The sequence below is a fragment of the Bifidobacterium simiiventris genome, assembly GCF_019331715.1.
Classification (GTDB): domain Bacteria; phylum Actinomycetota; class Actinomycetes; order Actinomycetales; family Bifidobacteriaceae; genus Bifidobacterium; species Bifidobacterium simiiventris.
Genome location: NZ_JAHBBG010000006.1, coordinates 57,672 through 115,342 on the forward strand (window position 1 = coordinate 57,672; position 57,671 = coordinate 115,342).

General features: G+C 63.3%; 51 protein-coding genes and 1 tRNA gene (2 of these 52 cut by a window edge). 22 read left to right on the forward strand and 30 right to left on the reverse strand.

Translation table 11 applies throughout. The features are described from left to right. The 11 genes from KIH76_RS07315 to KIH76_RS07365 form a co-directional block, all read left to right on the forward strand. On the forward strand, nt 1–401 hold the 3' portion of the coding sequence (locus tag KIH76_RS07315; RefSeq protein WP_169171405.1) for a type II toxin-antitoxin system VapC family toxin. Its footprint begins 142 nt before the window's first position; the window shows 401 of its 543 coding nt (coding positions 143–543); the start codon falls outside the window, past its left edge; its stop codon occupies nt 399–401. A gap of 551 nt (nt 402–952) precedes the next feature. Next, nucleotides 953–2,665, forward strand: coding sequence for a SpaH/EbpB family LPXTG-anchored major pilin (locus KIH76_RS07320; protein WP_169171406.1), 1,713 nt, complete (start codon nt 953–955; stop codon nt 2,663–2,665). A 285-nt stretch (nt 2,666–2,950) separates the two neighbouring features. Next, the gene (locus tag KIH76_RS07325) at nt 2,951–5,863 is read left to right on the forward strand and encodes an LPXTG cell wall anchor domain-containing protein (protein ID WP_169171407.1); all 2,913 of its coding nucleotides are present in this window, start codon (nt 2,951–2,953) and stop codon (nt 5,861–5,863) included. A 169-nt stretch (nt 5,864–6,032) separates the two neighbouring features. After that, complete coding sequence (locus tag KIH76_RS07330) at nt 6,033–6,236, forward strand: hypothetical protein (RefSeq protein WP_033494380.1); 204 nt, start codon at nt 6,033–6,035, stop codon at nt 6,234–6,236. A 64-nt stretch (nt 6,237–6,300) separates the two neighbouring features. Next, nucleotides 6,301–7,152, forward strand: coding sequence for a VirB6/TrbL-like conjugal transfer protein, CD1112 family (locus KIH76_RS07335; protein ID WP_169171408.1), 852 nt, complete (start codon nt 6,301–6,303; stop codon nt 7,150–7,152). Nucleotides 7,153–7,178: 26 nt separating this feature from the next. Continuing rightward, complete coding sequence (locus tag KIH76_RS07340; RefSeq protein ID WP_169171409.1) at nt 7,179–7,544, forward strand: PrgI family protein; 366 nt, start codon at nt 7,179–7,181, stop codon at nt 7,542–7,544. A gap of 2 nt (nt 7,545–7,546) precedes the next feature. Beyond that, the gene (locus KIH76_RS07345) at nt 7,547–9,907 is read left to right on the forward strand and encodes a VirB4-like conjugal transfer ATPase, CD1110 family (RefSeq protein ID WP_169171410.1); all 2,361 of its coding nucleotides are present in this window, start codon (nt 7,547–7,549) and stop codon (nt 9,905–9,907) included. Continuing rightward, nucleotides 9,907–11,226, forward strand: a complete 1,320-nt coding sequence (locus tag KIH76_RS07350) for a CHAP domain-containing protein (protein ID WP_169171411.1) — start codon at nt 9,907–9,909, stop codon at nt 11,224–11,226. Before KIH76_RS07345 ends, KIH76_RS07350 begins: the two co-directional genes overlap by 1 nt. A 28-nt stretch (nt 11,227–11,254) precedes the next feature. Continuing rightward, on the forward strand, nt 11,255–11,800 hold the full coding sequence (locus KIH76_RS07355) for a hypothetical protein (protein ID WP_169171412.1): 546 nt from the start codon (nt 11,255–11,257) through the stop codon (nt 11,798–11,800). Nucleotides 11,801–11,831: 31 nt separating this feature from the next. Next, on the forward strand, nt 11,832–12,839 hold the full coding sequence (locus KIH76_RS07360; protein ID WP_169171413.1) for a hypothetical protein: 1,008 nt from the start codon (nt 11,832–11,834) through the stop codon (nt 12,837–12,839). Nucleotides 12,840–13,103: 264 nt separating this feature from the next. Continuing rightward, the gene (locus KIH76_RS07365) at nt 13,104–13,919 is read left to right on the forward strand and encodes a hypothetical protein (protein ID WP_169171414.1); all 816 of its coding nucleotides are present in this window, start codon (nt 13,104–13,106) and stop codon (nt 13,917–13,919) included. Between the two features lie 182 nt (nt 13,920–14,101). Here the strand turns inward: KIH76_RS07365 and KIH76_RS07370 are convergent. The 7 genes from KIH76_RS07370 to KIH76_RS07400 form a co-directional block, all read right to left on the reverse strand. After that, nucleotides 14,102–14,174 (reverse strand) — tRNA-Lys (locus tag KIH76_RS07370). A gap of 153 nt (nt 14,175–14,327) precedes the next feature. After that, complete coding sequence (locus KIH76_RS07375) at nt 14,328–16,001, reverse strand: VirD4-like conjugal transfer protein, CD1115 family (RefSeq protein WP_169171415.1); 1,674 nt, start codon at nt 15,999–16,001, stop codon at nt 14,328–14,330. Next, nucleotides 15,998–16,408: a hypothetical protein gene (locus KIH76_RS07380; RefSeq protein WP_169171416.1), complete on the reverse strand. Its 411-nt coding sequence runs from the start codon at nt 16,406–16,408 to the stop codon at nt 15,998–16,000. Before KIH76_RS07380 ends, KIH76_RS07375 begins: the two co-directional genes overlap by 4 nt. Continuing rightward, on the reverse strand, nt 16,405–16,728 hold the full coding sequence (locus tag KIH76_RS07385) for a hypothetical protein (protein ID WP_169171417.1): 324 nt from the start codon (nt 16,726–16,728) through the stop codon (nt 16,405–16,407). Before KIH76_RS07385 ends, KIH76_RS07380 begins: the two co-directional genes overlap by 4 nt. A gap of 11 nt (nt 16,729–16,739) precedes the next feature. Then, nucleotides 16,740–17,657 (reverse strand): DUF3801 domain-containing protein, encoded by a 918-nt coding sequence (locus tag KIH76_RS07390; protein ID WP_169171418.1) that lies wholly within the window; start codon nt 17,655–17,657, stop codon nt 16,740–16,742. A 29-nt stretch (nt 17,658–17,686) separates the two neighbouring features. Continuing rightward, a complete protein-coding gene (locus KIH76_RS07395) occupies nt 17,687–19,105 on the reverse strand; it encodes a relaxase/mobilization nuclease domain-containing protein (RefSeq protein WP_219070049.1) in 1,419 nt (472 codons plus the stop codon). Beyond that, complete coding sequence (locus KIH76_RS07400; protein ID WP_169171420.1) at nt 19,102–19,497, reverse strand: MobC family plasmid mobilization relaxosome protein; 396 nt, start codon at nt 19,495–19,497, stop codon at nt 19,102–19,104. The genes KIH76_RS07395 and KIH76_RS07400 overlap by 4 nt, the downstream gene beginning before the upstream one ends. 255 nt (nt 19,498–19,752) lie before the next feature. Here KIH76_RS07400 and KIH76_RS07405 point away from each other — a divergent pair, with 255 nt between their 5' ends. Further along, entirely contained in the window at nt 19,753–20,184 is a 432-nt protein-coding gene (locus KIH76_RS07405) for a hypothetical protein (RefSeq protein ID WP_169171421.1), read from the forward strand. Nucleotides 20,185–20,344: 160 nt separating this feature from the next. Here the strand turns inward: KIH76_RS07405 and KIH76_RS07410 are convergent, their stop codons facing one another. From KIH76_RS07410 to KIH76_RS07435, 6 genes are all read right to left on the reverse strand, one after another. Next, nucleotides 20,345–22,051 (reverse strand): glycosyltransferase family 39 protein, encoded by a 1,707-nt coding sequence (locus KIH76_RS07410; RefSeq protein ID WP_169171422.1) that lies wholly within the window; start codon nt 22,049–22,051, stop codon nt 20,345–20,347. Continuing rightward, nucleotides 22,048–23,181, reverse strand: a complete 1,134-nt coding sequence (locus KIH76_RS07415; protein ID WP_169171423.1) for a glycosyltransferase family 2 protein — start codon at nt 23,179–23,181, stop codon at nt 22,048–22,050. Before KIH76_RS07415 ends, KIH76_RS07410 begins: the two co-directional genes overlap by 4 nt. Before the next feature lie 246 nt (nt 23,182–23,427). Beyond that, nucleotides 23,428–23,802, reverse strand: a complete 375-nt coding sequence (locus KIH76_RS07420; protein ID WP_169171424.1) for a hypothetical protein — start codon at nt 23,800–23,802, stop codon at nt 23,428–23,430. Between the two features lie 97 nt (nt 23,803–23,899). Next, on the reverse strand, nt 23,900–24,574 hold the full coding sequence (locus tag KIH76_RS07425) for an ABC transporter ATP-binding protein (protein WP_219070051.1): 675 nt from the start codon (nt 24,572–24,574) through the stop codon (nt 23,900–23,902). A 14-nt stretch (nt 24,575–24,588) separates the two neighbouring features. Next, the gene (locus tag KIH76_RS07430; protein WP_219070053.1) at nt 24,589–25,659 is read right to left on the reverse strand and encodes a hypothetical protein; all 1,071 of its coding nucleotides are present in this window, start codon (nt 25,657–25,659) and stop codon (nt 24,589–24,591) included. Next, entirely contained in the window at nt 25,656–26,543 is an 888-nt protein-coding gene (locus KIH76_RS07435; RefSeq protein WP_169171427.1) for an ABC transporter permease, read from the reverse strand. Before KIH76_RS07435 ends, KIH76_RS07430 begins: the two co-directional genes overlap by 4 nt. Before the next feature lie 325 nt (nt 26,544–26,868). Between KIH76_RS07435 and KIH76_RS07440 the strand changes: the two genes are divergently transcribed. Continuing rightward, a complete protein-coding gene (locus KIH76_RS07440; protein ID WP_169171522.1) occupies nt 26,869–27,567 on the forward strand; it encodes a response regulator in 699 nt (232 codons plus the stop codon). Beyond that, nucleotides 27,543–28,739 carry a histidine kinase gene (locus tag KIH76_RS07445; RefSeq protein WP_236036893.1) on the forward strand — a complete coding sequence of 399 codons (1,197 nt, stop codon included), beginning with the start codon at nt 27,543–27,545 and terminating at the stop codon, nt 28,737–28,739. Before KIH76_RS07440 ends, KIH76_RS07445 begins: the two co-directional genes overlap by 25 nt. A 441-nt stretch (nt 28,740–29,180) precedes the next feature. Here KIH76_RS07445 and KIH76_RS07450 read toward each other — a convergent pair whose 3' ends face one another. The 8 genes from KIH76_RS07450 to msrA all read right to left on the reverse strand — a co-directional run bounded on the left by KIH76_RS07450 (nt 29,181) and on the right by msrA (nt 37,996). After that, nucleotides 29,181–29,966 (reverse strand): hypothetical protein, encoded by a 786-nt coding sequence (locus KIH76_RS07450; RefSeq protein ID WP_169171428.1) that lies wholly within the window; start codon nt 29,964–29,966, stop codon nt 29,181–29,183. Next, nucleotides 29,963–30,904, reverse strand: coding sequence for an ABC transporter ATP-binding protein (locus tag KIH76_RS07455; RefSeq protein ID WP_169171429.1), 942 nt, complete (start codon nt 30,902–30,904; stop codon nt 29,963–29,965). The genes KIH76_RS07450 and KIH76_RS07455 overlap by 4 nt, the downstream gene beginning before the upstream one ends. Next, a complete protein-coding gene (locus KIH76_RS07460; protein ID WP_236036894.1) occupies nt 30,901–31,425 on the reverse strand; it encodes a hypothetical protein in 525 nt (174 codons plus the stop codon). The genes KIH76_RS07455 and KIH76_RS07460 overlap by 4 nt, the downstream gene beginning before the upstream one ends. Nucleotides 31,426–31,563: 138 nt before the next feature. Beyond that, nucleotides 31,564–32,226: an ATP-binding cassette domain-containing protein gene (locus KIH76_RS07465; RefSeq protein WP_169171430.1), complete on the reverse strand. Its 663-nt coding sequence runs from the start codon at nt 32,224–32,226 to the stop codon at nt 31,564–31,566. Nucleotides 32,227–32,229: 3 nt separating this feature from the next. Next, complete coding sequence (locus KIH76_RS07470; protein WP_169171431.1) at nt 32,230–34,293, reverse strand: hypothetical protein; 2,064 nt, start codon at nt 34,291–34,293, stop codon at nt 32,230–32,232. A gap of 198 nt (nt 34,294–34,491) precedes the next feature. Then, on the reverse strand, nt 34,492–35,343 hold the full coding sequence (locus KIH76_RS07475) for a tyrosine-type recombinase/integrase (protein WP_219070055.1): 852 nt from the start codon (nt 35,341–35,343) through the stop codon (nt 34,492–34,494). Between the two features lie 340 nt (nt 35,344–35,683). Next, nucleotides 35,684–36,577: a tyrosine-type recombinase/integrase gene (locus tag KIH76_RS07480; RefSeq protein WP_169171433.1), complete on the reverse strand. Its 894-nt coding sequence runs from the start codon at nt 36,575–36,577 to the stop codon at nt 35,684–35,686. 465 nt (nt 36,578–37,042) lie between these two features. Further along, nucleotides 37,043–37,996, reverse strand: a complete 954-nt coding sequence (gene msrA / locus KIH76_RS07485; RefSeq protein ID WP_219070057.1) for a peptide-methionine (S)-S-oxide reductase MsrA — start codon at nt 37,994–37,996, stop codon at nt 37,043–37,045. A gap of 329 nt (nt 37,997–38,325) precedes the next feature. On the opposite strand from msrA, the gene KIH76_RS07490 reads away from it, so the two are divergent. From KIH76_RS07490 to nrdF, 4 genes are all read left to right on the forward strand, one after another. Then, on the forward strand, nt 38,326–38,625 hold the full coding sequence (locus KIH76_RS07490; RefSeq protein ID WP_219070059.1) for a glutaredoxin family protein: 300 nt from the start codon (nt 38,326–38,328) through the stop codon (nt 38,623–38,625). Between the two features lie 229 nt (nt 38,626–38,854). Then, nucleotides 38,855–39,337, forward strand: coding sequence for a class Ib ribonucleoside-diphosphate reductase assembly flavoprotein NrdI (nrdI, locus tag KIH76_RS07495; protein ID WP_214373580.1), 483 nt, complete (start codon nt 38,855–38,857; stop codon nt 39,335–39,337). A gap of 275 nt (nt 39,338–39,612) precedes the next feature. Continuing rightward, nucleotides 39,613–41,754: a class 1b ribonucleoside-diphosphate reductase subunit alpha gene (gene nrdE / locus KIH76_RS07500; RefSeq protein ID WP_219070061.1), complete on the forward strand. Its 2,142-nt coding sequence runs from the start codon at nt 39,613–39,615 to the stop codon at nt 41,752–41,754. A 138-nt stretch (nt 41,755–41,892) separates the two neighbouring features. Then, nucleotides 41,893–42,885 carry a class 1b ribonucleoside-diphosphate reductase subunit beta gene (gene nrdF / locus KIH76_RS07505; protein WP_219070063.1) on the forward strand — a complete coding sequence of 331 codons (993 nt, stop codon included), beginning with the start codon at nt 41,893–41,895 and terminating at the stop codon, nt 42,883–42,885. 112 nt (nt 42,886–42,997) lie between these two features. On the opposite strand, the gene KIH76_RS07510 is transcribed toward nrdF, so the two are convergent. From KIH76_RS07510 to KIH76_RS07535, 6 genes are all read right to left on the reverse strand, one after another. Then, nucleotides 42,998–43,657, reverse strand: coding sequence for a hypothetical protein (locus KIH76_RS07510; protein ID WP_219070065.1), 660 nt, complete (start codon nt 43,655–43,657; stop codon nt 42,998–43,000). Between the two features lie 57 nt (nt 43,658–43,714). Further along, nucleotides 43,715–44,398 (reverse strand): hypothetical protein, encoded by a 684-nt coding sequence (locus tag KIH76_RS07515; RefSeq protein ID WP_219070067.1) that lies wholly within the window; start codon nt 44,396–44,398, stop codon nt 43,715–43,717. Then, on the reverse strand, nt 44,395–46,179 hold the full coding sequence (locus tag KIH76_RS11570; RefSeq protein WP_338023619.1) for an ABC transporter ATP-binding protein: 1,785 nt from the start codon (nt 46,177–46,179) through the stop codon (nt 44,395–44,397). The genes KIH76_RS07515 and KIH76_RS11570 overlap by 4 nt, the downstream gene beginning before the upstream one ends. Further along, nucleotides 46,176–46,976: an energy-coupling factor transporter transmembrane component T family protein gene (locus tag KIH76_RS07525; RefSeq protein ID WP_219070070.1), complete on the reverse strand. Its 801-nt coding sequence runs from the start codon at nt 46,974–46,976 to the stop codon at nt 46,176–46,178. Before KIH76_RS07525 ends, KIH76_RS11570 begins: the two co-directional genes overlap by 4 nt. Further along, nucleotides 46,976–47,620: an MptD family putative ECF transporter S component gene (locus KIH76_RS07530; RefSeq protein WP_219070072.1), complete on the reverse strand. Its 645-nt coding sequence runs from the start codon at nt 47,618–47,620 to the stop codon at nt 46,976–46,978. Before KIH76_RS07530 ends, KIH76_RS07525 begins: the two co-directional genes overlap by 1 nt. Nucleotides 47,621–47,891: 271 nt before the next feature. After that, complete coding sequence (locus KIH76_RS07535) at nt 47,892–49,307, reverse strand: putative ABC transporter permease (protein ID WP_236036895.1); 1,416 nt, start codon at nt 49,305–49,307, stop codon at nt 47,892–47,894. 139 nt (nt 49,308–49,446) lie between these two features. Between KIH76_RS07535 and KIH76_RS07540 the strand changes: the two genes are divergently transcribed. The 4 genes from KIH76_RS07540 (at nt 49,447) to KIH76_RS07555 (ending at nt 55,556) form a co-directional block, all read left to right on the forward strand. Further along, the gene (locus KIH76_RS07540) at nt 49,447–52,059 is read left to right on the forward strand and encodes a YhgE/Pip domain-containing protein (RefSeq protein WP_219070073.1); all 2,613 of its coding nucleotides are present in this window, start codon (nt 49,447–49,449) and stop codon (nt 52,057–52,059) included. Beyond that, entirely contained in the window at nt 52,056–54,254 is a 2,199-nt protein-coding gene (locus KIH76_RS07545) for a YhgE/Pip family protein (protein ID WP_219070075.1), read from the forward strand. Before KIH76_RS07540 ends, KIH76_RS07545 begins: the two co-directional genes overlap by 4 nt. 56 nt (nt 54,255–54,310) lie before the next feature. Beyond that, nucleotides 54,311–54,898: a TetR/AcrR family transcriptional regulator gene (locus KIH76_RS07550; protein WP_219070077.1), complete on the forward strand. Its 588-nt coding sequence runs from the start codon at nt 54,311–54,313 to the stop codon at nt 54,896–54,898. Nucleotides 54,899–55,187: 289 nt separating this feature from the next. After that, on the forward strand, nt 55,188–55,556 hold the full coding sequence (locus tag KIH76_RS07555) for an endonuclease domain-containing protein (protein WP_219070079.1): 369 nt from the start codon (nt 55,188–55,190) through the stop codon (nt 55,554–55,556). 194 nt (nt 55,557–55,750) lie between these two features. Here KIH76_RS07555 and KIH76_RS07560 read toward each other — a convergent pair whose 3' ends face one another. The 3 genes from KIH76_RS07560 to KIH76_RS07570 form a co-directional block, all read right to left on the reverse strand. After that, on the reverse strand, nt 55,751–56,314 hold the full coding sequence (locus KIH76_RS07560; RefSeq protein WP_219070081.1) for an FMN-binding protein: 564 nt from the start codon (nt 56,312–56,314) through the stop codon (nt 55,751–55,753). A gap of 163 nt (nt 56,315–56,477) precedes the next feature. Continuing rightward, nucleotides 56,478–57,275 (reverse strand): ABC transporter ATP-binding protein, encoded by a 798-nt coding sequence (locus KIH76_RS07565; RefSeq protein ID WP_214373639.1) that lies wholly within the window; start codon nt 57,273–57,275, stop codon nt 56,478–56,480. 59 nt (nt 57,276–57,334) lie between these two features. Further along, nucleotides 57,335–57,671 carry the final stretch of an ABC transporter permease gene (locus KIH76_RS07570; protein ID WP_219070083.1) on the reverse strand. The gene runs 965 nt beyond the window's last position, so only the last 337 of its 1,302 coding nucleotides appear in the window; its start codon lies beyond the right edge, outside the window; the stop codon is at nt 57,335–57,337.

Consider the following 57,671-nt stretch of genomic DNA (forward strand, 5'->3'; position numbering starts at 1 on the left):
TCGCCGGCAAGCTGGAACTGCTGCTGCCTTCGATAGTGATGATCGAACTATCCAGCAATTTCATTGTCCGTTCCGGCCAGTCCGGACAATCCCGCAGCCAGGAGCGCCGTCACAAGAAGCAACTGCTGGATTGGTGCCGCGACTGCGAACTGCTTATGGTTGATCTGACGGCAGATGCTGCCAGCTGGTTCAGTGAAACTCCCGCGTTGCAGAATCTCAGACCAGGTGATGCCGCGGTTCTTGCCAGCGCGAAATACGCACATGCCAGTCACGTCTACACATGGGATAACGGGCTCATCAATACGGTGCGCAAAGCCCGAGAGCAGGGACAGACCGACATCATCGCATGCAACCCTCCTGAACTGCCTCCGGAACAAGGCGAGCTGGAACTCACCGAGTAAGTTACTGGAGACAGGTTATCCACGCGCAGATTTCTCGCCTCATTCGTCACACGTCAAGGGAGCCGGCCAAGGTGGCCGGCTCCCTTTGCATAATCGATAATCACTGCTTGCCACGCTGGTTATGCTGGTGACCTTCCCAGAGATATTCCGCTACGTCCAGTGCCATTGCGGCTACGGCTATGACGGTGAGCAGCAGGCTTTCTCCCACGGATGTGACGAGAAGAAGAACGTAGCAGGCAAGGCGCGCGACTCGCCACCAGTTGATAGGCATGCTCCCATGCTATCGAGAAATACAAAAATAAAGAAATGCTACGAAACTACCGGCCGATAAACGGCGTCGGACGGTGACGATTATCGGCGTGGGACCACAAAGCCGTGACGGGCGGCGGCAGGATGAGGGGCGTGCGGTCGGGCCAAGGGTGGTTCGGGTAAACGTTCCGCACCTTCCCTCTCATGGTATGGCCGCGCCGTCGGGTTCTCTTCCTTTCTCTTCCCCGTCGACGCGGTTCGTACCTTGGTTCAGGGGATGCGGATAGTGAAGGACTTCGATCATGTTCTCTTCCCACAGGATCGGCCGGCTGCTGCGCGCGACGATGACGGCCGTGCTATTGCTGGCCACGGCGACGGCCGGAGGCATCGCCCATGCCGATGAGACCGGCGAGACGACGCCCGTATTGGGTGATTCGATCACGCTGAACGCCGGTCCGGGCTCGTCGCTGAATGGCGCGAACTTCAAAGTGGTCAAACTCGCCGGGTTCGCGATCCAGGGTTCCGCGGTGACGGTGCGCACCGAGGACGCGGTGCGCGGCGATGTGATCGCCTCGCTGCCGAAGGTCGGCGACGGCGAATACCCGGCCGATGCGGCCGATGCCGACGGTGGGATGCCCGGCGAGGCGGCGCGGGGCAACGATGGCGCGGCGGACACGGGTTCCGGCGGCGAGGATCCGATCGTGTGGCTGGCACGGCAGGGCGATGCGAAGGATTCCCCGGTTTGGCGGCTGTTCGCCGATCGCATGGCGGCCACCGTTTCCGTCACGGATGCGCCGGTCATGTCCGGCACGACGACGCCGACCGCCGATGGCACGATTTCCTCGGTCGTGTTCGCCGGATTGCAGCCCGGCCTGTACCTATTGGAGGATGCGAACACGGCGTTGACCGGTACCACGCGTTCGGCGCCGATACTGGTCGGCACGGCGATCACCGCCGCGAAACCGCCGATCGGCAACGCCGACGGCGCAGCCGAGATCAAGAACCAGCGCGTCACGATCGGCAAGAGCATCATCGACGGCGACGATGCGACGTTGACGGACGACCGCAATGTGGGCGACATCGTGGACTATCGTATTGAAACCCTCATCCCCGATACCACGAAATACGCGAATGATACGGCCAACCCGTACGTGTTCCGCCTGGCGGACACCCTGTCGAAAGGCCAGCGGTTCAACGATGATCTGTCCGTCACGGCCAGCAAGGACGGCCAGTCATGGAGCCCGCTCGACGGTGAAGATTACACGCTGCGGGCAAGCGAGTCCGACGGCGGCACGGCAACCACGATCGATCTCGACCTGAGCGCATGGGTTTATACGTATGGCTGTGACGGCATGGCGGGCGGTTTGCTGCGCATCGACTATTCGGCCACGCTCACCGAGCATGCGACGATCGACGGCGACGGCAACACGAACACGGTCACGCTCACGTACTCGAACGATCCGAAAACCAACCAGACTGGCGAGCTCACGCCTCCGGACACCACCGTGTACACGCACGGCTTCCAATTCGACAAGATCGGCGAGGACGGCAAGACGCCGCTTGCCGGCGCGACGTTCACGCTCTACACGGCGGACACGTTCGTGGACGACGCCAAGTACCGTCGCGCCGACCGTCCCGATGAGGACGTGACCGCCACGTCCGACCGCAACGGTCTCGTAAGGTTCGACGGTCTGGCCGCCGGCACGTACTGGGTGCGCGAAACCGGAGTGCCGGACGGCTACCGTGACCTCGACGTGCGGGTCAAGGTCACGATCACCGCGGATCCCGGTAAAGCGGCGCTGGTCGTGTTCGAACGCGTGCCCTCACTGGCCGATTCGCTCGTGCAGATCGAGAAGAACGGCCTGCTGTTCGTGCGCAACGTCACCACGATCACGAATCTGCCCTTGACTGGTAGTGGCGGCATCGTTCTGTTCCTCGTCATCGGCGGCCTGCTCGCCGCCGGCGGCGCGATCATCGCCGTCATGACCCATCGCAAGGGGCGCCTGCTCAAATAAACGCTCCACAACCGCCCCCGTTGCGCAACCCTACGGAATCGCGCGACGGGGGCTTTCGTGTTTTCTCAAGGCATACGGCACTCCAATATCCGTCCGGGACCACGGGCGGCGGGCATGGGAACGGATACTGGCTGGCGTGCGGTGGGGCGCCAATGGTGGGCTCCGGTCAAATGATCCGCACGGGCTTTCCGGTTCGTCGTTCGCCGTCGCGGGTTTCCCTCTCCCTTTTTCTCGCGGCGGCGGCCGCGGCCGGGGGCTGGCTCCTCGTGAAAGGGAGTGTTTCATATGGGCGTGTTGGGAAGGAAATGCTGTGTTGCGGCAGCCATCGCCGCGGCGGTGTGCCTGCTGGTGTCGCCGATGCTGGCGTTGGGGTCGCCGGACGGCGCAGCCGGCGCCGGAAGCGGCGGCGTGGTCGGAGGAACGGCCGGCGGGCATGGCAATACGGCGGATACGGCGTCGCTGGGCTGGTATCTGCCGAACAAGGCATGGGTGCGTATGGGCGACGACGGCGTCTGGCAGATGGTTTCCGATCCCGAGCGGGATAATCACGTCGGCGCGGACGGCATGTCGTTCCTTGACGGCGACGTGGTCGCGGCGGCGGTGAATTTCACGGTGCCGTGGTGGGATGAGCCCACCCGGTTGGAGCTGGTGGACGATTGGACGCTGGTGGACCGGTATCTCGATGTGCGGGACGTGTCCGAGGTACGCGTGTACGTGGCCGAAATGGACGAATACGACGCTCCCTCGCTGGACGGCATCAACGTGACCGGCGAGGATGTGACCGACCGTTTCGACATCGTCTCGGAGGGCATGACGGTCACGGCGAAGGCGACGACCGAGTATCTGGCGTCGCTGGACCTGAGGGAACGTCGCAAGTCGTTGCAGTTCTCGATGCTGGTGCCGTTCGACGTGAGGTTCGACGTGCGCGAGGATCTGCAGCGGGACATCGACGCGATGCGCACGCGCAGCGGGTCGATCGACAATACGTGCAGCGATGGCAAACACGAGCTGATCAACCGCGGCGGCGTGTTCTGGGCCGATCACGAGTATTGGGAGACGAACGAGCCTCGCCTGTGCATCGTGCGCCCGGAGTTCGACAAGGATGTGACCGCGAGCGAAACGGAGGGCGGCGACGGGTCGAGCATCGATGGCCACAGCGTGCTGCCCGGCCAGACGGTCACCTATGAGCTGGAATTGCAGGTGGACGCCGCATCCGACTACACGCTGCACACGCTGGAGTTCGTGGACGAGTACGACGTGCGCACGACGCCGGTCAAGGAGAGCCTGACGGTCGTCGACATGCGCGACGGCGTGACGGTGCCGGCCGAAGCGTACGACGTGGAGTGGGACGACGCCGGGCACAAACTGTCGGTCGCCTTCCGACGCGACTGGCTGGACGAGCATTGGGAACCGTACGGGAACCACCGGTATCGGTTGGAGTTCGACGCAACCGTGTCCGAGGACGCTGCCACGGACACGGTGATCTCGAACCGCGGCTGGATCACGTTGAACAATTCCGGATTGGAGTCGAACGAGGTGACGAACCGGCCGGTCGACCCGCAGCCGGTCAAGCAGGACACACAGGCGGACGCGTCGGTGGACATCGACGGCAGGACCGTGCTGGTCGGCGACCGCCTGTACTACCGGATCACGATCGACGCGGCAGGTTTGGCCGACCCGGCGTATCCGGTGCGCCGGCTGGGCGTGATCGACGACTACGACGAAACCGTGCTGGACGTGGACGAAGCCGGCATCCACGTGCTTGACGAGCAGGGCGCGGACGTGACCGACCGGGTGAACGTGCAGGTCGCCGATGGCGTCGTCTACGCGTTCTTCAAGACCGTGGACACCACGCTTGCCGACGGGACGGTGCTGCCGGGCGACCCGCAGCCCGCCGATCTGGCCGAATACGCGCGGCACGAACTGTCCGTGGAACGTGACGCGGGCATCGACCAGTCGCTGCTCGGCAAGACATACCAGCTGGTACTGCCGATGACGGTCATCGCGGCGGCGGACGGCGGCTCGGTCGAGAATACGGCCGTGCAGGTCACGAACAAGCGCCGCGCGGTGTCGAACACGGTCACGAACGTGCTCGCACAACTCGACCCGTTCAAGGACGTGACGGTCGACGTCGGCGCGGACAGCGCGGACGGCATGAGCATCTACAAGGACCAGCTGTTCCTCTACCGGCTGGATTCCTCCCTGCTGCCCGCGAACCGCGCCTACCCGCAGGTGACGCAGTGGTGTATCGACGACGATTACGACGAGTCGGGCGACGAATACGCCGGCCAGTGGGCCGTGTACGCGGCCGAGGACCTGCACGACGCGGCCGGCGGCGTGATCGCGGCGAAAGGCTCGCGCATCGCGGGCAGCGGCTTCGATTCCGCGCGATTCGGCGGCGACCTGTTCGCCTTGGACATGCGCGACGGCTCGTTCACGGTCGCAGCCACGCAACGCTATCTCGACCTGGTGTCGGCCGACGGCGCGCGGCCGCAGGCATGGCGCGCATACGTGCAGTTCCGACGGGTGAAGGCCGGCGAGTTCTCCAACACGTTCACGGAGACGCTGAATGGCGTGGAACGCCCGTCGAACACGGTGACCACGCGCACGCCCGAACGCTCCCCGTCCGTCGACGTGGAGAAGTTCGACAAAGCGTCCGGCCCGGAGACGGGCGACCGCGACGACACGAAGGACGCGTTGGAGATCACGGGCGACGGCACGGTGATCGTGTTCCGCATCACGAACACCGGCGACGTGCCCCTGACCGGTCTCGAACTGTCCGACGAGACGATTGCCGGAGACGGCACGGTCACCGACCTGAAATACCCGGGCGGCTGGGCGACGCTCGTGTTGCAGCCGGGCGAATCCGTGGACGTGACCGGCACATTGACCGGCGTCACCGACCTGCACACCGATCGCGCGACCGTACAGGCCGCGCCGGTCATCGAATGCGTGCCGAAGGACGACGACCCGTTCGACGACCGGCCCGCGCAGCCGGTCGAACCCGGCACGGTGTGCACGGACACGCCGATCACGAGCGAACCGGACGACTGGAGCGCCTACATGAAACGCATGCTGCCGCACACCGGCGTCGATCTGACCGGCGTCATGGCGGCCGGCATGCTCGTCCTGCTGATCGGGTTCGCCATGCTGCGCATCGCCCACGCGCATCGCCGGAACCCGGTTTCCAACCTCTGACTTCCGCTGCGGCCACGGCATCATCCGCATGACCGCAACGGTTCCTACGGGGATGCTGTCGACCGTCAGGCAGGGTCGGCGGCATCCCGTCGCCAAGGCCGTCCGGCTTTCGACAACACCGGACGGCCGTCCACTCACCGTTGAGTCCCATCATCGCAAAGGAGCCGTCATGGACACGATCACCACGATTCTCGAACTGCTGCAGAAGGCCGCGCTGCTGGGCGGCGGCATCTGGAGCGTATGGGGTGCGATCACCCTGGCCGGAGGTTTGAAGGACCATTCCGGCCCGCAAACCCAGTCCGGCATATGGCAGCTGGTCGGCGGCGCGGTCATCATCGCCGCGGCCGCCCTGTTCGCCAACCTCAGCTTCTGAACGCCCGTCGGCAAACGGGCGGTCGATTCGCATCGGACAGTCAAACGAGGAAGGTGAACCGGTCATGGCGGACTTGGTGGAACCGTGCGTGAACATGCTCAACGCGATCGGCGGCGGCATCGATGGCAGCATACTCGACCGGCTCGCGTTGGGACCGGCCGAGTTCAACGCGAGTCTGTACGGCATGGCGGGATCGGTGCATACGAGCGCGGTCAAACCGGTGTCCGCCACCATCGCCAGCATCGTGTTCACGCTGGAACTGGCCCGCGCGTCGACTCGCGCGGACGGCGACCGCGAACTGGGCGTGAAGATCATCGGGGGCGTGCTGCTCAAATGCGCGCTCGTGCTCCTGTTCGCGTCCAATGCGGCGCTGATCCTGCAGGGCATCGACGCGGTCGTCTCGCAGATCGTGTCCGCCGCGTCTGGTGTACTCGCTGCCGCGCCCGGCAGCGAGACGCAGCTGTTGGGCGATCAGATGCGCTCCGCGATCGAGGATGCCGGCCTCATCGGCCAGAGCGGGCTCATGGTGCTGGTGCTGATCCCGTTCATCGTCTCGCAGATCGCCGGCGTGGTGTTGCTGGCGGTCGTGTACATGCGGTTCATGCAGATCTACATGCTGACCTGTTTCGCGTCGCTGCCGGTCGTGTTCATGGCCTCGGAGCATACGCGCATGATGGGCGTCGGCTATCTGAAACGCTACGGGCAGGTCTCGTTCCAGGCGATCACCCTGACGGTCGGCGTGATCCTGTACCGCACGTTCGTCGGTGAGGCGCTGCGGCTCGACGGCTATGTGGACGGCGGCGACCTGTGGCAGTACATCATCGCGAACTTCGGCACGCTGCTGTTGGGGGCGATCATGCTTGGCTGTCTGGTCATGGTGTCCTCGGCCACCGCCAAGGCCGTGTTCGGCGAATAGACGCGAGATCAGGGAAGGCGGCGGCGATGGCGTTGGAGATCAGGATCTACAAGGAGATCACGGCCACCGAGGCGCGGGTCATGTGGGGCATGAGCTGGCGGCAGCTCGCCGCGGCCGCGATGATGGGCTGCCTGTCGGCGGGAGTGTGGCTCGTGTTCTGGCGCCTGCTCGGGCTCCCCGACATCGGCCAGTACGTGGTGTTCCTCGTGAACCTGCCGTTGGCCGCATGGGGTTGGCTGCGGCCGAAGGGACTGAAACCGGAGGTCTGGTTCGGATACGTGATCGCATGCCGGTTCGGACAGCAACGGTATTTCATCGACGGTCCCGCACGGCCTCGCCGGCGGGAGCGAAAACGGGGCAGGAAGGCCATACGCGAACGAAAGGACGGATGATCATGGCACGACGCAAACCGGCAGGCGGGCAGGGGCGCAGGATGCGCCGGCGGCGGGAGCGAGGGTATCGCACGGCGAAGGAGCTGATCGGCTACGAGGCGATGCTCTCCAACGGGATCGCGTATCTGGGCGACGCTCGGTGGAGCGTGACCGTGCGCATGTCCGACATCAACTATGAGACGGCCACGCGCGAACGGCAGGCGCAGCTCATCAACGCGTGGGCGGAGTTCCTGAACACGTTCGACGGCTCCACGCGGCTGCAGGTCACCTGCGTGACGCGCACGCTCGACGCCCATGACGTGATGTCGATGGTCGGCATGAGGCTGGACGGCGGCCCGTTCGACGCGCTGCGCGCGGAATCGAACCGCATCATGCTCGCCAAGCTCGGCGAACGCTCCCGCAACGCGGTCACCGACAAATACCTGACGGTCACGATCATGGAAGAGGATCCGGAACGCGCGCAGGCCACGCTGAACCGGCTCGTCAAATCATCCGAAAGCCAGCTTTCCACGTTGGACGGCTGCAAGATCACGCCGCTCGGCCGAGGCGAACGACTGCGCCTGCTGGCCCTGCTGCTGCGTCCGGGCGAACCGTTCCGCTACGACGACAAGCTGGTCGAATCCGGCCGCGCCACGTCGAAGGACTTCGTCGCGCCGTGGTGCGTGGACGCGACGGACGCGCGCGTGTTATGCCTGTCGAACGCCGCGGGCGACACGCTGCGCTCGACGTTGTGGATACGCGACTTCCCGCCGATCATGTCCGACCGGCTGATCGCCGAACTGACCGGCTTGAAGACCGAGGGCACGGTGTCGATTCATCTCGCGCCGTACGATCGCAGCGTCGGCGCGGAACTGGTGGACCGCAAGATCGCCGAAATGGACATGCAACGCCTAGAGGAACGCCGCAGGAACATGCGACGGCACATTCCCGCCGACGAACTGCCCGCCGACCTGCGCGACTCGTTGGAGGAGGCGCATAATCTTCGCGACGAGATGCGCCGGTCGAACGAACGGCTCGTGGAGGCGCTGGCGGCGGTCACGGTCTCGGCCCCCACGCGCCCGCTGCTCGACCAGCGGGTCAAGGACGTGCTCGCCGCCTGCCGCAAGCTCTCCTGCACGGCCGAAACCCTCGCCTGCATGCAGCTCGACGGGTTGAACGCAAGCCTGCCGTTGGGCGTGAACCCGCTGCCGATGCGACGCACGCTGACCACGAGCGGCGCCGCGATCATGATGCCTTTCACGAATCAGGAGATCATGGACGAGCAAGGCGTGTTCTATGGAGTCAACGCGCGCAGCGGCAACGCGCTCATGGTCGACCGCACCCGCACCACGATCAACGCGAACGGATTCGTGCTCGGCACCACCGGCAGCGGCAAATCGCAGGCCGCGAAGGCCGAAATGACCGCCTTGTTCCTGTCACGGCCCGACGACGATCTGATCATCGTCGACCCCGAACATGAGTACGCGCCCCTGTGCGAGGCGCTGCACGGCGCGAGGGTGATCGTCAGCGCCGGTTCCGCCGACCGCATCAACCCGATGGACATCACGCTCGACGCCACGCTGGACGGCGACCCGATCCGCACGAAGGCGAACGCGGTCATCTCCATGATCGGCGCGCTCATCGGCGGCTCCGACGGGCTGAACGCCGCGGAACGCTCCATCGTGGACCGGTGCGCGCTCGGCCTGTACCGCGAATACCGCAACAATTCGGCCCTGCCGCAGCCCACTCTGGCCGATCTGCATCGCAGGCTCGTGGCCAGCAGCGAGCCGGAGGCGCGAGGGCTGGCGTTGAGCCTCGAATCGTATACGCTCGGCAGCCTGTCGGGCTTCGCCGGCCAAACCACCGTGGACACGTCCAACCGGTTCACCGTGTTCGACGTGGCCGCGCTGGAAGGGGAGCTCAAGACGTTCGGGATGATGGTCGTGCTCGACCATCTGTGGAACCGGGTCGCCCGCAACCGGAAAGCGGACCGGCGCACCTGGATCTATGTGGACGAGTTCCACCGCATGTTCTCCAACAGGTACGCGTCCGAACAGTTCCTCGACATGTTCAAACGCGCCCGCAAATGGGGTCTCGGCATGACCGGCGTCACCCAGAACATCGAGGAACTGCTCGCCAGCAAGGAGGCGCGGTTCATGCTCGCCAACTCCGCGTTCCTGCTGCTCATGAACCAGACGCCCACCGACGCGGCGAAACTGGCCGACATGTGGCATCTGTCGCCCGAACTGAAGGAACGGTTGGGCGGCGCACGCCCCGGCGAGGGTCTGCTCAAGGCAGGCGAGGCGTTCATCCCGTTCGACGGGCGCATCCCGACCGATTCCACGCTCTACCGGCTGTTCACCACGAAATTCGGGGAGACCTGATGGTCGAACTCATGGACCCGCGGACCGGCACCGCCGGCAAACTCACCTCATACACCGGCCGCATCCGCGAAGGCGAAGGACTGACGGGCCGACTGCGCTCGACCACGGTCAGGCTCGCCGGCGACGCCGCCGCGCTCGGCCGCGGCACCATGCAAACCGCGACAGGGACGACGGACGAGCATGAGGAAAACGGTATCGACCCGGCTGACGCGATCCTTGATGTCGGGCAAGGGCTGCGTTCCGCCAGCCGGCTGGTGCCAAACACCGGCAGGAGCGGCGGGCGACGCAACCGGCGGCCTATGAGCGTGGATGAGCCATTGGACGATATCGCCGATGCCGACCCGGCTGTGGACGTCTTCGCGGAACCGGCAAACGGCAGACAGATCGTGAACGGTCCGGCTCGTCATACGCCTGTCACGTCGTCATCCAGCACGGCTCCGAATCCCGTTGCCACGCTGCGCATGCCGCCCGGCAGCACCCGCGGTGTCTCACGCCGGCTCGCGCAATCCGGAACAACAGACGGGATGCGCCGTACGGGGAACACGGCGCACGGAACGGCCGGAGGCATACGTTTCGCGTCGTCATTGTCCAGATTCACGCCCGGCTCCACGGGTTCCGCGACGCGTGGCACCAGAAATACCGCCAAGGGAGTGGCGAAGGCGGCGGACGGCTTGTCCAATCTCATGCGGGCGGCCGTCGAAGGCTCGCGCAGGATCATGGCGTCCGTCGTTTCTGCCGTGACGGGCGCGGTCGGCATGCCGGTGTTCCTATTGGCGACGGCCGCGATCATGGTGCTCGCGACGCTCATGGCACTCCTGTCATGGCTGCCCGGCTTCAACGCCACGCAGCAGGGCTGCGCCGGCGGCGACTGTTCCGTCACCGGCAGCGTGATCGGCTCGCTGGAACCGCCGTTGGTCATGAACGGCGACGATACGGCCGTGAACGTGGACGCGATGGACCTGCCCGCAATCACCTCGTACGAGCGTTGGCAGTGCACATGGTGGGCCGCGTCCCGGCGCGAGCAGATCGGCAAGCCCGTCGACCCGTGGATGGGCGACGGGCGCATGTGGCGTGCCAGCGCCGAACGGTTCGGCTATCCGATCGACAAGGCTCCCCGTCCCGGAGACGTCATGGTCTTCCAAGCGGGCACACTCGGCGCGGACGATTACTACGGGCACGTCGCCATCGTCGAGGAAGTCAACGAAGACGGCGGCATCATCATCTCCGAAAGCGGCGCCGCAGCAGCCCGCGTCACCCTGCGCACACTCACCGCGCAGCAGCTCGCGGACAACCAGGCGAACATCGACTTCATCCACTGACCGAGCCACATCACGCAAAGGAGCATCCATGAACAATCGAGACCCCAAACGCAACCTGATCATCATCGTCACGGTCACGCTCATTCCCGTCATCCTGCTTGGCGCGGCATGCCTGCGCACGCTCATGCCCGCACGGCACACGATCGACCCAATCGTCGTACGCAACGATCAAAACCGGACGGTCGAACCGAAATCGGACACGACGGTCAACGGGCGGAGGATCGACGCCTACCGCACGGACGAAGCGTGCGTGCTGATGGCACCTCTCGCTGTGCAGGCGTACGTTTCCGACCGGGACGACCGCGACCGGAACCTGAGCGACCTGTTCACCGAGGATGCGGAAGGCCTGCAGATACCGGCCGGACGCATACGCCACGACGACGCCGGCTCGCTTGGCAACGGCTACGTGAAGGTCGCCATCAACGACGACGCGGCCGCATGCGTGGTCGAGACCGAGTCCGGCGTGATCTGGGAGGTCTACTACGCGGACTTCGACCGTGACGGCTACAAGGCCAGCAAGATCATCAGCCACGACAGGGAACGCGCCTACGTTCCCGACACCGACGCCCTGTAACCGGCCACGCGTCACGGAAAGGAACAAGATCATGACCGACGTACCGTTCAATCTCGGCCCGTCCAGCTTCCCCGCCATCGATGACGACGATCCGGGCGCGACCCAAGTCCTCGGTATGGATGCTCCGCCGCGACGATGCGAAGGCTCCACGGCCAACATCGCCCATAATGCCGCCGATGCCATACCTCTGAACCTCGGACCGGCCGGACGCCATGACCGCAACGATGACGAGGACGATGACGGGCATCCCGATGCCGACAGCGGTCGGTTCGCGCCACGATTCCCGGAAAACGCCGTCAAACCGGCGGCGGTCGGATTGGCCGCGCTGCTGCTGGTCGGCGGCGTAATCGCGGGCGTTCGCGTCATCACCGCGACGAATCATGCCGCACCGACCATCCAACAACCGACACAAGCGGACAACGAACGCAGGCAAGCAGAACTTCTGCATGATGCAATGACGGTCGCAAAGGCGCTGCTCGAACGCATCAGGCGCAGTCCCATCGCCGATCGAATCGACCCTAGCCAGCTTGAACAGGCTATGGACGATCAGGACATCGAACGCATGGAAGAGCTCACCAAACAGCTGGAAACCTCATACGCTACGACGCTAGACGACACGACCAGTCAGACGTCCAAGACCCTCGGCGAGGCGATCGGCCGAGCCGACAAGCTGCGCAAGGCACCGGAATCCGACGAACATGCACGGCTCAACCAGCTTGCCGACACATGGCGCGGCAAAACCGTCACTGAGGAGAACCTGGCCGATGCCATCGCGGTCGTAAAACAGATCACCGGCCTTGCCGCGACGGTCGAATCTCAGCAGGCAAAAGCTGAGGAAGCGGAACGGCAGCGGAACCAACGCGAGCAAGAGGAACGCGAACGACAGTCCGCACAACAGCAGTCCACGCAGCAACAGGCGACGGAACCGACGCAGCCACAGCAGCCGCAGTACCAGCCGCCCACTCCGCAGCCGGCGCCCTCGTGGAATGTTCCCGGCCAGCAAACAGAGCGCCTACCCAACCGGGACGGCAGCCTCTGACAGCAGACGCGGGATCCCATGCAAACGCGAACGCAACCCCACGTCCCCGACCCGGCACCAACCGTCACGTTTCATGCAAACGCAAGCGGCCATTCCCGACCCCACGCCAACGCAAGTTAATCCATCCAGACCGTCGGCATATCCCCGATATGCCGACGGTTTACCTTTGCCCAGCGGATCGTCACAATATCTGGACATGGCAGGAGGCGCCGAAGGTAACGCTATCCTTGATATTTATCATCACATCGAATCTGGAGGTCAGATATGGTCAGGCCCGACGCAATAGATAATGCGCAAGGTAGTAATGGCTCCAGCCATACCTCTTCAGGAACAGATCTGGAGCGCCGCAATCGGGCCGATGAGGTAGCGGCACTGCTTGGCCAGGCTCGCTTTGGACGATATCTTGATGATGCCGCCGACGATGTTGATCTTGCCATAGCCTTATGCCAGTGGAACCAACGATTCGCCGGCATACTCCATTCGCAGCTTGGCTATGTGGAGCTTGCCGTGCGCAACACACTGGATCGTCAACTACGCGAACTATCCTTCCGGGAAAAAGGATCACAGGACTGGTGTCTTCCGGGCAACGCCCCGGATCTGGTCAACAGACTCATCCGAGGGACACTTCATGATGCCAATGATCGTGCACGAGCCGATGCTCGTCAGCGAGTACGCCGTGGTAGTCACCGTGTTAATGCGGAAGTCATCCATGACGACGTGCTCTCCCAGTTGATGTGGGGCACTTGGGTCAAGCTGATAGGAAACCCGGAAACCAGCGAAAAGACTTTGGACCAGCAAGAGTTGTGGATGACAGCCACTCGGAATGCTTTTCCTTATGCGTCTGATGGGGAAACTGGACGCATCAAAACTTCTCTTGGGCTGCAGTACATCCGTAGGGTACGAAACAACGAAGCGCATTACGACAACCTGTACAAGGAAGCGCGCAATGTCAACAAAATCATCGGTACGTCCATGTCCCTGTTGAACTCAATCAACCCCGCGTTCACCCACAACTGGATAGATACGGCGGCGCTACGTCGCGCTGCCAGAGAATTGAACACGATCCTTTCTGCCAAGTGACAAAGCCACCCGCTCAGAGGTTTCTTCAAGACAGTTTTTCTGGTACGATTAAATATGCCTGGACGGGGTGAGTCCCGTCTGTGACTTCGGAATGCCGGCTCCTTGAGCCGGCATTCTTGCTTTCAGTAGTCGTACAGAAACAGAAAAACCCTTGGAAACGTTGGCTTCCAAGGGTTGAACTGTGCCCCCTGTGGGATTCGAACCCACAACCCACAACTTAAAAGGATGCTGCTCTAACCGTTGAGCTAAAGGGGCAACAGCACTAAGATACACATCTCCGCCAGACAATCCAAAAATCGGCGTGGCGGATAACCTCCGTGCCGGCCAGTAGTTTTTCTGTATTTATGTATGTAAAGAAACAAAGAAACACTACTGGCGCGTCCGCTTGTCACGCTGCGCCGAGGCAAGTCACATCGGTATCTTGCGGCTGCGGAACGGACGGACGCCGCGCAGAATGTAGATGCACTCGTCGGTGGGCAGCAGGCCGAGCTCGTCGGGTTGCAGGAGCTCGCGTTTGGTGCGCCGCCAGCTCGTTGTGTATGAACCGTTGATGCCCTTGCTTTCGCTGTCATCCATGACGTCGATGGTCTGCGAGCCAAGCCGTTTGGACACCCATTCGAGCGTGCTGGTTTCGGTGCCGCCGAGGAACAGCATCGAGTCGCAGTTGCCGACGATGGTCTCCCAATCGTCGCGGTACATGGCCTTGCCCTGCGCGTAGTTCTGGATGATGACCGAGCAGGAGATTTTGCGGCTACGAATGGTGGCGATAAGCCGCTGGAAGTTGGGGATGCGACCGACGTTCGCGAACTCGTCAAGGAAGCAGTGCACCGGCAGACGATGACTGCCGCCGCCCGCATGATCGGCTTGGTACACGTTGGACTCGAACAGGCATTGGTAAAGGATCGCCGCGAGGAACGAGAATGTGTTCTCCGTGTCCGGCAGGGCGAGGAACACGGCGGTCGGCCGCAATGCGATCTTGTCCAGTCGCATGTCGTCGCCGGACAGTATGCGTCGCACGCTGCCGACCTGCAATGGGGCAAGCCTGACGCCCAGCGAAATGATGATCGACTTCTTCGTCTCTCCCGCCCCCTGCTGGAATTTGCGGTACTGGCGTGCGGCGAAGTCCAAACCCTCCAGTGTCTGTCGTGATTCGACGTCATGTCGGCCGGGGTCTGCGTGGTATTCGGCGACGAGTTCACGTGCCGCGTCGAACATGAGGTCCACGTCGGATTGCATGGTCTCGTCCGCTTCGCTGGCTTCCATCTGATCGAGCATGTCCGTGACCCGGTTCAGGTCCGGCTCGTCCTCGGCGAACCGTACCCATGCGATGAGCGCGTTCAACAGGTTGCGTTCGGCGCGTTCCCAGAACCCGTCGCCGTTGCCGGGCTGCCTGTTGTCGCCGGCCGTGTTCGTGATGATGTTTTCCGTCAGGCGCAGAATGCCGGCCTCGGGGTCGGACGGGTTGAGATAGCGCATCGGATTGAACCGGTCCGAGCGTTCAAGGTCGATAAGATTCAGACAGTGGATCGCATAGCCTTTGCCACGCAGCAGCTCGCCGACCGCGTTCTGGATCTCGCCTTTGGGATCGGTGATCGCATACGACATGTTCGCCTGCCTCAGGTTCGGCAGCACATACCGTCTGGTCTTGCCGGAACCGGACGAGCCAATTACCAGCACGTTCAAGTTGCGTCGTGTCACCCGCCCATCGATGCCCAACGATTCCGTCGCGGTCATCAGCAGGTCATGTCGCCCGCCTTGCCGGAACGGACGGATATCGGCCGGTGTGCCCCACTTGGCCGAACCGTGCTCCTCGCCCTCTCGCAGGTCGCGGCGCATCGACCATCGGTATAGCCAGATCAGGCCTATCGCAATCACCGCGCCCAGTCCGGCAATAAGATCGGCTCGGTGCAGGGACAGAAACAGCGGGCGCTCCGCTATCCCGACGAATATCCGGTCGATGATCTCGCTGGCGGGCAGGCCGGCCGTCATGTCGCCGCGCACTTGCAGGCACACGCGATTGCCGAGATAGAACAGCAGGCAGGCGGACAATATCGTCAGACAGATTACGGGGAAACGTTTCATCGCACCGTACCTTCCGTTATTCGCGCACGCTGCTCCGACTGTTTGCGCTGTAGTCGCTCATTGGTGCGCCGCCTTAGTGATTCCAGCACCATCTCACGAGTAAGCGGTGCAGCATCCCGATTCGGTTGGGATGCGGCCTGAGATTCCGTCGTATTCGGCAATGGTTCTGTGACTGCGAGTGGCGTGACGGAGATTCGACGGCCACCGTTTGACGAACCGGCACCTATGTCCTCCGCCGCTGTTCCTCCTGTTCCAGACGCTATCTCACGAAAGTTATCCACAGAGTTATCCGCATAGTCGATGATGAGCATGTTCGTTCCGCGCCATTCAATGCTGGATGCCTCACGATCTCCGCACAACAGTCGGTCAAGCCGTGTGAGCGTCATCGGCATGTTCCGCTCAATCATGCCGGCTCCTTCCAGTTCATTGACGTGGAGGCGGCGATCATGTCCGCGTTCACCCGAACTTCGGCGTTGGCGATGTCATGGGAGGTGTTGCCGGCATCGGCCCAGCCGCTTGCCACGATCAGGTCGCCTTGTTCCAACCGCTGCTCCCGACAATACGCAGGCATCACGGAGCCGCCCTGCGCGATCACCGGCTCGGCCAAACCGTTCGGCATGCGTACGCCGATCCTCAGCCGCACCAGTTCGCCGCCCGTGTCGGAAACCGTGAACACCGGGTCGGCGAGGAGTTCGCCGCGTACGATCATGTATCGTTTCGTTCCCATCCTGAAAACTCCTATCTGGTTCGAGAGCGGTCGGGTTTCCGCGTTGCAACCGGCCGCACCGGCTTGCCCGCGAGTTTGCGCTCGATCCGCGCGCGAAGTTCCGCGAGTGTGTCGCGCCGGCTGATTTTCCGTTCTCCACATCTCACAGCAGGTTTCGGCGAGACCGGAGCACGCGGCTCTGACGGAGCAGGTTCTGGCACGGTCCGGCGATTGGTCTCATCGGCAACGGTCTCAGTCTCGCCATGTGCAGTCAGTGGTGATACGGCCGGGGATTGCGGCGGTTGACCATCGTCCGGTATCGGCTGTGTGGATTGTTCCGCCGCGACTTCCGGGGATGCCTCGTCGCGCTGCTCGGCCGTTGCGGTCGGGACACGCGATTCCGACTGAGCGGCATCGCGATGCGTTGGTGATGATCGCTCGGGTTCCGCCGGCGCAGGCTCCTGCGGTTCGTCCCGGTCCAGTTCCGTTGCCTGCTGCGGCTGAGTGTTCTCGCTTCCGCGCCGCTCGGCCGGCTGCCGGCCGTCGATCCGCAGTTCATAGCCGACATCCTGCAGCGCCCTCCGCACCGCGTGCGTCACATGGTCGAGATCACGTCCCTCGAAATGAATCCACGTTGACTGGCCGTCACGCTCCACCGAATACCGCACGCCCGCACGGCGCAGGCTGCGCGCCACCGCACGCGCCTGATGCCGCTCCAACTCGACCGCGTGAACGTCACCGCCGGCCAGGCGCTGCAACCGTTTCTCGCTCATCCTCCCGGTATCGCGGCCTCTCCGTATCACGCCGCGCATCGCCGACAAGCCACGCCCGCCCAATCGCAGAAACCAGCCGGCGGTCTTCTCTCCGACCCGCAGCGCGAAACCGCCACCGGCACGGCTGACTCCCATAGCGATCTGCCGACCAGTGTCTTCCAATCGTTCCTCGATCATCGTTGATCCTTTCCATATATGAACCGCATCTATTCGGGTTGGCGGATGTGCCGCCGCTGCTTGACATGCTGAGCCTGAGCACGCACGCGACGCAACGTGTCCAGTTCGCGGGCCAACTCGTCGAGTCTGCGTTCACGCTCCCGCAGTTCGACTACGGCATCGTCAGACAGCGGCCCGCCGCCGTCCGTGTCGCAGACCGCGACCAACGCCGCCTGAAACGCTTCCCGCTCCTCCTCGATGCGCCGCGTCGTTTCGGCGATCGCATCATCCACCGCGGCACCACTGGCAGCAAGACGGCCGGCCGTATTCAACTCGTCCGCCAGCCGGTTCAGCTCATCGAGTCGTCGCGCCTGCATCGCATACCAGCGGCGCTGCGCATCCGATTTGCCGATCGCGACCGTCATCCGCTCATGCACAGCGGGCTCCAGCCGTGTGGGTGGACGGGAGAAGTACCCGTACAGGTCCTCCACACGCACCTGCTTGGCGTAACGGCCTCGCCGTCCCGTGACGACCTGCTGCGATGCCGCCGGCAGGTACGCGCGATACGTGTCCCCGTCGCGCACAATACGTGTCAACGGAATCGTGATCAGCAGTCGTCGTCTCGTGCCGGGCAGCCACACGCGTACCGCGTTGTCGGTTTGTTCGGCGATCATCCGTCGGTTGAAGCTGATCGGCATGACCGTATGCCGGCCGATGCGGGCCATAACGTTCAGCTCGTCGTAGGCGCGTCCCAGTTTCACGTCGCGCACCCGCAGTCCGCTCGCCATGTCCGTAAACGTCAAGTGCCGGCCACGCACGACGACAGTCACGCCGGCATTGTTCAGCTCTCGCACAAACGAATCGAAATCGGTGGAGGCGCCTGCGGCCGTGTCGATCGCGGCGCGAATCCGATCCTTGACCGCGTCGCCTTTCGCCGACGCATACAGTTCCGCGAAGCTCACGCCATGACGGCGCCGCTCTCGTGCCGGTTTCGGTTCGGGCAGCACGTTCAGTCCGGATTCCCGGCACAGCCGGTCACTGATCTCGCGCAGTCTGCGTATTGTCGCTCCCGGTTTGGTTCGCATCTTATGGAATGTCACGTCACTGGCTGCGCAGATGATGATGTGGTTATGCGTGTGCCCGCGATCGACGTGCGTGGCGATCACGTACCGGTATTCGCCGCCGGTGAACTCGTCGGCGAACCGTATGCCCAACTCATGCAATTCCCGCGCGGTCACGCGTCGGCTGTCCTCCGGGCTGAACGATTGGATCACATGATGCGCAAGCACGCCGTTGGCTCGATTCCCGCCGGCCGATTGTTCGACCGTGGCCATCATGCGCCGCGCCAACTCCGCGGGATTCGTCGCATCGTCGCTGAAGTTCGCCGAGACCAGAGCGCCATGTTCGGTCTTGTCGGGATTGGCGATATAGGCGATTGCCTTGTGCAGGGTGACGGTGATCTGACTCATGTTGACGACCGCCATCGCGCCGCCTCCACCGCTTCGTCACGCTCCCGGCACATGCGCAGTAGCAACGCCGTCAGCTCGCGCTGGCCGTCCAGCACGCGCGTCATATCGCCGCTCGTGATCAGCCCGGTCGCGTTCGCCACATGGGCGATCTGGTTGATGTTGTTGCCTATACGCGCCATGTCCGCGCGAACCATGCCGGGATCCAATGCGACCGTGACCATGACCGTATGCGCGTCGATCAGCAGCGCGCGGGCATGGGCCGAAAACGACAGTACGCCGCCGCGAGACCGTTTCACCCGCTGGTAGAAACGATTCGCCTCGGCCCACTCGTCGGGAGTGAACGTGACCGTCTTGCGACGACAGCGATTGGGGTGCGAGTCCTGCCAGCTCATGGCCATCGCCTATCGGGTCGCGGGTGTCCCGCAGCGGATGCTCTACAGGGAATCCACGCAACCGTGCGTACGGTTGCAATGCTTGCTATTCCCCGACCTGACTCAAAAATCAATCCGGGACCACCACCTGAACACGCCATGACTAACCTCGATTCCTAACGCCGACACCGGCGATTGAACCGCATCATTACAGCGCTGATGGTCGCGCAAGGATAATCACGTTGCGGCACGAGCGCGCAGCCAAAGGAGGCGAGGATGGCCGTCGGAAACCGTCGCAAGGAACGCGCCGACTGGGTACGCAAATCACTTGAAGAATACAGGGCTCAGCTCAAGGAACGGGAGAATCGTACCGCGGCGCTGTACGATGCACTCACCGATTTCACCAGAGCGTTGGACGCCGTGCGACCGCTCGTGCAGGACTACACCCGCGACTACGGGGTATCGCGCCGTGAGATCGGCGAACAGTTCGGACTCACGCAGCGGCAACTCAGCGCATTGTTTGAACCGTTGACCGATGCCGATGTGACGGTAGATGACGCGGAACCACGGGCGCTCGTAGCAAATGCGACCTCGATTGGCTCAGCATCGCAACTGGATTCCATGTCCGTTACCTCCGTTGGGCCAGTGCCTACGCAGATAGACTATTTGTCGGATCGACCGCAGCATGTCTACTTATCGCATTGCTAACGGCGATGACAATTAGATGGATCAGCTACTGGCGACAACTGTTATGCCATTCGTTCAGCATGGACTTATCGTGTGCATCAACGTCATACTGTTCCGTGATCGCCGGCCATGATGTCAATCAAATCGGCAGATGTTGCGAATCGTTGATTTGCTGTTGGGATCATCGATGGTAGGTGACGGCCGCGTTCGCATCGCGCTTAATGATGCTGTTTTGCGTCCATTGGTCTGCCGCGTCGCCGAGGAGCCTGTCGTAGTGGCGGGTCGTCGACCATGACAACAAGGTGAATTGATCCGCATTGAGATCGCCGATGGTTCTTAACTGGGCGGTGGAGCCGTGCAGCGGCGCGTATCCGCCTCGCGTGGGGACGTCGTCGGTGTCGAGGAAGTAGTAGTACGGGCAGTCGCGGTAGTACCAGTACGCGTCGATGTACGTGTACTCGTCCTGCGCAACGATCGGCTGCGCGGCAGAACAGACAACCTGCTGGCTGAGTGCGGCCGATCCGGGCGTATCGTTGCGGTCGAAACTATGGTTGCCGCGTACGCCGTACACGATCGTTCCGGCGGCCAGCATCGCGATCATCGCAACATAGAAGATCATTGCGGCGCGACCACGTAGCCGATAGGCGATCACGCACGCCAGCGCGAGCGCGGCATAAAAGAACGGCGCGACTACACCCAGATAGCGTACGGAGAACATGCCGTATCCGCCGCTGAACAGTTCCTTGACGGCGGACCAGATCATCAGCGACGCCGCCGGCACGGCGAACAACATGACGATTAGTTGTGCGGCTGCAGTGAACTGCTGTGATGCCGGGGATTGGTTGTCGGACCGCGCGTGAAGCAGTTGTTCCGCAATGAGCACGCCGGCGATCGATGTCATTGTGGCCGCGACCAGCAGCGAGACGATCGACGGCAGTTCCGTTTCCGTCATGCCGAGCAGCATGATGTCGACCGCGTTGGCCACGCCGGACATGTTCGCGCGTCGGCGAACCGGAGGCAGCACGGAGCTTGCGCTGAGCTGACCCAGCAGCGCCGGCATCCACGGTAAAAACAGCACAGCCGATGCGGCATAGGCGAGCAGCCAACACCACGCGGACAGTCGGCGCATGCGCCATGAGCTCGCGGCGAGCCAGATCGCATGCGTCAGCCATACGAATGCGGTCAGATACAACGTCAGCATGCCGAGCGCGACGGTCACGGCATACGCGCACCACCATGCGATGCGGCGACGGCGATCGTGCGACCGGCAACGGTCTCCCTGCCGACCATCATGCCCGTCGGTCTCACCCGCATCCGCAACGCTATGCCGACGGTTGAACGGCTCGATCAACCCGGCCGCGCGCATCAGCATCGCCGTGCCGGCCACGGTCAGCAGCATCGCCGGCGAGTACATGCGCAGTTCATAGCCGTAGCGCAGCATGAATCCGCCGCACACCAGCATCGGCATGCACGCCGCAGCGGCATGGTCGCCGAACAAATCGCGCATCAGCATGATCAGCACGAACACGGCAAGACCAAGACATACGCAATTCGGCAGTCGCAGCAGCGCGATATTGCCGCCGGCGACGGGCATCCATTCCTTGAGCAGCAAATAGTACAGCGGCGGATGCGCATCGACGGCGGTGAGCGCGACCAGCTTCCGCACAGGCCGATCTGCCAGGATCAGCGAATACTGTTCGTCGAACCACAATGACTGGTTGCGGCCCATCAGCCAGCTCAACACGGTCGTCGCCAGTGCGCAGCAGGCGGCCAGTGCGGGGATCGAGCTGCGGATGGCGGATACGATCCAACCGGCATGTCCATCATCGGTGCTTTCACAGGCACGTTCGGCATTCGGAGCGACGGCTTTATCCTTCATCTTGGTCATGCCGGTATCTCCCCGTCATGCGCCGGACGGCCGAAACGGGTATTGTCGGCATCGCGGACGTTGATGTTGCCGTCGCGCACGATGTAGTTCGGCCGGCGTTTGGATTCGAGGTACGTGTTCGCCAGATACCGGCCGATGATGCCCAGGCACATCAGCTGCAATCCGCCGATGAACGTGATGATGCACGCAAGCGACGGCCAGCCAGCCACCGGGTCGCCGAACACGGCCGCGCGAACCGCGATGAAACAGGTCGCGCCGAACGCGACGACGCACAATAGCAATCCGATGTACGAGGCCACGGCCAGCGGTACGGTGGAGCATGAAATCAGTCCCTCGATCGCATAGCGAACCAATGCGAAGAAGTTCCAGCTGGACTTGCCCGCGGCCCGGCGCGTGTTCGGATAGTCGATCCACGCCGTGTGGAATCCCACCCACGCGTACAGTCCCTTGGAGAACCGGTTGCGTTCGGTCAGCGACGTCAATGCGTCGACGACCCGGCGTCGCATCATGCGGTAGTCGCGCGCGCCATCAGGCACTGCGACCGGCGACATGGCGTTCATCAGACGATAAAACGCATGCGCGCACAGGGATCGGATCGGCGGCTCGCCCGCGCGTGTGGTGCGTCGCGTCGCCACGCAGTCGAGCGTCGGGTCGTCGGCCAGCATCGCGAACATGCGCGGCAGCAATGACGGCGGGTCCTGCAGATCGGCGTCCATCACCGCCACGACATCACCTTGTGCGGCATCCAGTCCGGCGAGCAGCGCGCCTTCCTTGCCGAAATTACGAGACAATGACAGCCAACGAATCGCAAACGGTAAGGCGGCGTGCCCGTCGTCGCCTTCCGCCGCACGCTGCAGCAGCGCCGCGGTGCCGTCCGTGGAACCGTCGTCGACCAGCACCAGTTCGACCGTCGTACCGGGATACCCCGCTGTGATCTCGCGGACAGCCTGCGCGGCGGACGACAGGAATAATGGCAGGCATTCCTCCTCGTTATGGCAAGGCACGACGATAGACAGCGTGACCTGCCGTCCGGGACATGCGCCGCCCGCGGAATCCACCACAGTACAAGATTCGCGTGTCTCAGAGGCATACGCGGTACGACACTGCCGTGAATGCTGTTGATTGACCATGATCATGCCTTCTTCCCCTCGGCGAGGCGCCGCCTTGCGCCCGCCATATACCCACGTCCAATACGATTCCAGTGTGCGTTCACCGAATCACTGAACATGCCTGTACCGCCCCTGATTCAGCCCCTAATCACCGTTCCAGGATATAGGGGACGACGTAGGGATATTCCGAACGTTGGCTCTTACGCTTTCTTTGTAAGCCATCGTGGTTCGACCGCGACGATGTGAATCGTCATGCCGGCAAGATAATCAGTAATGATGGGCATGATCGGGTCCTTTTCCGGCATTATGCCGGTTAAGGGGCGCTTGCACGGCGGCGACGCCGAACACGGACTGCACGCAGAACAGTCCCATGAGGAACACGAACGCAGCGGGACGGTATGTGCGGTAGAAATCAACCATGTCCGGTTGTGCGTATGGCATAGCGATGGTGTACACGCAGCCGGTAAGCAGGGCAACAGATAGCGAGCCAACCAGTAGCGCGATGACGGCGAAACGCAGTCTTCGCCGGTCTTCGCACGCATTCGCAAGCCAGCGAAACGCCAGCGTGATGCAAATGCTAACCAGCAGGCAGCACAGTAGCCCGTATGTGGGCAGCATATCGATGATAAGCAGATCCTTCATGGGAGATCCTTTCAGATCAGGCATTCATTGAATCCATGCACGCTCCGCAATCGCAACGTCATGTCAAGCAAACGCATGACATGACGTTGCCGTTTCTTCAGAGGAACGCGCCGTCTCGCATGGTGAGGGTGGTGTCGCATTGGGCTGCGACTCGTGGGTCGTGCGTGGCGAGGATAAGCGTGGCGCCTTGCCTGCATTGCGCGAGGAGCATGGTCATGATGGTGTCGGCGGTGTGCGTGTCGAGTGCTGCGGTGGGTTCGTCGGCGATGATGATGGCCGGGTGCATCACGGTCGCCCTGGCGATGGCGATGCGTTGCCGTTCGCCGCCGGACAGTTGCTTGGGCATGCGTCGCGCCTTGCCGGCGAGCCCGACTTGTTCCAGCGCGGCCGTGGCGCGTTGCTTGCGTTCGGCGCGCTTGATCTTGGGTTTCGCGTATTCCATGGGGATGGCGACATTGGCCCATGCGGGCTCGTCTTCGAGGATTGCGTAGTCCTGCGGGATGAAGCCGAATATGCGGTTGCGCCATGCGGACCGGTCCTTGTCGTTTTCCGGGGCCGGGTGTCCTTGCAGGAGCAGGGAGCCGGAGGTGGGTTTCATGGACAGTCCGATCATGCGCAGCAGGGTGGATTTGCCGCATCCGGACGGTCCCATGATGGCGATCGACTCCCCGGCCGAGGCGTGCAGGGATACGTCGTGCACGGCGAGGAGCTGCGTTTGCCCGTCCGTGTATCGTTTGGTCAGGTTTCTGGCGTCTATGGTCGTCTGTGGCATGGTCGCTGCTTCTTTCATTGGATGTGGGTGGTTGCGCGTCGCACGGCGATCGTCCAGACCAGGATCGCCATGGCGAGGATGACGGCGATCATCGTCCGGGATGCGGTGGCCACCGGTTCCCCTATCAGCTGGAAGCATGCCAATGCCACGGCGGCGGGCAGCAGCATGCTGAGGATGAGTCCGGCGACGCGGACCGCCTCGCCTACGGCGGCGGCGCCGTAGAGCCGGCGGACGAGCATCGCCGGCCGCTCCCGAGCGAGGGTCACGGACAATGATTGGATGATCACGATGACGGTGAGCGCGAGGAAGGCGGACAGTCCAAGCAGGTACATCAGCGCGCGCACGATGAGGTCCCTGTCGCGTTGGGGCTGTTCCGTGTTCAGCCGGTGCGGCACGAGTATCAGGCCGGCGTCGCGGCTTCCCGCGATGAAACCGTCGAGCTGGGTCCGGGACGGGTCGAACATGACCGTTTTGGTCACCGCCTCTTCGAGTTCGATGTCGTTGAGCCGGTTCAGCGAGCTCGGGTCGAGTCGGATGACGATGGTCCGGTCCAGGTTGATGCCGGCGGTGTTCGGGTCGAATATGGCCGCCGAGGCCGGCAGCGTGCCGGATACCTTGACGTCGACGCCGGCGATATGCACGCTGTCGGGCGCCTGCGCCCGGTCCACCCGGTAGCCGACGGACGCGCAGGGCGCATGGGCGCACAAACCCAGCCGGGGGAACACGTCATCGACGTTGCCCATCAGGACGATGGCCGGTATGCCGTTGGCGAACCCGGGATCGTCGATCCCGATGTTGTTGACGATCGCGGCGTACCCCCTGCCCTGCTCCAGCATGTCCCGCAGGCCATCCGCCACTTTGGGGCTCGTCTTGCTCGGGGACTGCAGGAGGTATTGCGGGGAGAACGTGACCGCGTCGACGGCCCGCAGACGAGCCTCGCCGCCGATCACGCTGGACTCGGTCAGCACATCGCTGAGCGTCATCGTGAACACGCTGCCCGCAAAAACGACGAGGAGCGTGATGCCGAGGATCGACCCCCATCGCCTCAATCCCATGCGGACGCCGGTCATCAGTTCATGGATCATCGTTCCACCTCGTCATTCGATCGTATGCCGAGCCATTCAGCCAACGCCGTCACAAGCGCCGTCAGGACCGTGCCGCTGATAAAAGCTGCGGCGAACGCGGCCGCCGGGCCGATGCCGGTCCTGCCCGACACCACGGTGATGAGCACGGCGCTCAACGCGGTTCCCGCCAACACGCCGGCCACGATCGGGACAACGGCCTCACGCACCCGGCCCGCCCACACCTGCCTGCCAGTGGCGCCGAACAGCCGCCTGACATGCAGGTCCGCCTTCCTCGCCGTCTCCATCGTCATGACGCACACGCAGGCGCAGACCAACGCCAGTGCCAGAAACAGCAAGGTGATGCCCACGAAGGAGTCACCGGCGAGGGACGACCGCAACGACTGCTCCTGCGGCCGGGTCACGTCCATGCCGCAGCGCGCGAACAGGTCCGAGATCTCCCGGAGCCGCTGCGGGTCGCTCGTGTTCACATACACGCTGCCGGGAAACAGGGAGACCGCCCCCAACGGGAGCACATACTGCAGGTTGCCGCCGACGTTCACCCCCGGAACCCTGACGACACCGCCGACGGAAAACCCGGCGGGCAATAGCGGTGCATCCCCATGCTCACGCCATTGCCCGGCCGAGAACGACGACTCGATCACACAGGCCACGCGACTGTTCATGTTCCGGCATTCTTGCGGAAGCGCATCGGCCCATCCGATGGAGGACCCCGACGACTGGAACACGATCGCCGGCCAACCGTCCCCCACGGAACCCTCCACCAAGGAAATACCATGACCGGAAAGATACTCGGCCAGATCACGAGTCGCCTCAAGACTCTTCCCGTCGTCGTGCCCGGCATCCGCCGAGGCGGTCAACACCAGTTGCGTCTTCGCATCGGACATGCCCCATTGCGATCCACGCCAATCAAGAACGCTCCAATACACAGCCCACGCAAGAAACGAAGACAACACACCCAACAGCAACGACACCACGACAATGGAGACACGGAACCCATTCGGAGATGACCTACCCATACGACGCCCTCCAACTTTGTGCCGGGAACATGACAGCCGTCCTGACGATCGATACCGAAGCGACCGATCCGGCCAGCTCAATGCATTACATACCCCTGCGCATCGCACCCGCAACATCATGTCAAGCAAACGCATGACAGCGGTGCCGTTTCATACCGGGGAGCCGATGGCCGCCGGCGGTACAGTGGGTGTCATGGGACTTGGGAACAAACCGGACGCGGCGAACGCGATCCGCATCGGCGTGTTGGATAATGATCCGTTCGCATTGGATGCGATGTGCGCGATGATCGCGGCCATGACTCGGGATTTTCACGTCGTGTGGAGCACGGAGTCGCCGGCGGTGGCGATCGAACACTGCCACAACGCGCATACACGGCCGGACGTGCTCGTATTGGACATGGCGTTGGGTGGCATCACGGGCGCGGACGTGTGCCGGCGCATCCGGCGCAGGACGGGCGAGGTGGGCGTCATCTGCGTCACCTCGTATTCGACGGACGTCTACCGGGATGAGGCGATCAAAGCAGGCGCGCAGGGGCTGCTCGCCAAGGAACGACTCAAGACCGACATCGCCGACGCCGTGCGTCAGGCGGCTGCAGGGGAACCGACCGCCACGCAGGCCGAGGCGGGCTTCAGTGACGCGGCATCGGCGCATGCGCTGCTGTCCAGTACGGTGCCGGCGAAGATGTCCGAGGACATGAAAGACTCATTGTCGTCTCGTGAGAAGGACATCCTGCGCCTGTACGCGCAGCGCCTCACCACCGACGAGATCGCACAGCGGTTGGGCATTGCCAAGGGCAGCGTGTTCACGTACGTGCATCGCGCGGCCGACAAGCTCGGCGTGACCAGCCGCAAGGAGGTGCTGGAGGCATGCGCCAGATACGATCTGCTGTAAGTCGATTTATTGGACGGCTGGGCTCGGATAACAGCCATCCGGTCATCGCGGCGTCATGCGTGCTGCTGGCTGCGGCCCTCATCGCGGAATACATGACCCGGGCCGCGACGGATGCCGCCGCAACGGTGAACGTGCAGCATCTTGCACTGGTCCTGGTGACGCTCGTCGGTCTGCTCGGCAGCATGTTCCGCCCGCAATGGTTCCTGTGGGCGGCGCTCGTGGCCGGAGAGATACTCATGCTGGCGATGCCGATGATCACACCGCTTGCCGTCATCATCACCTGCACGGGATTCCTCGCCTATCTGGACACCTGGTCGGGCGCGATCGCCACCGGCATACTGCTCATCTCCACCACGTTCGGCGTCGAACCGAGCAGCGGCCGTCTTCTGGTGGCGACATTGCAGAATCTCGCGTTCTATTGCTTCCCGCTAGTGACCGGTCTGTTGCTGCACATGATGCGCCAGCGCGATCATGACTCGTATCTGCTGCGTCGCCAGCAGGAACGCGAGGACACGGCCCGCAATTTGCATGACACCATAAGCAACGACCTCGCCTATCTCATCCTGCGCATCGACCACACCGAGACCAGCGGCATGCCCGCCGGCGAACATGAATACCGTCGGCAACTTCGGGAACTGCGCGACGCGGCCGATCGCGCCATGACCCACACGCACGCAGTCATCGACTCACTGGAAACACAGCCAGAACAGCATTCGCCGCTGGAACCGTCGGAATCGCAAGACGGAACACCAGCACCAATTCCATCTGACGATCCCGTTACCGTACAACAGGCAGAGCTGCAATCCCTAATCGACGACGAGGAGACAAAACTCGAATCGCTCGGCTTCACCGGCGACAACCTGCTCGGCGAGTTCCATCATCCGCTCTCCCCCGGCATGATGCGACTGCTCACAGGATTGCTGACGGAACTCTACGCGAACATCGCCAAGCACGCCGACCCGGCCGAATGGTACGCCGTCTCCATCGGCTTCGACACTGAAGAACTCCACATCTCCGTCAGCGACACCACCTCCGAACATGACGGGAAACTTGGATCGGGCAGCGGCCTCAACCGTTACCGCACCATCATCGAAAAAGCCGGCGGCAGCTTCACCATCCGCACGGAACAGCGGCACTGGCAGCTGGATGCCGCCATCCCCAACAGGGCATGAACCATCGGCAGGTTCAGCAACTTGGGTTACAGAAGCATAATCACCAACGCAATAGCCGCCAAACCCGCAGCTACACCAATCCCTATCGCAAGGAGAGGCTTTTGTCGAGCATTGCTTTTCACAGCGGCAAGTAACGACATGACCAGTAGTAACACTCCGACGGCTCGGCAGAGCAGACTCAAGACGTCTCCCGGGATCGCAAACGCGAGAGCCTGCAATGCTATGGATGCGCACAGCAGGATAACGACCAATCGTCTGGCGTTGCCGTCTTGTACCGACGTGTTAGGAGTGGACTTTCCCATTGCGATCACTTCCCTTCGTTGGGACTCGGTTCTCTTGCGATTTCCATTCAATCAGGGAACGGCCGACAGCACAACATCATGTCAAGCGATCGCATGACAGGAATCTTCGTAGACATAGGCAGATTCCTTCTGCATGGTTTTAGACGTCCCTTTGCGTCTGGGCCGTGCATGCGGCGATGACCGCGATGATGACGTATGCCAATGCGATCAGCCCGCTCAGCGTCGGATTCATGCCGGGAGACTTGTCCAGTATGGCGGTGCCGGCGATAGAAGGCAGCCACTCGTGCAATGTCTGAGGGTTCGGCAGGTTCGCTGCGATGATGGGCAGCAGATAGTACAAGGCGATGTAGGCGATCGCGCCCTTGCCAGTCGAATTGAAGGCCACGCACAGTGAGGCGGCGACAAGCATGCGCCCTGTAAGTATCAGCGCCACGGGGAGGCAGAGGAGCAACGATACGGACAGCGGCGCGGGCCATGCCTGCGCCGGTACGACGGAGCCGAGGATGAGACGGGAAGCGCCGGTCGCGGCAAGCCCTCCGACTATAGATGCAAGGAAACCGGCGGCGACGATGGCGGTACACAGGATCAGGAACAGTCGCGTCCGTTTCGGTTCGCTCAGGAACAATGGCATGGCCGTGGCCGTGTTGATCAGGACGCGGACGGATAGCAGCGCCGCGATGATCGCCACGGGTTCGCTCATGGGCATGACCGCCCCGGCGATGCTTGGCCCCAATCCCGTGAGCGTGGCAAGGCCATCGAGTCTGGAATCGGAGGAGAACATGAGCCGGACGGAGGCGCTGGTCAATGCGGCGAACGCGGTGAACGCCACCGGCAGCCCGGCCCATGCCATGAGCGGCGCAGGGCGGCATACCACGTAACGCATGAGCAGTATCATGCGTCGCAAACACTGTCCGCACCCGTTCATGATGTGCCTTCCTTTTCCGACGACCGGCAAATCATGCCAATCATCACATCGCGCAGCGTCGGCTCGACGTGGTCGAGTCGAACCAGTGGAACGTCGTGTCTGGCCGAGACGGAGAACACGTCGGCCGCATCCATCCGTCGGGCCAAATACAGGCCATTCTCCAAGGAGCGAACGTCGGCTCCCATCGCGGTCAGATCATCCAGCACCAGGGCTTTTCCGGTTTCGTTCACATCGGGAGCGAACCGGAACACGGTTCCCGACTCGCCACCACCATTGGCAATGACCTGTTCGAGTGGACCGTAGGCCATCTGCCTGCCGTGCATGATGATCAGCACGTGAGTGGCCATGCGTTGCAGTTCGTCGATCTCATGGGCGGCCAGAATAACAGTCCTGCCGGCAGAGGCCCATCGTTGCAGCAAATCGTGCAGCCAGAGCCTGCCGGCGATGTCCAGTCCGTTGAACGGCTCGTCCAACACGATGATCGGCGCGTCGGCGAGCATCGCCCCGGCCACTCCCAACCGTTGGCGCATGCCCGTGGAATACCCCTTGATCCGGGCCTTCGGCCAGCGATCCAATCCGCAATCGTGCATCACGCGGCGCACACGACGACGCACGTCGGGCAATCCCATCATGCCGGCCATGAACGTCAGATACTCGCCGCCCGTCATCGACTCGTCACCCAGACGCCCACCCAGAAACACGCCCACATGCAATCCGGGCTGTTCCAGCAGCCGGTACGGGCGTTCCATAATCAACGCTCGGCCCTGACTGGGAGCGGACAGGCCGAGCACCATGCGCAGCGTGGTGGACTTGCCCGCACCATTCGACCCGGCCACCGCCAGCACCTGACCCGGCCAAGCCTCGAAATCGATCGGACCTACCGTCGGACCGGACGCATACCGTTTGACCAAACCACGGGCCTCGACCGCGGCGTTCATGAGAAAACCTCGTCGTGACGAACCGTCGGCTCCGAATCTTGCACATCCGCCTCGTCGTCGGCCATCCCATCGTCGTCAACGGTATCCGGTTCCGCCGGCTTCTCCTCCAAACGGACGACCCCCTTACGCTGGTCCATCACCTCATGCACCAGATAAACCACGAACGGCACATACAACAGACTGCACACCATCGTCACGATCATCCACGCGAACTGGCGACGAGCCCACTGCCGATACGCCGACACCAGCCAGGCCGCCGAACACGACCACTGGAACACCGTCACCTGCACGGCGGCGGGCGGCGCGGACGGCACTCCAGCCAACAGGTTCGAGAACACCTCCCGCGCATACCCGCCATACGAAGGCAACGCCACGACCTCCGCGACTCCCAGCCATGCGATCAGCACGCCGGCCAACACCAGATACCACCAATGCAACGTCGCCCGCCGGCCACTGGCGATACGCCACTTGACGCCCTCGAACCAGACTGAAAGCCTGACCGATATCGTGCGACCATCCATGACGAATCCCCTTCGACAACCTAATACATCGATCTATAGCATCGCCATGCCAGACGGGACAACATGCTGTCAAGCAATCGCATGACATCAATCCCAATCGCGGAACTTGCTCATGCGATATCCCCTTGTGCCGGCACATTACAGTTGGATGGTGCCGTCACAAGCGTTGGCGACGTGGTCGGAGTGGGTGGCGATGATGACGACGCCGCCGTGCTCGGCCATGTCGCGCAGGGTGTGGATGACCATGTCGGCGTTGTCGTGGTCGAGGGCGCCGGTGGGTTCGTCGGCGAGTATTATCGCTGGGTTTTTCACGATAAGACGTGCCAGCGCCACTCTTTGCTGCTCGCCTCCGGAAAGCTGGTAGACCGGCTCCTTTTCGCGGTCGGCCAGGCCGACTTGCCGCAGGGCTTGGGATATGGCGGTTCTCCTTGCTTGCGCCGAACGGTGAAGCAGGGCGACGTTCAGGTTCTCCTCGATGGTGGCGTTGTCGATGAGCGCGTAATCCTGGAACAGATAGCCGAGCGTCTTTTCCCGGAACAGGCGCGTGGCGCGGGAACGGTATCGGGTGATATCTCGCCCGTTGACCTCGATCACGCCATTGTCCGGTTTCTCCAGTAGTCCGATGCAGTTCAGCAGGGTGCTTTTCCCTGATCCCGATGGTCCGGTGAGGGCAATCATCTGTTTCGGACGGACCGAGAACGTGAGATCCTTCCACAGCAGGTGGCTGCCGAAGGATTTGGAGAGATCCCTGATGTCGAGCCGCGTTGTGGACGGCGTGTGATCGGATGGTGCGGTGGTCATCGGTTACTCCTCCCGGGTGTGGGCCTGGACGTTTCTGCGCACGTATATGGCGGTGGACAGCATGCAGACCGCGAAACTCGTCACGGCGATGAGCATGGCAAGGAGCGGCTGGTATCCGTCGAGCAGCGACGGATCGTTCTGGGCGTATGAGACTACGGTCCGCCCGGCGGCCCGAACGGCCTGCGCCGCGAACCATACGCACGGGGCGGCCATCAGCGCCGATTCGACCATGACCAGACTCAGATGGGTTCTCGTGAAGGACCATCCGTGAATGTAGCGGGCGAAGATGGTCTGGGCGCGTTCACGGACCCTGATCTGGGCGATGGCCACGGCCGAGGCGATAAGGACGATGACGGACATCGCGACGTTGTATACGTGGACGATCAGGTCCGACCTGAGCTGCGCGTAATGCGCTGCGGCGCTTTGCCCGGCATCGTTCACGGCGAAGATGAAGTCCTTCAAGCCGGCCTGTCGCGAGGAGACGAGCGCGTATCGTGTGCTTTCCAGCAGCGCGTCGCCCTGGCTGGCATACGCGGCGTAATCGTCGGCGGACAACAGTCCGCTATCATTGTCGGCCACGACGAGCAGCGCGTCGTCGAACAGGGCCGGGGTGTCGGGCAGGGCGGATCCGTAGCCGAACAGCTGCTGGCCCCTGTCGCCGCGCACGTAATCGATCTCGGGGACGGCGATGCCGCGGGCGGATGTCCGGGATTGCACCCAGCTGCCGATCGCATTCTCGTATGTTTTCGTGGTCGCCGCATCCGCGGCATACGGTATCACCACCGTGACACCGTCGCCGCCGGCCGTCATGCGATGCCCGTCATCGTCTTTGACCGTCTGGTGCCGCAAATAGTTGCCGTTGACCAGCAGCACCGTGCCTGATACCGTTTGCCCGTCGTCCGCCGGGGATGCCATGAACCGAAGATCGTCTTCATGGGCCAGGACCATCCGTCCTTCGTCCTCGGCCCGTTCCAGCCATTCACCGGTTTTGCGGCTGTATTCGTCCTGTTCCTCCGGCGACAAGTTCGGATTGAGATGCACCTGTGCAACCCCGCCAGCGTCCCGCCATGCCTCCTGGGCCTGATACTGGTTGTGCAGGTCGCCCAGGGCCGTGAAGAGAAGGGTCACCGCCCATATGGTGATGAACACGGCCGGCACGCGGACGCAATACACCATGATGGAAGGCAGCCTGCGGGGCAGCCGCCCCTTGACCGCGGACAGCAACGGTTCCGCGGATGCGATCGCGAAACCCACGCCATAGGCGGCCGCCATGACCACACATACGGCCAGGAAGATCACGGCCGACAGCATACCGAACAAACTCCACTGGGCCCCGTGGTTGTACGCCATCACCGGCCCACATACGACAGTGGCCACGACGCACATTCCCAGCAGGCAGGCGGCCGCATTGGCCTTGACATCCCGCCCCATCAACACCAGCGGACCCGCCCCGTGGAGCCTCTGTACGGCGTATCCCTTCGCGTTCATCAAGGAGAAACCGCCCGCGAGCGTCGCGCACAGCAGCAGCGCGACGACCAAACTCACCCCGACGGGCCTGCCGATGACCCATTGCGCATACGAGCCGAGGAAGCTCGTCTTGACCAGAACGCTGTACCCCTGATCTCGCAGTTCACGCTGCATGTCTACCGCCGACGTGGCCGACCCGTCGAACACGTAGTACGTGCCACGGGGATCGGAGCCGGCCAAGTCGCCCATCCGGCCGACCGTGGTCCGCATCGAGGTATTGAACGACGGATAACCATGATTGATCCATGACGCGGCCCCGCCAGCAGGATTGCCCACGGCGACATATACATGCCTGGCCCCGCCGGGGTCCTGCACATCGGCGACATTCTTGGCGATATTGACCCTGTTCGCCTGCGCCACCTCGGATATCACGTCGATCGTCTCCTCGCTCCTGACCCGAGGGGACGACCCAGACACCTGCACGGTGGCCCGCACCGCAAGAGGCGCCGACAAATCCAACGCATTCAGGATCAGAAACGATCCCAGGACCGCGACGAAAGCCGCAATCCACAACGCAAGACGAATGGAACCACTCCGCATAGCCCCTCCCCCTTTCTAGAAACGTTTGGATAAGATGAATCCCCTTCGACAATCATGTGATAAGTCGATATATAGCGCCGTCACGTAAGCCGGACAACATGCTGTCATGCAATCGCATGACAGCCGTATAGTCTCATCGTCCGTCAGTCTGCGTTTCTACGCTTGTGATCTTGCGGCATAACTGCCAGCGAAGGTTCTTTATCCGTCGCCAGTTCCGCGCGCCTCGTATCCGCGGGCCTGCTCGATGACGGTGCGCAGCATGCGGCCGCTGACGGTGATGTAGCTCTGCGTGGTGGCGAGGCTTTCATGGCCGAGCAGTTCCTTGATGGCCATGACGTTGCCGTTGGAGGTGATGTACGCGGCTGTGGCGAACCTGCGGCGCAGGGAGTGGGGTGGATACCCGGTGGCGTCCTTGACGAGGCGGTATACGGTGTCGCCGCAGATGTGGTCGCAGCCCTTCTCGCCGGGGAACAGCCAGCCCGGTCCGCGGCGGCGAATTTCCCGAGCGAGTTCGTCGCTTAGCGGCACGATGCGGTCCTTGGCTCCTTTGCCGTGGACGATCAGGCTCCAGCCGAGTTCGTCGTCGATCAGGTCGTCTCCGCGCACTTGGGCGATTTCGGCTCGGCGCAGGCCGGCGTCGGCGGCGAGCATGATGATCAGCCGGGTGCGCGGGTCGCTGCTGTCGCGGCCGATGAGGACTGCCTGTTCTGGCGCGGCTCGCTTCTTGCGTTGTTCGCGTTTGATGGTCGGCATGCCTTCCACGGGGTTGTCGAGGCGCTTCCCGTTGCGCTGCGCCCAGCCGTAGAATATGGAGAACATGCATCGGTCGCCGCGTTTGGCCGCATTGCCCAGTCCCTTGCGGCCGAGCCATTTTCGGATGTCGCTGGCCGTGACCTCGCCGGGATGCTTACCGGTGTGCCGGGCGAACGCGCCGATCTGGTAGCGGCGCAGGTTGATGGTGTTCTCGCTCAGGCTGCGCAGCCGCATGTCGGCGGACCATTCGTCGACCCAGTCGTTCCACGGTTCGGGCATCATGTTCTTCTTGCTCATGTTCTCTCGTCTTGCTTTCCGATACGCCGGCACGGCCAGGGAGAGACGTGCGGGTATCTGGTCGTCGCCGACGCTGCGGCGCGTGTGGTGATTCGTCCTTGAAGCGGGCCGGCCATTGCTGGCCATACTCTTCCCTTTCCGTCAAGCCCGAAGCACAAGACGGTAGCGTAGAACCGCATTTATGACAACGTTAACAGCCATTCCATCTGCACACCTGCACGGGAAGTTTAGACTACGTTTACCGTTCATTTACAATATCTGTAAATCTAATCGTTTAACGAAACGTTGGTCTCTCCAAGTCTCTTTCAATAACTTGGAGAGACCGCCTGTGCTTACGTTGTCATTCCGTCGCCGGCATCATTCTGCCACTGGTGGACACGACCTGCCCGACGTTCATGCCCTCGCCGTACTTCTTGACGGAGTTGACCACGGAACGCAGGTTGAGCGGGGTGACGGTCACGTACGCCTGCGTGGTGGCAAGACTTTCGTGGCCGAGCAGTTCCTGCACGGCGCGGATGTCGCCGCCGGAGCTGATGTACGCGGCGGTCGCGAATCGGTGGCGCAGCGTGTGCGGAGAGCAGCCGGTCGCGCTCTGTATCCTGCGGTACACGGTGTCGCCGCACACCGGCCCCTTGCCGCTGGCGTGCGGGAACAGCCAGCCCTTGGGCGAGGCGAGGATCGCGTCGGCCAGCTCGTCGGTCAGCGGTACGATCCTGTCCTTCGCGCCCTTGCCGTGCACGATCAGGCTGCGCCCGGACAGGTCCTCGGTCACGTCCTCGCGGCGCACGATCGCGATCTCCGCGCGGCGCAGACCGGCCTCGGCGGCGAGCATGACCATGAGCCGGGTCTGCCGGTCGGCGTCATGCAGCCCCTGGCCGACGGCGGTCTCCGGGGCCGGCACCTTGTGACGGGTCTCGCGCTTGATGGGCGGCAGGTCTTCGGCGGGATTGTCGGCGCGCAGGCCGGCCTTCTTGGCCCAGCCGAAGAAGTTGCGCACCGCGTTCATCGTCGAGCGGCGGGCCGCGTTCGACGGCGGGCGCACGATGTACGACTTGAGATCCGCCTGGACGATCTGCCACGGCGGCTTGTTCGTCAGCCTGGCAAGATCGGTGATCTTGTACCAGTAGTATCCGATGCTCCGCTCGCTCAGATTGCGGAAGCGCATATCCGCGACCCACTGGTCGAGCCACGGTATCCAACTGTCCGGCGGCTGCCGGCGATCTTTGAACTCCATGATCGCGTTCTCCCTTTTGCGACCCCGGCAAACCGCGCCGGACGCGGGGAACGACACCATGCCGGACCGCCCCGAGAAGGCGCCGCGGCGGCCCCTCGTCCAATCCGCTTAAATAAAAGCTTAAAAGGACGGGCGTGTCGCCTACGGCCGTATGGGCTTTCAAGGGACCGGTCAGTCCCGCTGAAACCCCAACGGTTCCAAGTGCTGTACACTGGTCTCACAACATAAGAAAGCCCCTATCGAATGACCGGAATCCGATTCGTTTAATTCGTGGGTTGTGGGTTCGAATCCCACGGGGGGCACGATACAGGCCTTTGGAATCTCAATGATTCCAAAGGCCTTTCTCGTCCTGGCACCGTCCGTCCGAGGCGGCACCATGCGGCATCAACGCAGATGCGGGATCCGGCTGCGCCCATAAACGGCTCCGGACGAATGGACCAAAACGAATCGGCGCAGCCGCAGCCGTTATCGCTCCTCGCCGTCGACGGCGGGGAGCCAGGCGGCGTAGCCTTCTTCGGCCATGCGCGAGCGCGGGACGAACCGCAGCGCGGCGGAGTTCATGCAATAGCGCAGGCCGCCGCGGTCGGCCGGGCCGTCGGTGAATACGTGGCCGAGATGGAGCTGCGTTTCGGCGGTGCGCACCTCGATACGATCGCGCCCCGGGATGCGATGGTCCTCGTGCTCGGTCAGCGAGTCCGCATCGATCGGCTTGCTGAACGCGGGCCAGCCGCAGCCGGAATCAAACTTGTCACGCGACGAGAACAACGGCTTGCCACTGACGATGTCCACGTAGATACCCGGCTCGAATTCGTGATCATATTCGTTCACAAACGGTCGTTCGGTGGCGGCAAGCTGAGTGACCGCAAACTGTTCGAGCGTCAGATCCCAGATTTTCTCGACGTATTTTTGCCGGTTCTTCACATTCGCGATCGCAGCGATCGGAATGTGACAGTAACCGCCGGGATTGTTGATCAGATAGTCCTGATGACGATCCTCAGCTGGATAGAAGTTGCGCAGCGGCTCGATCAGCACGGCCGGACGCTGCGGCTGACGGTCGACCAGCTGTTCAAGCGCGGCGATATATACCGCACGCTGCGAGTCGTCCGTGTAGAACATGCCGGTGCGGTACTGGCGACCGCGGTCCTCACCCTGCCGATCGACGGAGAACGGGTCGATGATCTCGAGGAACAGCAGCGACAACGTGCGCAGGGTAACTCGCTCAGGATCAAAAACAACTTTGACGGTTTCGGCCGCATCAGTATCGCCTGAGCACACTTGCTCATAGGTGGGCGATTCCGTTCGCGACTGAGCATAACCGACCGTTGTGTCGATCACGCCATCCACATTCTGGAAGTACCGTTCCAATCCCCAGAAACATCCGCCTGCAAAATATGCCGTCTGCGTATTGCTCTCGCTCATGCGGCTTACGTTACCCCACGCTCCGTATCGCCGCGCGGCAGAAACCGCTCGCCGAGCACACGTTCAGTGAGCGGTTTTCACCACGAAAAGACAATGTGATTTATCTGACAATGACGAGTTCCAGCCGACCGGACAGCCGCCGTCTGCATGCGACACACTTACTGCCGACACGATTCCAACCACTACATCTAGTGCCGACACGCTCGACACGCCACAAGAACTAGTGGTTACGAAGGAAACATCGAGTTGTACTATTGGTCAACTGTCACCGACCGCGTAACGAACCACAGGGGTACACGGGACTCACTCGATACGAAATGGAGGCAACCATGACCGTCACCGTCTTCACCAAGCCGCGCTGCCCGCAGTGCGATGCCACCAAGCGCCAGCTCACCAAGCTCGGCATCCCGTTCGAGACCGTCGACCTGTCCGAAAACCCCTCCACGCTCGAGCAGTTGCAGCGTGCGGGCTTCAAGCAGGCCCCGGTCGTGATCGCCCCGGATCATTCCTGGACCGGATATCGCCCGGATCTGATCCGAACGCTGGCGAAGTCGATCGCCGCCCAGTCCGTCGCCGAGCATGACATCATTTCGGCGTCGACCGCCGATCAGCGCGTGCTGGCCGCATAGCCGGCCGCAAGCGAAACATACAGCCCGTCATCGTCGCGTCATACCCCGCCGATCGCGAACACCGGATACACGGCAACGCATCCCCGTCCCGCGCCACCAGCCCGCCATCCGTCGCACGACGCAATCATCAATAACTGATCACCAATCACCGAGTGATCACATATCATCCCGACGATCACGCTCCGCACACCAATTCGGCACGATCATCACCGACCCATCAACTCATCACATGAGCAGCACAGCATCATCACAGAGCAATCAACTTCGATCAGATGAACGCCATGCCGGCGCGGTCGTCTACTTCTCCTCCGCATCCGAGAACACCACCCGGTTCGTGGAAAGCTGCCGGTTCGACGAACTGGACATCGCGACCTACCGCATCCCACTGCGCCCCGGTGACGAGCCACTCGCCGTACGCCAGCCGTACGTGCTGATCGTGCCGACCTACGGCGGAGGGGTCGTCGCGAAGGCAGTACCGCCGCAGGTCAAACGGTTCCTCAACGATCCGGACAACCGTGCATGGATCCGCGGCGTGATCGCCTCCGGCAACACGAACTTCGGCGAAGCGTACGGCGCGGCAGGCCGCATCGTCTCCGCGAAATGCAAGGTGCCGCTGCTGTTCACATTCGAGCTCATGGGAACCCCCGAGGACGTGCGCAAGACGCGAGACGGACTCTCCCGGTTCTTCTCGACCCTCGGCGAGCTCGGCTAGCCGGATCCGCGTCCGTTTCCCGCTGAGAGGTACGCGTCCTAGTGAAAAACGGACGCAAACGCGTCATCCGGCGTCCGGTTTCCGCCAGGAACCGCCCATCCTTGAAGCAAACGGACGCAAACACATCGCCGAACGTCCGTTTCCGGCGAGAAGGCACACAATCCTAACGAAAACCGGACGCCGTCATCAGCCGCCAGACACCGAACGCCCGCCGACAACCAAGACCGCCGTCTCCGCCCCCATCCATCCCATCCACGACCCACGAAAGATCATCCATGACCACCTACGACCCGTCCACCGACTACCACGCGCTCAACGCGATGCTCAACCTGTACGACGAGCACCACCGCATCCAGTTCGACAAGGACAAGGAAGCCGAACGCGCGTACGTCGCCAGCGAGATCGAGCCGAACACACGCCGCTTCGACTCCACGGCCGAGCGTCTCGCCTACCTGATCGATAACCAGTACTACGAGGCCCGCGTCTTCGAGCAGTACTCCCCCGAGTTCCTCGACACGTTCTACACCCGCGCGGCCGCGAGCAACTACGAGTTCGAAACGTTCCTCGGCGCGTTCAAGTTCTTCCGTTCCTACGCGCTCAAATCGTTCGACGGCAAGCAGTACCTCGAGGACTTCCCGCAGCGCTGCGCCGCGGTCGCGCTCGCGCTGGCCGCCGGCGACGAGCACGCAGCAATCAGCTACCTCGACGAGATGATCGCCGGCCGCTTCCAGCCGGCCACCCCGACGTTCCTCAACCTCGGCAAGGCGCAGCGCGGCGAGCCGGTCAGCTGCTTCCTCGTGCGCATCGAAGACAACATGGAGTCGATCTCGCGCGGCATCAACGCGGCCCTGCAGCTGTCGAAGCGCGGCGGCGGCGTGGCCCTGCTGCTGAGCAACCTGCGCGAGCTCGGCGCACCGATCAAGCACATCGAAAACCAGTCGAGCGGCGTCGTGCCGGTCATGAAACTGCTCGAGGACTCGTTCTCGTACGCGAACCAGCTCGGCGCGCGCCAGGGCGCGGGCGCGGTCTACCTGAGCGCGCACCACCCCGACATCATGCGATTCCTCGACACCAAGCGCGAGAACGCGGACGAGAAGATCCGCATCAAGTCGCTCGCGCTCGGCGTGGTCGTGCCCGACATCACGTTCGAGCTCGCCAAGCAGAAGGCACAGATGGCGCTGTTCAGCCCGTACGACGTCGAACGCGTGTACGGCAAGCCATTCGCCGACGTGCCGATCAGCGAGAACTACGAGAAGATGGTCGCGGACGATCGCATCAAGAAGACCTACATCGACGCGCGCAAGTTCTTCACAACCCTCGCCGAGCTGCAGTTCGAGTCCGGCTACCCATACATCGTGTTCGAGGACACCGTCAACCGCGCCAACCCGATCGACGGCCGCGTGACCATGTCGAACCTGTGCTCCGAAATCCTGCAGGTGCAGGAGCCGAGTGCCTACAACGAGGACCTCACCTACGCGCACGTCGGCCGCGACATCTCCTGCAACCTCGGCTCGCTCAACATCGCCAAGGCGATGGACGGCGGCCTCGCGGGCACGGTCGAAACGGCGATCCGCGCGCTCACGTCCGTCGCCGAGCAGACCAGCATCAACGCGGTGCCGTCGATCCGCCGCGCCAACGAGGAGGGCCACGCGATCGGCCTCGGCCAGATGAACCTGCACGGCTTCCTCGCGCGCGAAGGCATCCAGTACGGTTCCGACGAGGCGCTCGACTTCACCGACATGTACTTCATGACCGTCGCCTACCATGCCTACCGCGCGTCGCACGACCTCGCGGTGAGCCGCGGCCGCGCGTTCGTCGGCTTCGAGCGTTCCGCGTACGCGAAGCCGGCCGGTCAGGGCAACTATTTCGACAAGTATACCGATGGACGTCGCTCGCTAGAGCCGCGCACCGCCCGCGTGCGCGACCTGTTCGCGAAGTACGGCGTCGCGATCCCGACCGTCGCCGACTGGGAGGCGCTGCGCGACGCGATCCTCGCCGACGGCATCTACAACCAGAACCTGCAGGCCGTGCCGCCGACCGGATCGATCTCGTACATCAACCACAGCACGTCGTCGATCCACCCGATCGTCTCCAAGATCGAGATCCGCAAGGAAGGCAAGATCGGCCGCATGTACTACCCCGCGCCGTACATGACGAACGAGAACCTCGAGTATTTCAAGGACGCGTACGAGATCGGCTGGAAGGCGATCGTCGACACGTACGCGGAGGCGACGCAGCACGTCGACCAAGGCCTCTCGCTCACGCTGTTCTTCCCCGACACGGCCACCACGCGCGACGTGAACAAGGCGCAGATCTACGCGTGGCGCAAGGGCATCAAGACCTTGTACTACATCCGCATCCGCCAGCAGGCCCTTGAAGGCACCGAGGTCCAGGGCTGCGTCTCCTGCATGCTCTGATGGTGCGTTATCCGCGTTGCTCCTCGGTCGCGGTACTGAGTACCGCTTCCCTCGGTGCGCCTTGATACCGCACGCATCAGAGCGCACACGCCCAATCATGATCATCATCGGAAACAAGAATGACAAAGGAATCCAAACATGGCACCGATTTCCGTTCCGCGCAAACCGCTTAAGCTCATCGACCGCGTTTCCGCGATCAACTGGAACAAGCTCGAGGACGAGAAGGACCTCGAGGTCTGGGATCGTCTCACCGGCAACTTCTGGCTGCCCGAGAAAATCCCCGTCTCCAACGACATCCCCAGCTGGCAGTCGATGAGCGAGGAGGAGCACACGCTCACCATGCGCGTGTTCACCGGGCTCACGCTGCTCGACACGATCCAGGGCACGGTCGGCGCGGTTTCGCTGATTCCGGACGCTCTCACCCCGCACGAGGAGGCCGTGTACACGAACATCGCGTTCATGGAGTCCGTGCACGCGAAGTCGTATTCGAGCATCTTCTCGACGCTGTGCTCGAGCAAGCAAATCGACGCGGCGTTCGCGTGGAGCGAGGAGAACGAGTACCTGCAGAAAAAGGCGCAGATCGTGCTCGACTACTACGAGGGCGATAGCCCGCTCAAGCGCAAGGTCGCCTCGACGCTGCTCGAGTCGTTCCTGTTCTACTCGGGCTTCTACCTGCCGATGTACTTCTCGAGCCATGCGAAGCTCACGAACACGGCCGATGTGATCCGCTTGATCATCCGCGACGAGGCCGTGCACGGCTACTACATCGGCTACAAGTACCAGCGCGGGCTGGAGCTGGTGGGCGACGCGAAGCGCGAGGAGCTGCGCGAGTACACGTACGACCTGCTCAACGAGCTGTACGACAACGAGGTGGAGTACACCGAGTCACTGTACGACGGGGTGGGCCTGACGGAGGACGTGGAGAAGTTCCTGCGCTACAACGGCAACAAGGCGCTCATGAACCTCGGCTATCCGGCGCTGTTCCCGGCGGAGATCTGCGATGTGAATCCGGCGATCATCGCGTCGCTGTCGCCGAACGCGGACGAGAACCACGACTTCTTCTCCGGTTCCGGCTCGTCGTATGTGATGGGCAAGGCCGAGGAAACGGACGACGAGGATTGGGATTTCTAGTCGTTTCAGGCTCGCAGGGATTCTCCTGCGAGCTTTTTCTGCGGACTCTACGGCATAGGTATGGCTAGAGGCGGTCTTGCAGCCAACGGTACACCGACATGCTGCATACCAGTCAGCGCACGATAAGCACGCTGTTGCGCTGGTCGTAGGTGCAATGCTCGTCGAGCGGGACGCCGTCGAGATCGTCGGTCGCGTATTGCCGGGCGCAGGCAAGACGCGTGCCCGGGTCGACGGCATCGCGGCCGACGACCCGTAAACGGCCGTTGCTCACCTGCATGATCGTCCAGCATACGTCGGCCTCGCCGCCGACCCACTCCAACACGGTGAACACCCGCGTGAGATCGGCCGGAAACACGATCATCGATACCCTAAAATCCGGCTCCCCGAGTTCGAGATCGCTGTTGTCGTGCGGCTTGCGAACCAAGCGGAACGGGAAATCCTCGCCGGTACACACACCCAACGCGGCGCGTGGCAACAAGGCCGACGCGGAACGCCACGCCGCATACCATGCCACAGCCAACGCGATGCAACCGATCGCAGCACCTCCGTATTCCCACAGCACGATGTCGCCGAGGAACGACGCAACCGCAGCGGTGTGCGACGACCATAGATAGGCGCCGCAAGACAGTCCGATCGTCATCACCACGAGCAATGGCCCGAACGTTCGCCATAATCTCCGGCGGATCAGCCTGCGCACGAGCTGGCGGCTCCCTTGCCATTCCCCGAGCGCGGCTGTGGCCCGCGACTCCCGATGCACGACAGCGTTTCCCATGCTTTTACTATAGGCACGGATTGTGCGGCAGACCCGGTAACGCTCCGTCGGGAACGCTCATGCCGATTCGGGCAACTGCTCCCATGCCGGCAGATGGTGCAGCGCACGGACGATGTTGCACTGGGCGAGCAGGTCGCCTTCGGCCGCGCACATGGTGGGGTACCACATGCGATGGCGCAGTCTGGCGGCCACGCCCCTGCCTGAGCCACCGCGCAACAGTACCGTCTCGCTGCTGCCGTACTGGAAATGCAGGTGACTGAGCAGCCCGCCGCTTGCGAGCGCGGCGCGTTCCGGCATCGGATCCATCGCGATAAGCACGCGGAACGGGCTGCCGGCCGGCGCAGAGTCGGCGTGGAAAACGTAACACGGCTTGCCTTCGAGTCCACGGTCGATCATGTGGTCGAATTGGTAGGCGTAGCGGCCGATCACCGTGGATTCGTCGCTGCGCCATTCGAGCGCGAACCCGTTGCCCGCGTTCTCGCCGTATTCCAGCGGTTCGATATGCCATCCGGCGATCGGCACATGCCGGTTTTCGCGGCCGGTGGTGCGGCAGGCCCAGCGCCAGAACCGGCGGATGCTGCCGCCGAAGAACGGGAGCATGAGCGAGAATCCGGATCGCCGGCCGCGCATCGCCGCCTCGGAATCGGCCCACGCGCGTTCGATAGCGGGGTCGTGGCTGTCGATGAGCTGCTCAAAGCTGATCCAGTCGCCGATCCATTCGGTCGGGTCAAAAGTGGTCATGATGCTTCCTTGCTCAAGTTGTCGTCTAGGTCGATGATCCGGTCGCACCATAGTGCGGCAAGTTCCTCGTCGTGCGTGACGACGAGTACGGCTTTGCCCCGGTCGGACAATCCCCGCAGCAGCGCGCCGACCTGCATCATGTGCGCCCGGTCGAGTCCGCTGGTCGGCTCGTCGAGCACGATCAGTTCTTTGCCGCACATGATCGCCGATGCGATCGCCAGCCGTTGCTGCTGCCCGCCCGACAGACTCATCGGATGACGTTCCGCGAACGGCAGCAGATCGAGTTCCGCGAGCACCCGGTCGGTCTGCTTGCCGAGCGTTGCGTCGCCGGCGTCGCCGAGGCCGAGCAGCAGTTCCTCGCGTGCGCTGTCGGCGAAGAGCTGGTAGTTGACGTCCTGCATGACGAGGAATCCGGCGCGGGTGAGCGCGGCCGGCCGTGCCGGATCGCCGTGCAGCGGCACCCGTCCGGCGAGCGGTTTCTGCAGTCCGCACAGCGTGCGCACGAGCGTGCTTTTACCGGCTCCGTTGCGGCCCATCAGACCGACGATCTCTCCGCCGTGCAACGTGAGATCGGCGATGCCGCGACGGAACGCGCGACGGTAGCCGACGACGAGATCGTGCGTGGCAATGACGGGAACGCCGCCGGTATTGGATGACGGCTGGTGTCCGGTTTGCGGCGCGAAGAGACTGGCCGGAGCGGAAGGACGCTGCCTTGCCGGAGCAGTGACGGGAGCGGCCGATGATATGGCCGATGCGCCGGACGGTTCGACCGACCGAGTCGCGGCAGATCGCGGACCGGCGCTCGGTTCGACGTCGTCCACACCGGTTTTCGCGCGCAACGCGACACGATACGGCGCAAGATCGAGTGCGCGCAGTCCCCATGATTCGAGCTGTTGCGCCGGGAGCGCCTCGAACTCGGCGGCCGTGTATTCGCCCGCCACCGCGCCGTGCTCGAACCGCACGTACCGGTCGACAAGATCGGCGCACCATGCGAGCCGGTGTTCGGCGATCACGACCGTCACGCCGTTGCGTTTGAGCGCGGCGACCATGTCGTGCAAGTCGCGCATCGCGGCCGCGTCGAGGTTGCTGGTCGGCTCGTCCATCACGATGACGCATGGGTGCAGCATGGTCGCCGCGGCGACCGCGAGCCGCTGTTTCTCGCCGCCAGACAGCTTGAAGACGCTGCGGCCGAGCAGATGTTCAATGCCGAACCGATGCGCGACCTCGGCGACGCGCGCACGGATCTCGGCGGACGGCATGCCAACGTTCTCGCAGGGGAACGCAAGTTCGGATATCGTGTCGGCGTTGAAATACTGCGTTTTCGGGTTCTGGAAGACGCTGCCGACGAGCGGCACGAGCGTTTCGATCGGCACGGGTGCAGTAACGTTTGCAGCACTTGCACCGCCCGTCGTGTCACCGGCGCCGCCCAGACCGCAGATGGTCTGCGTCCCGGTCAACGGACCGTGGAAGAAGTTCGGGATGAGACCGTTGATGAGCCGCGTGACGGTGGTTTTGCCGCAGCCGGACTGCCCGCACAGCATGACGGTTTCGCCGGGACGAATGGCGAGATCGACGTGGGAGAGGGCGAGATCGGCGGGAACCGTCGCGTTGACTGGTGAGGGGACTTCGGCGGCCGGATTGGCAGCCGCAGCGCCGGTATCGTCGTGCGCGTATTGGAACGACGTGTCGACGATCGCGATGATGGGCGCGGATGCGGCGCGGAATAAGATTTCTCCGCTCGCTTCGCTCGGTCGAAATGACACAGTAGGTGATTCGCTCACAGCACGCCTCCGATTGCGAGCGCCAGCGGCGCGGTGCACACGACCATGAACGCCCAGTCGAACCAGCGCATGCGGATGACGGTCATGCAGGTGTGTTCGCCGGCGACGCCGAGTCCTTTGGTGAGGGCCGCGACGGACAGGTCGCGCGAGACGAACGTCGCGTTCATGAGCAGCGGCACGATGATGAACTCCAATGATTGCACCGGGTGGCGCACCAGCGCGAACCGGCCGGCCGCGATGCCGCGCAGTGCCATCGCGTTGCGGATCTGCCGGTAGTCGTGCGCGATGGTCGGGAAGAAACGGATGACGACCATGCACGGGATGACGATCGCCTCGGGCACGCGCATGCGCCGCATCGCGCATACGAACTCGCTGATCGAGGTCGTGGTGAACGCGTACGCGCCGGTGATCAGGCACGGCATCATCATGCGGATACCGACCGACAGCAGTCCGGCGACGTGGCCGGCCGTCACTGCGAACGATGTCGCACCGCCATCGTTTGCACCGCCGTTCATCATGCCGATCAGCGATCCTCCGGAACCGCCGCCCGTGCCGTCCAGCGTCACCGCGTCCGACCACAGTCCCAGTCCGAGCAGCGCGAAGTACAGCACGGCCAGTCGCAGCCCGTTGCGCCACCGTCCGGCCACGAACAGCGGCAACAGGAACAGCGCGACCATGATCGCCTCGCCGCGCGTGTCCACGTGGAAGAACAGCAGCAGGTTCGCGAGCAGCAGCAGGTACAGTTTCGTGCGCGGGTCGAGCCGCAGTCCGGAACGGCCGGCGGAGGGGAAAGTCATCAGGCGATGCCGGCCTTGACGAAGTGCTTCTTCAGGATGCGCTGGCCGAACCAGCCGCCGATCAGGCCGCACACAAGGATCGCGGCCATCGCCACGAAGAACGAGCCGACGCTGATCTGCGAGAACAGGTTGTCGATGTACGCCGAATCCTTGCCGCGCGCCTCAAGCGAGGCGACGTACGCGTCCTTCATGAACCACAGCGGCAGGATCGGGCCGGTCAGGCCGTAGCAGAACACGACGTAGCCGATGAGGATGGTGACGCGGTTCTTGTAGTTGCCGATGCGGGCGATGAGGTCGCCGGCGAGCGGGAAGACGACGCTGGCGACGAACGAGAGCGCGAAGTGGCCGGAAACGAACAGGAACAGGCCGATCACGACGCCCATGACGGTGATGCCGCCGAACTTGCCGACGCGCGCGACCGAGAGCATGAACACCGGGCCGCAGATGAGCGCGGCGACGGCGGGCAGGAAGATCGTGCCGGCGCCGGCGATGAGGGTGGAGACGAGCGTGGCGACGCACACGCACACGAAGTAAAGGGCGGTGAAGATGCCGATCGAGATGAGGTCGGGAACGGCGAGACGGCCGGACTTGACGGCCGGCGCGGGCTGGATGGGCTGGGTGGTCGATGAGTTGGGCTGGGTCATGCGATCTCCGATACGAGGCATACGGTCGTGGCGTCCGATATCAGCGGAACGTGCGGGATGAACAAACTCCACCCAATCTATCGGGCTTCCGCGCGCAACACAATACCCCCGTTCTTCGTCGGCGCCGCCTCCTCTCGCCCTCCCGCACTCGCGCGGCGGCAAACAGCCGCGAAGCACCGCGAGAGCGGGCTCCAATCGAAGTCCGAACATCACGCAGAAATCCCATGCCGGCGCGCAGCAGCCCGGCCGCACCGGGCCCCGCCCCCGCCCCTTACGCACGCCCGGCCTTGGACGGGTCGAGGCTCATGGTCTGGAATCGGTTCGCCATGAACTCGTCGCCGAAATGCCGCGCGAAGAAGTCCGAGACCGGCGAGTCGACCGCGATGCCGGCCATCCGCGAATACCACGCGTCCAACGCCATCAGGGTCATCGTCGCGTCGACCACCATGAACACGAGGCACACGAGCGTCAACGTGTACCGCCATCCCCACGGGATGCGCTGGATTAGCGCGAGCAGCCGAGGCAGGATCAGCTTGACCCACGCCAGTCCGAGCAGCCCCCAGAAGAACATGTACTTGCCCGACGTGCGCCCGTCGATCGATAGCCACTGGCCGGTATAGTCCCACGCGGTGATGCCGAACGCGACCTCCATGAACCAGCTCGTCAGGTATTCGAACGTGCCGCCGATCACCGCGCTCGCGCAGAAGATCAACAGCCAGTTGGCGCGCCACAGACGGTTGAGCAGCACAGTCAGCAGCACCGCGCCGCAGCCGTAGATCGGCGAGAACGGGCCCCACAACAGGCCCGCGCGATCCTGCCATTCGCCGCCGTACAGTGCGAAGTGGTAGATCGTCTCGATCGCGAGGCCGAACACGCAGCCGACCATGAACAGCCAGAAGATGTTGAAGAAGTCGAGCGAGATGTAGCCTTTGCCGCTCAGGTCGCGTCCGGGCATGCCTTGGGCCAGCGCACGTTCATATTCCGAACGCCTGTCCATGTGCCACAGCGCGGTTTTGAGGCGGCGTTCCTCACGCAGCGCCGGGTCGACGCTGACGGACAGCGCGATCAGGATGACGAGCTGGATGATCGACAGGAGAAGCGGCAGCCGCAGACCGTCGAGCGCGACCGTGAACAGACCTTCGGCGATGGTGAGCGGGATGAGGGCTTCGATCCAGCGTGCCGCGTGCTTGCGCCGGTTGCGTAGCAGCAGAATGCTGAAGATCATGAGGATGACGGTGGTGACGGAGTTCGTGCCGGCCGACAGCCAGCTGAGGATGGCGGTGAGGTCGGGCTGGGTGACAATGACCTGTCCGGCGGCGAGCGCACGGATGACGCGGATGACGGAGAGCACGATGGCCGGGATGGTGGTGATGCCGTAGACGACGAGCACGATGCCGTAGATGCGGGCGACGAGCGGGAGACGTTCGTCGTCGATGTCGACGACGCCGTCGCCGTTGACATCGCCGGGGATCGAGGTACCGACGGCTGGAGACGGATTCGGCTTCTCCGCTGACGTCAGCCCCACGGATGCCGGCTCAGGTTCCGATGGCTCAGGTTCCGGCGCAACCTCTCCGGGAATGCCGATGACCGGCCCAATATCCATGGATTCAAACTGTTCGGGCGCCTCCGCCGTCGCGGCACCCTCGATCCGCGCGGTTTCCTCGTTCTGGTCTGCTGCTTCACTCATGCCGTCCACGCTATCAGCGCCGCCCAACCGACGACCGTCATCCACGGGAGGGATTACACTACGTGTTGCGTAGCGCTACGCCATACGTAGCGTTACGCAACGAGCACTCGCCGACCCCGGAAGGACGATAAAGGACGATATGAGCAATGTGCTGAAGATCCTGCGCCGCGACGCCCTGCGTCTGCTGCGTGTGCCGACCGCATGGGTCATCATCGTCGGCATCACCGTGATTCCCGCGCTCTACGCCTGGTTCAACATCGTCGGCTTCTGGGATCCGTACAGCAACACCAAGGGCGTGCAGGTCGCCGTCGCCAACAACGACGAAGGCACCAGCAACGCGCTGCTCGGCGATCTCAACCTCGGCGACCAACTCGTCGACCAACTCAAGGCGAACCACGACCTCGGCTGGCGGTTCGTGAGCAAATCCGAGGCGATCGCACAGGTGGAATCCGGCGAAAGCTACGCCGCGATCGTCATTCCGGAAACGTTCAGTGAGGATATGGCCGGGGTGATCACGGACGGCAAGAACCGCCCGACGCTCGAGTATTACGTGAACGAAAAGGCGAACGCGGTCGCGCCGAAGATCACCGACACCGGTGCGTCCACGGTCGACACGCAGGTCAACAACGCGTTCGTCTCGACCGCCAGCAAGGTCATCTCCGACGTGGTGAACAAGGCCGGGGACACGCTTTCGGCCCAAGCCGACGACGCCACGGCAAGCACCGTCGCGCAGCTCACCTCCGCTCAGGCCAAGATCGCCAAGGCACGCACGTCGATCGACGATCTCAAGCAAGCCTTCTCGCAGATTCCCGACAAGACCAAGGAATCACGCGAACAGATCGCACAGATCACACTGGCCGCAGCGAACGCCGGCACCCTGCTCGACACCGCGTCACAGGCCATCGCTACCGCGCGCGACACGACGACCGCGTTCGCCAACAGTTCCTTCACCGCACTCGACCAAGGTTCGAATCTGCTCTCGCAGGCAAGCGCGAGCGCAAACCTTGGCATCGCGACGATCACCGGCGGCATGACCGGCGCGAACGCGGCGATCGGAGATGCGCTCACCGTCGCCAAGCAGGCGAACGAGACGACCAGCGACCTCATAGCACGACTGCGGCAATTGCCGGACTCATCCACGGCCGCAAACCTTATCAGCGAACTGCAGACGCGCAACGACAAGCTCGGCGATTCGATCAGCCGACTACAGACCCTCAACTCCGACACCGGTTCGCTCATCGACGACACCCGCAACGCCGCCGACACGATGAACACGGCCACGCAGTCCACGCTGGACGCCACCGGAAAGGCGCGCTCCACGATCTCCGCCGACGCGCTGCCGAAGCTCAACGACGGGCTGACCACGTTGTCACAGACGACGGGCACCCTGTCCGCAATGACCGGCAGCCAAAGCACGCTCATCGCGCAGGCCAAGGCCGTGCTCGACCAGCTCGATCAGGCCGCGAACAACACGACGGAGGCGCTCACGCAAACCGACGCGGGCCTGTCCAGAATCGAGTCGAAACTCGCCTCCACTGCCACCGATCTGACAGCGTTGGCATCGACCGACATGCTCGGCCAGCTCCTCGGCTCCGACGGCAAGCTCAACGTTTCCGCGATCTCCGCATTCATGCTCTCCCCCACCGTGCTCACCACGAAAACCGTGTACCCGGTGGCCACGTACGGCTCCGGCATGGCGCCGCTGTTCACGAACATGGCGCTGTGGGTGGGCGCGTTCGCGCTCATGGTGATCGTCAGGCTCGAGGTCGACGACGAGGGACTCGACGAGGAGCCGACCGCCAGCGAGCGCTATCTCGCGCGCTTTCTGCTGCTTGCGGTGCCGGCCGCCGCGCAGGGGTTCGTCACCACCGCCGGCGACCTGATCCTCGGCGTGCAGACCGTGAACGCGCCGCTGTTCCTGCTCACCGGCGTCGTCACATCGCTCGCGTACCTGAGCTTGATCTACATGCTTTCGACCACGCTCATGCATGTGGGCAAGGGCCTGTGCGTGGCGCTCATCATCGTGCAGATCCCGGGCGCGTCCGGCCTGTATCCGATCGAGATGATGCCGGACTTCTACCGCAGGCTGTATCCGTTCTTCCCGTTCACGTATTCGATCGGCGCGTTCCGTGAGACGATCGGCGGGTTCTACGACGGCCATTGGACGCGCGACATCGCGATGCTGGCCGTGTTCGCGGCCGTCTCGTTCGCGGTCGGGCTGGCGGTGCGGCCGTGGCTGACGAATCTGAACCGTCTGTTCGCACGCCAGCTCGCGGACAGTGACATGTTCGTCGGCGAGGAGGTGCAGCTGCCCGACCGGCCGTTCAGCATTGCGCAGGCGATCCGCATGCTTGCGGACAAGGACGTGTACCGGGCGGGCGTCGAACGGCGTGCGGCCGCGTTCATGGCACGGTATCCACGGCTCAAGCGCGGGGCACTCGTGGCCGGTCTGGCCGTGCCCGCCGTGCTCGCGGTCACGTTCTCGTTCGTGGCCGGCGCGAACGACGCAGGCGCGATCGGCGTGAAGCTCGCCGCGTTGGCGACGTGGATCGTGTGGATCCTCATCATCATCGGGTTCCTCATGGCGATCGAGCTCGTGCGCGACAGCCTCGAACGCCAGACCCGTCTCGGCACGCTGAGCGACGAGGCGATCCGCGCAGTGCTGTACCGAGGCAAACGTTCGCACGGCACGCATGCGCAGCAGCGCACCATCCAGCCCACCACGCACACGGAAGGCAGGCACGCGAAGTGAACGCGATCATCAAGCTGTTCGTCGGCGATCTCAAACGCATCACCGGCAACGTCGTCTCGATCATCATCGTGATCGGCCTGGTCACCATCCCGGGCCTGTTCTCGTGGTTCAACATCGCCGCGAGCTGGGATCCGTTCTCGAACACCGGCAACCTGAAATTCGCGGTCGCCAGCGTGGACGAGGGCTACCAGTCCGACCTCATCCCGGTCAAGATCACGGTCGGCGACTCGGTCGTCAACGCCCTGCGCGCGAACAGCCAGCTCGACTGGACGTTCACGAGCGAAAGCGATGCGATCGACGGCACGAAATCCGGCGAATACTACGCGGCCGTCATCATTCCGAAGGACTTCTCCGAGAAAATGATGACGTTCTTCACGGCCGACACCGTGCGTCACGCGAAGCTCACGTACTACACGAACGAGAAGATCAACGCGCTCGCGCCGAAAGTGACCGGCCAGGGCGCGGACCAGGTCGCCGCGCAGGTCAACGAGATGTTCGCGCAGACGATCACGAGCACGGCGCTGTCGATCGCGTCCGGACTGCTCGACCAGCTCGACGACCCGCAGGCCACGCAAATGCTCGGCACGTTCAACACGAAGGTCGGCGACGTCGCGAGCGCCTTGGACGACACGGCCGCGACGCTGACCATGTACGGCACGCTTACCGATTCGGCTGCCTCGCTGATGGCGAGTTCGATCGACCTGATCGACACCGCGTCGGGTTCGGCGCAGGACGCCAAGTCGCAGCTCGATTCGGCGAAGTCGGGCGCGGCGACGGTGTCCGACGCGCTGTCGTCGGCGACGAGCGCGATGGCGGACGCGCTGAAGACCAGCGCGGACAGTTTCGACGCGGTGTCGGCCAACATCGACGCAGTGTATGCGAGCGCCGGCAAGTCGAGCGCGGATCTGGCGCAGTCGCTGCGCGCGCAGGCCGGGAACGTCGACGGACAACGTGCGCAATACCAGTCGATCCGAGACACGGTCGCTGCGCTCGATCCGGCCACGACGATCGGTTCGGACACGCAGGCCGCGCTGCTGGACGGTCTGGATCGGGTGATCGCACGGCAGGTCACGCTGCGCGATGCGTTGAATGACGCGGCCGGCGACCTGGAAACGAAGAATACGGATGCGACGGCCAAACGCCAGACGATCAAGGATCTCGCCGCGCAGGCAAAGTCGAGCGTCACGTCGGTTACGTCGGACTTCAGTGCCTCGCTCACGCCGCAGATCGACTCGCTGTCGACGTCGGTCAACGATCTGACGCAAACGTTGTCGTCCGGCTCGTCATCGCTGTCCGCAACGATCGACGATCTGCACGACACTGCCGATACAGCCAACGCCAAGCTCGCGGACGTCAAGTCCACACTCAACGAGACCGCCACGACGCTCACGTCCGCAAGCGCGAAGCTGAGCGACTTCAGCGAGAAGATGAAGGATGCGCTCAACAGCGGCGACATGGCGCAGGTCAAGGAGCTGCTCGGCTCGGACACGGACTCGCTGGCAGCCACGTTGGCCGCGCCGGTGCAGCTCAAGCGCAAGGCGCTGTTCCCGGTCGCGAACTTCGGCAGCTCGCTCGCGCCGCTGTACACGTTCCTGCCGCTGTGGGTCGGTTCGCTGCTGATGGCGGTGACGCTGAAAACCTCCGTGTCGCGGCGCGTGCGCGACGAGCTGGAGGCCGCGATCGGGCGAGAGGCGCGACCGCATGAGCTGTATCTGGGCCATTACGGCGTGTTCGCGACGATCGCGCTGCTGCAGAGCACGGTCTCGTGCGGCGGCACGCTGCTGTTCATGCGCATTCAGGCCGTGCACCCGTGGCTGTTCATGCTCGACGGGTGGGTGAGTTCGCTTGTGTACTCGTTCTTCGCATACACGATGGTGGTGAGTTTTGGCAACGTTGGCAAGGCGATCGGCGTGCTGTATCTGGTGGTGCAGATCTGCGGGTCGGGTGCGGCGTATCCGTTGCAGATCCTGCCCGATTTCGTCTCCACGTTGAGCCCGTGGCTGCCGATCACGCATTCGGTGACGATGGTGCGCGCGGCGATCGCGGGGATCTATGCGAACGATTACTGGATTGCGCTGGGTAAGCTGGCGCTGTTCGTACCGCCGCTGCTGCTGCTCGGACTGCTGCTGCGCAAGCCCCTGGTCGGCTTCAACAAGTGGTACGTGGCGCAGGTCGAAAGCACGAAGCTGCTGTGATCGCGTGTTCCGTGCCACCGCTCCCGTCATATCATGAACGTAACGAGGAAGGAATCATGACCGACTCATCAACGACTTCCGTTCCGCCGCGCGCCGCGCGCACGCGTGAGGCCACGGACCGCAAGATCGCGCAGGCGACGCTCGACATCCTCATCTCGGACGGCATCGGCGCGATGACCATCGAGGAGGTGTCGCGCCGGTCGGGCGTGGCGAAGACCACGATCTACCGGCGGTACCGCAACACGGACGACCTGTTGCGCCACCTGCAGATCGAGGCGGTGAGCCTGCCGGAATTCGGGCATCTGGAGACCACACGCGAGGGATTACGTATCCTGCTGGAGCGTGTCGCGGCCAGCTTCAACGACGAGATCGGCCTGAAGGCGGTGGGCGTGGTGCTCTCGACCAGCAATCAGGCGGTGCACGGGCTGGCGAGGCAAATCATCGATCCGGCGCAGCAGCGGTTCGCGCAGTTCATCACGCGAGGCGTGGAATCCGGCGCATTCCGCGCGGATGCGGATGCGCACTTCCTGTTCGGCACGACCCTCGGCTCGATGCTCGCCGCCAAGGCCCTCGCCCCCGATGCGGCCGCCGACTGGCCCGAGCGCATGACCGCCCTCCTGTGGCCCGCCCTAGCCCGCGCCTAACGCAATACGACGCCGCTTCTCATACCCCATTCGCGATAGCGCTGGCGGAGCCTCGGCTCCCTCAACTGAGAGACATTGCCGTTAAGCAAACAGCAGAGCTGTTTGTAGGCAATGTGCGAGCCGACAGGCGAGCCGGCAAACAGTCAGCCGTAAGGCTGTCCGTAATTGCAGGACGCTGTCAGCCGTAGGCTGACTGAGGGAGCGTCGCGGCACGCCAGTGGCGCCAACAACACAGCATCGCGCAACGCGCGATTCCAATACCACACGCATCATCCGCTACGATCAACCCATGAGGGGCTACAACCAAACCAACACGCCACTCGCCAAACACCTCCGCCGCAGCATGACCCCATGGGAACGCAAGCTATGGCACCGGTTCCTCAAAACCCACACCCTACGCTGGCAACGCCAGAAACCCATCGGCGAACGCATCGCCGATTTCTACTGCGCGAAGGCGCGGCTCGTGGTCGAGCTGGACGGCGGCGGACACTACACGACGGAACAGCAGGCCGAGGATCTGCAACGGACCCGGGAGATGGAAGCGACGGTGCCGGGGTTGTTGGTGGTCCGGTTCGCGAACAGTCAGGTGGATCGCATGTTCGACGCGGTATGCGGGGAGATCGACCGGGTGGTGATGGGGCGGGTTGCTGAAGGGTGACCAATGGTTTTCGTATTGGGATCGCGCGTTGCGCGATGCTGTGTTTACTGGCGGCCGTTGGCCGCGACGCTCCCTCAGTCACGCTACGCGTGACAGCTCCCTCAGCCGAGGGAGCCGAGGCTCCGCCAGCAGCATACGCGGTCGCGGGTATGCGGAGATGACAGGCAAGCGATACCGATGTGGCGACGCGGACGCTACTGGATGGAGGCTTCTTGGCGGGCTACCTCGAGGGCGGCGTTGAAGGCGTCGGTGGTCCAGCTGGCGCCGGCGACCGTGTCGACCTTCAGATCCTTGAGCGGCTTGCCGTCGACCACGCCGTTGATCGCCTCCGCGAATTCGGTCTGGTGCTTCTTCGAGATGCTCGTGAACGGGTGCCCGATGATCTCGACGTTCTCGACGTTCTGATCCTTGACGGTCACGTGCACGTCGATCGTGTCCTCGCCGATCGGGCCGTACTGGCCGTTGACCGAATACGTGCCGTCCGCGTAGTTGCCGGTGTCCTTCTTGTCGGATTTCGTGCCGGTGTCGCGGCTGCCCGCGCCCGTCGATGAACCGGACGAGCTCGACGACGAATCATCCGATCCCGAGGACTGCGACTGCTGCTCCTGCGACTGCTCGGTCTCGCCCGAATTACCGGAATATTCGTCGTTCATCGGCGTGGCCTTCGGCTCGCCGCATCCGGCCAGCATCGCGCCGGCCACCACCAGTCCGGCCGCCGCAACGACCGCGGACTTCTTCAACGTGTTCGTATCGCTCATATCACTCCACAGTAGTTGATTCTTGCCCATCCAGCGAAAGCCTGTCATTTCGACCGAGCGCCAGCGAGCGGAGAAATCTCTACCATCCAGCGAGGTATTGAGATTTCTCGATTCGGCTTCGCCTCACTCGAAATGACAAGAAGGAAGAGTCCAGTCCACGGGACTATTCCTCGCCGCCGGTTTTCGCGGCCTTGGTCGGGTCCGCGAAACCGATCGCGGTCTCGCCGGTCTGCGCGCCCTCGACGGCCGCGCCGGTGGACGCCGGATGCCCGCCCGCGGCCTCGTACGCCTTCCGTGCGGCCTCGTCGTTCCACTTCTCGCCCACGAGCACGCCGTGGTTGAGCATGATCTCGCGCTCCGCGCAGCTCGCCACCAAAGCATCATGAGTCACCACGATGATCGTCGTGCCCTGCTCGTGCAGCTGACGGAACAGGTCGAGCACGATCTTCTCGTTCTTCTCGTCGAGGTTGCCGGTCGGCTCGTCGGCGAGGATCAGCTTCGGATCGTTGATGAGCGCACGCGCGATGCACACGCGCTGCTGCTCGCCGCCGGACAGCTGGCTCGGCAGGTGGTGCGCGCGCTCCTTCAGTCCCACGCGGTCCAGCGCCTCGAGCGCCTGCTTCTCGTCCACGACCGAGTGGTAGTACTGCGCGACCATCACGTTCTCCACGGCCGTCAGATGCGGCACGAGGTAGAACTTCTGGAACACGAGGCCGATGAGGTTCTTGCGCACGTCCGCGAGCTGGCCGGCGTTGAGATCCTCGAGCTTGCGTCCTTCGAGCTTGACCGATCCCTTCGACGGCGTGTCCATGCAGCCGATCATGTTCATCAGCGTGGTCTTGCCGGAGCCGGACGAGCCGACGATCGCCAGCCACTGCCCGGCCGGCACGGTCAGGCTCAGGTCGTCCACGGCGTGCAGGTCGCCGTAGATCTTCGAGATATGGTCGAGTTCAAGCAGCATATCCATGATGTTTCCTTACGTTATTCACAAGCGTTGTTCACGAAGCCGTAAGCCGACGATTATTCCTCGCGCAGCACGACGGCCGGGTCGATGCGCGTGGCGCGGTGGACGGGCGGGATGGAGGCGACGACCGCGACGATCGCCGCGAGCAGCACGGACGCGACGCCGAGCCACCAGTTGAAGCCGATCGACCGCTCGAACACGGCCACGCACAGCCATTGCGCGAGCCCGTAGCCGATCGCGGTGCCGATAAGGCCGCCGATGAGGCCGTACATGGCCGATTCGACGTAGAATTCGATGCCGATCGCCGACGAGCTCGCGCCGAGCGCCTTGCGCAGGCCGATCTCGTTACGGCGCTGCGAGACGATCGAGCTGATCGTGGTGCCGACGCCGACG

Bases quoted from the DNA above. Each gene is read 5' to 3' on its own strand.
- KIH76_RS07320 (WP_169171406.1), top strand. From the start codon at position 953: ATGTTCTCTTCCCACAGGATCGGCCGGCTGCTGCGCGCGACGATGACG.
- KIH76_RS07325 (WP_169171407.1), top strand. From the start codon at position 2,951: ATGGGCGTGTTGGGAAGGAAATGCTGTGTTGCGGCAGCCATCGCCGCG.
- KIH76_RS07330 (WP_033494380.1), top strand. From the start codon at position 6,033: ATGGACACGATCACCACGATTCTCGAACTGCTGCAGAAGGCCGCGCTG.
- KIH76_RS07335 (WP_169171408.1), top strand. From the start codon at position 6,301: ATGGCGGACTTGGTGGAACCGTGCGTGAACATGCTCAACGCGATCGGC.
- KIH76_RS07340 (WP_169171409.1), top strand. From the start codon at position 7,179: ATGGCGTTGGAGATCAGGATCTACAAGGAGATCACGGCCACCGAGGCG.
- KIH76_RS07345 (WP_169171410.1), top strand. From the start codon at position 7,547: ATGGCACGACGCAAACCGGCAGGCGGGCAGGGGCGCAGGATGCGCCGG.
- KIH76_RS07350 (WP_169171411.1), top strand. From the start codon at position 9,907: ATGGTCGAACTCATGGACCCGCGGACCGGCACCGCCGGCAAACTCACC.
- KIH76_RS07355 (WP_169171412.1), top strand. From the start codon at position 11,255: ATGAACAATCGAGACCCCAAACGCAACCTGATCATCATCGTCACGGTC.
- KIH76_RS07360 (WP_169171413.1), top strand. From the start codon at position 11,832: ATGACCGACGTACCGTTCAATCTCGGCCCGTCCAGCTTCCCCGCCATC.
- KIH76_RS07365 (WP_169171414.1), top strand. From the start codon at position 13,104: ATGGTCAGGCCCGACGCAATAGATAATGCGCAAGGTAGTAATGGCTCC.
- KIH76_RS07375 (WP_169171415.1), bottom strand. From the start codon at position 16,001: ATGAAACGTTTCCCCGTAATCTGTCTGACGATATTGTCCGCCTGCCTG.
- KIH76_RS07380 (WP_169171416.1), bottom strand. From the start codon at position 16,408: ATGATTGAGCGGAACATGCCGATGACGCTCACACGGCTTGACCGACTG.
- KIH76_RS07385 (WP_169171417.1), bottom strand. From the start codon at position 16,728: ATGGGAACGAAACGATACATGATCGTACGCGGCGAACTCCTCGCCGAC.
- KIH76_RS07390 (WP_169171418.1), bottom strand. From the start codon at position 17,657: ATGATCGAGGAACGATTGGAAGACACTGGTCGGCAGATCGCTATGGGA.
- KIH76_RS07395 (WP_219070049.1), bottom strand. From the start codon at position 19,105: ATGAGTCAGATCACCGTCACCCTGCACAAGGCAATCGCCTATATCGCC.
- KIH76_RS07400 (WP_169171420.1), bottom strand. From the start codon at position 19,497: ATGAGCTGGCAGGACTCGCACCCCAATCGCTGTCGTCGCAAGACGGTC.
- KIH76_RS07405 (WP_169171421.1), top strand. From the start codon at position 19,753: ATGGCCGTCGGAAACCGTCGCAAGGAACGCGCCGACTGGGTACGCAAA.
- KIH76_RS07410 (WP_169171422.1), bottom strand. From the start codon at position 22,051: ATGACCAAGATGAAGGATAAAGCCGTCGCTCCGAATGCCGAACGTGCC.
- KIH76_RS07415 (WP_169171423.1), bottom strand. From the start codon at position 23,181: ATGGTCAATCAACAGCATTCACGGCAGTGTCGTACCGCGTATGCCTCT.
- KIH76_RS07420 (WP_169171424.1), bottom strand. From the start codon at position 23,802: ATGAAGGATCTGCTTATCATCGATATGCTGCCCACATACGGGCTACTG.
- KIH76_RS07425 (WP_219070051.1), bottom strand. From the start codon at position 24,574: ATGCCACAGACGACCATAGACGCCAGAAACCTGACCAAACGATACACG.
- KIH76_RS07430 (WP_219070053.1), bottom strand. From the start codon at position 25,659: ATGATCCATGAACTGATGACCGGCGTCCGCATGGGATTGAGGCGATGG.
- KIH76_RS07435 (WP_169171427.1), bottom strand. From the start codon at position 26,543: ATGTCCGATGCGAAGACGCAACTGGTGTTGACCGCCTCGGCGGATGCC.
- KIH76_RS07440 (WP_169171522.1), top strand. From the start codon at position 26,869: ATGGGACTTGGGAACAAACCGGACGCGGCGAACGCGATCCGCATCGGC.
- KIH76_RS07445 (WP_236036893.1), top strand. From the start codon at position 27,543: ATGCGCCAGATACGATCTGCTGTAAGTCGATTTATTGGACGGCTGGGC.
- KIH76_RS07450 (WP_169171428.1), bottom strand. From the start codon at position 29,966: ATGAACGGGTGCGGACAGTGTTTGCGACGCATGATACTGCTCATGCGT.
- KIH76_RS07455 (WP_169171429.1), bottom strand. From the start codon at position 30,904: ATGAACGCCGCGGTCGAGGCCCGTGGTTTGGTCAAACGGTATGCGTCC.
- KIH76_RS07460 (WP_236036894.1), bottom strand. From the start codon at position 31,425: ATGGATGGTCGCACGATATCGGTCAGGCTTTCAGTCTGGTTCGAGGGC.
- KIH76_RS07465 (WP_169171430.1), bottom strand. From the start codon at position 32,226: ATGACCACCGCACCATCCGATCACACGCCGTCCACAACGCGGCTCGAC.
- KIH76_RS07470 (WP_169171431.1), bottom strand. From the start codon at position 34,293: ATGCGGAGTGGTTCCATTCGTCTTGCGTTGTGGATTGCGGCTTTCGTC.
- KIH76_RS07475 (WP_219070055.1), bottom strand. From the start codon at position 35,343: ATGAGCAAGAAGAACATGATGCCCGAACCGTGGAACGACTGGGTCGAC.
- KIH76_RS07480 (WP_169171433.1), bottom strand. From the start codon at position 36,577: ATGGAGTTCAAAGATCGCCGGCAGCCGCCGGACAGTTGGATACCGTGG.
- msrA (WP_219070057.1), bottom strand. From the start codon at position 37,996: ATGAGCGAGAGCAATACGCAGACGGCATATTTTGCAGGCGGATGTTTC.
- KIH76_RS07490 (WP_219070059.1), top strand. From the start codon at position 38,326: ATGACCGTCACCGTCTTCACCAAGCCGCGCTGCCCGCAGTGCGATGCC.
- nrdI (WP_214373580.1), top strand. From the start codon at position 38,855: ATGAGCAGCACAGCATCATCACAGAGCAATCAACTTCGATCAGATGAA.
- nrdE (WP_219070061.1), top strand. From the start codon at position 39,613: ATGACCACCTACGACCCGTCCACCGACTACCACGCGCTCAACGCGATG.
- nrdF (WP_219070063.1), top strand. From the start codon at position 41,893: ATGGCACCGATTTCCGTTCCGCGCAAACCGCTTAAGCTCATCGACCGC.
- KIH76_RS07510 (WP_219070065.1), bottom strand. From the start codon at position 43,657: ATGGGAAACGCTGTCGTGCATCGGGAGTCGCGGGCCACAGCCGCGCTC.
- KIH76_RS07515 (WP_219070067.1), bottom strand. From the start codon at position 44,398: ATGACCACTTTTGACCCGACCGAATGGATCGGCGACTGGATCAGCTTT.
- KIH76_RS07525 (WP_219070070.1), bottom strand. From the start codon at position 46,976: ATGACTTTCCCCTCCGCCGGCCGTTCCGGACTGCGGCTCGACCCGCGC.
- KIH76_RS07530 (WP_219070072.1), bottom strand. From the start codon at position 47,620: ATGACCCAGCCCAACTCATCGACCACCCAGCCCATCCAGCCCGCGCCG.
- KIH76_RS07535 (WP_236036895.1), bottom strand. From the start codon at position 49,307: ATGAGTGAAGCAGCAGACCAGAACGAGGAAACCGCGCGGATCGAGGGT.
- KIH76_RS07540 (WP_219070073.1), top strand. From the start codon at position 49,447: ATGAGCAATGTGCTGAAGATCCTGCGCCGCGACGCCCTGCGTCTGCTG.
- KIH76_RS07550 (WP_219070077.1), top strand. From the start codon at position 54,311: ATGACCGACTCATCAACGACTTCCGTTCCGCCGCGCGCCGCGCGCACG.
- KIH76_RS07555 (WP_219070079.1), top strand. From the start codon at position 55,188: ATGAGGGGCTACAACCAAACCAACACGCCACTCGCCAAACACCTCCGC.
- KIH76_RS07560 (WP_219070081.1), bottom strand. From the start codon at position 56,314: ATGAGCGATACGAACACGTTGAAGAAGTCCGCGGTCGTTGCGGCGGCC.
- KIH76_RS07565 (WP_214373639.1), bottom strand. From the start codon at position 57,275: ATGCTGCTTGAACTCGACCATATCTCGAAGATCTACGGCGACCTGCAC.